This is a genomic window from Streptomyces sp. NPDC048507 (assembly GCF_043199995.1).
In the GTDB taxonomy this organism is placed as follows: domain Bacteria; phylum Actinomycetota; class Actinomycetes; order Streptomycetales; family Streptomycetaceae; genus Streptomyces.
Genome location: NZ_JBICWZ010000004.1, coordinates 548,409 through 604,354, shown reverse-complemented (window position 1 = coordinate 604,354; position 55,946 = coordinate 548,409). Strand labels below are relative to the sequence as shown.

53 protein-coding genes (2 of these 53 cut by a window edge) are annotated in these 55,946 nt (G+C 73.0%); 16 read left to right on the top strand and 37 right to left on the bottom strand.

What is annotated here, in order from left to right; all coding sequences use genetic code 11:
* The 6 genes from ACGFXC_RS15850 to ACGFXC_RS15825 all read right to left on the bottom strand — a co-directional run.
* Positions 1-210, bottom strand: the start of a protein-coding gene (locus ACGFXC_RS15850) for a GntR family transcriptional regulator (RefSeq protein ID WP_393713115.1). It extends 543 nt beyond the left edge of the window; 210 of the gene's 753 nt are visible here — the first part of the coding sequence; it begins with the start codon at positions 208-210; its stop codon lies off the left edge, out of view.
* A 138-nt stretch (positions 211-348) separates the two neighbouring features.
* The gene (locus ACGFXC_RS15845) at positions 349-1,158 is read right to left on the bottom strand and encodes a type III pantothenate kinase (RefSeq protein WP_393713113.1); all 810 of its coding nucleotides are present in this window, start codon (positions 1,156-1,158) and stop codon (positions 349-351) included.
* Between the two features lie 3 nt (positions 1,159-1,161).
* Positions 1,162-2,130, bottom strand: a complete 969-nt coding sequence (gene nadC, locus ACGFXC_RS15840; RefSeq protein ID WP_393713111.1) for a carboxylating nicotinate-nucleotide diphosphorylase — start codon at positions 2,128-2,130, stop codon at positions 1,162-1,164.
* A 2-nt stretch (positions 2,131-2,132) separates the two neighbouring features.
* Positions 2,133-3,884 carry an L-aspartate oxidase gene (locus ACGFXC_RS15835; protein WP_393713109.1) on the bottom strand — a complete coding sequence of 584 codons (1,752 nt, stop codon included), beginning with the start codon at positions 3,882-3,884 and terminating at the stop codon, positions 2,133-2,135.
* Positions 3,881-4,876, bottom strand: coding sequence for a pantoate--beta-alanine ligase (panC, locus tag ACGFXC_RS15830; protein ID WP_393713107.1), 996 nt, complete (start codon positions 4,874-4,876; stop codon positions 3,881-3,883). Before panC ends, ACGFXC_RS15835 begins: the two co-directional genes overlap by 4 nt.
* Positions 4,873-5,820 carry a Rossmann-like and DUF2520 domain-containing protein gene (locus tag ACGFXC_RS15825; protein WP_393713105.1) on the bottom strand — a complete coding sequence of 316 codons (948 nt, stop codon included), beginning with the start codon at positions 5,818-5,820 and terminating at the stop codon, positions 4,873-4,875. The genes panC and ACGFXC_RS15825 overlap by 4 nt, the downstream gene beginning before the upstream one ends.
* A gap of 108 nt (positions 5,821-5,928) precedes the next feature.
* Between ACGFXC_RS15825 and ACGFXC_RS15820 the strand changes: the two genes are divergently transcribed.
* On the top strand, positions 5,929-7,110 hold the full coding sequence (locus ACGFXC_RS15820) for a threonine aldolase family protein (protein WP_393713103.1): 1,182 nt from the start codon (positions 5,929-5,931) through the stop codon (positions 7,108-7,110).
* A gap of 30 nt (positions 7,111-7,140) precedes the next feature.
* Here ACGFXC_RS15820 and ACGFXC_RS15815 read toward each other — a convergent pair whose 3' ends face one another.
* The gene (locus ACGFXC_RS15815) at positions 7,141-7,353 is read right to left on the bottom strand and encodes a hypothetical protein (RefSeq protein WP_393713101.1); all 213 of its coding nucleotides are present in this window, start codon (positions 7,351-7,353) and stop codon (positions 7,141-7,143) included.
* 165 nt (positions 7,354-7,518) lie between these two features.
* Here ACGFXC_RS15815 and ACGFXC_RS15810 point away from each other — a divergent pair, with 165 nt between their 5' ends.
* Both ACGFXC_RS15810 and ACGFXC_RS15805 read left to right on the top strand, forming a co-directional pair.
* Positions 7,519-8,643, top strand: coding sequence for a DUF5937 family protein (locus ACGFXC_RS15810; protein WP_393713099.1), 1,125 nt, complete (start codon positions 7,519-7,521; stop codon positions 8,641-8,643).
* Between the two features lie 185 nt (positions 8,644-8,828).
* Entirely contained in the window at positions 8,829-10,391 is a 1,563-nt protein-coding gene (locus ACGFXC_RS15805; RefSeq protein ID WP_393713098.1) for a M28 family metallopeptidase, read from the top strand.
* Positions 10,392-10,473: 82 nt separating this feature from the next.
* Here ACGFXC_RS15805 and ACGFXC_RS15800 read toward each other — a convergent pair whose 3' ends face one another.
* On the bottom strand, positions 10,474-11,475 hold the full coding sequence (locus ACGFXC_RS15800) for an SAM-dependent methyltransferase (RefSeq protein ID WP_393713096.1): 1,002 nt from the start codon (positions 11,473-11,475) through the stop codon (positions 10,474-10,476).
* Positions 11,476-11,582: 107 nt separating this feature from the next.
* Here ACGFXC_RS15800 and ACGFXC_RS15795 point away from each other — a divergent pair, with 107 nt between their 5' ends.
* Together ACGFXC_RS15795 and ACGFXC_RS15790 are read left to right on the top strand one after the other, a co-directional pair.
* On the top strand, positions 11,583-12,800 hold the full coding sequence (locus ACGFXC_RS15795; RefSeq protein WP_393713094.1) for a sensor histidine kinase: 1,218 nt from the start codon (positions 11,583-11,585) through the stop codon (positions 12,798-12,800).
* A 17-nt stretch (positions 12,801-12,817) separates the two neighbouring features.
* Positions 12,818-13,486 (top strand): response regulator, encoded by a 669-nt coding sequence (locus ACGFXC_RS15790; protein WP_393713092.1) that lies wholly within the window; start codon positions 12,818-12,820, stop codon positions 13,484-13,486.
* 35 nt (positions 13,487-13,521) lie between these two features.
* Here the strand turns inward: ACGFXC_RS15790 and ACGFXC_RS15785 are convergent, their stop codons facing one another.
* From ACGFXC_RS15785 to ACGFXC_RS15725, 13 genes are all read right to left on the bottom strand, one after another.
* Positions 13,522-14,922, bottom strand: a complete 1,401-nt coding sequence (locus ACGFXC_RS15785; protein ID WP_393713090.1) for a DUF6177 family protein — start codon at positions 14,920-14,922, stop codon at positions 13,522-13,524.
* A gap of 4 nt (positions 14,923-14,926) precedes the next feature.
* On the bottom strand, positions 14,927-18,937 hold the full coding sequence (gene eccCa / locus ACGFXC_RS15780) for a type VII secretion protein EccCa (RefSeq protein ID WP_393713088.1): 4,011 nt from the start codon (positions 18,935-18,937) through the stop codon (positions 14,927-14,929).
* Entirely contained in the window at positions 18,934-20,157 is a 1,224-nt protein-coding gene (locus tag ACGFXC_RS15775; RefSeq protein WP_393713086.1) for a hypothetical protein, read from the bottom strand. The genes eccCa and ACGFXC_RS15775 overlap by 4 nt, the downstream gene beginning before the upstream one ends.
* A 16-nt stretch (positions 20,158-20,173) precedes the next feature.
* Positions 20,174-21,523: a type VII secretion integral membrane protein EccD gene (gene eccD / locus ACGFXC_RS15770; protein ID WP_393713084.1), complete on the bottom strand. Its 1,350-nt coding sequence runs from the start codon at positions 21,521-21,523 to the stop codon at positions 20,174-20,176.
* A gap of 13 nt (positions 21,524-21,536) precedes the next feature.
* A complete protein-coding gene (locus ACGFXC_RS15765; RefSeq protein WP_393713082.1) occupies positions 21,537-21,779 on the bottom strand; it encodes a hypothetical protein in 243 nt (80 codons plus the stop codon).
* A gap of 463 nt (positions 21,780-22,242) precedes the next feature.
* Positions 22,243-22,881 (bottom strand): hypothetical protein, encoded by a 639-nt coding sequence (locus ACGFXC_RS15760; RefSeq protein ID WP_393713080.1) that lies wholly within the window; start codon positions 22,879-22,881, stop codon positions 22,243-22,245.
* Between the two features lie 36 nt (positions 22,882-22,917).
* Positions 22,918-23,628, bottom strand: coding sequence for a hypothetical protein (locus ACGFXC_RS15755; RefSeq protein WP_393713078.1), 711 nt, complete (start codon positions 23,626-23,628; stop codon positions 22,918-22,920).
* Positions 23,629-23,669: 41 nt separating this feature from the next.
* Positions 23,670-26,009, bottom strand: coding sequence for a hypothetical protein (locus tag ACGFXC_RS15750; RefSeq protein ID WP_393713077.1), 2,340 nt, complete (start codon positions 26,007-26,009; stop codon positions 23,670-23,672).
* Positions 26,006-26,386 (bottom strand): DUF6507 family protein, encoded by a 381-nt coding sequence (locus tag ACGFXC_RS15745; protein ID WP_393713075.1) that lies wholly within the window; start codon positions 26,384-26,386, stop codon positions 26,006-26,008. The genes ACGFXC_RS15750 and ACGFXC_RS15745 overlap by 4 nt, the downstream gene beginning before the upstream one ends.
* 67 nt (positions 26,387-26,453) lie before the next feature.
* Positions 26,454-26,765 (bottom strand): pore-forming ESAT-6 family protein, encoded by a 312-nt coding sequence (locus ACGFXC_RS15740; RefSeq protein WP_351815803.1) that lies wholly within the window; start codon positions 26,763-26,765, stop codon positions 26,454-26,456.
* A gap of 20 nt (positions 26,766-26,785) precedes the next feature.
* Positions 26,786-27,118 carry a hypothetical protein gene (locus ACGFXC_RS15735; protein ID WP_393713073.1) on the bottom strand — a complete coding sequence of 111 codons (333 nt, stop codon included), beginning with the start codon at positions 27,116-27,118 and terminating at the stop codon, positions 26,786-26,788.
* A 109-nt stretch (positions 27,119-27,227) separates the two neighbouring features.
* Positions 27,228-28,610: a PH domain-containing protein gene (locus ACGFXC_RS15730; RefSeq protein WP_393713071.1), complete on the bottom strand. Its 1,383-nt coding sequence runs from the start codon at positions 28,608-28,610 to the stop codon at positions 27,228-27,230.
* On the bottom strand, positions 28,607-29,098 hold the full coding sequence (locus ACGFXC_RS15725) for a PH domain-containing protein (RefSeq protein WP_393713069.1): 492 nt from the start codon (positions 29,096-29,098) through the stop codon (positions 28,607-28,609). Before ACGFXC_RS15725 ends, ACGFXC_RS15730 begins: the two co-directional genes overlap by 4 nt.
* 31 nt (positions 29,099-29,129) lie before the next feature.
* On the opposite strand from ACGFXC_RS15725, the gene ACGFXC_RS15720 reads away from it, so the two are divergent.
* Together ACGFXC_RS15720 and ACGFXC_RS15715 are read left to right on the top strand one after the other, a co-directional pair.
* The gene (locus tag ACGFXC_RS15720) at positions 29,130-30,272 is read left to right on the top strand and encodes an NADH-quinone oxidoreductase subunit D (RefSeq protein WP_393713067.1); all 1,143 of its coding nucleotides are present in this window, start codon (positions 29,130-29,132) and stop codon (positions 30,270-30,272) included.
* A gap of 57 nt (positions 30,273-30,329) precedes the next feature.
* Positions 30,330-30,545, top strand: a complete 216-nt coding sequence (locus ACGFXC_RS15715; protein WP_362864409.1) for a hypothetical protein — start codon at positions 30,330-30,332, stop codon at positions 30,543-30,545.
* 22 nt (positions 30,546-30,567) lie between these two features.
* Here the strand turns inward: ACGFXC_RS15715 and ACGFXC_RS15710 are convergent, their stop codons facing one another.
* From ACGFXC_RS15710 to ACGFXC_RS15695, 4 genes are all read right to left on the bottom strand, one after another.
* On the bottom strand, positions 30,568-31,689 hold the full coding sequence (locus tag ACGFXC_RS15710) for a hypothetical protein (RefSeq protein ID WP_393713066.1): 1,122 nt from the start codon (positions 31,687-31,689) through the stop codon (positions 30,568-30,570).
* 98 nt (positions 31,690-31,787) lie between these two features.
* Positions 31,788-32,777, bottom strand: a complete 990-nt coding sequence (locus ACGFXC_RS15705; RefSeq protein ID WP_393713064.1) for an ABC transporter substrate-binding protein — start codon at positions 32,775-32,777, stop codon at positions 31,788-31,790.
* 62 nt (positions 32,778-32,839) lie between these two features.
* Complete coding sequence (locus ACGFXC_RS15700) at positions 32,840-33,508, bottom strand: ABC transporter permease (RefSeq protein WP_393713063.1); 669 nt, start codon at positions 33,506-33,508, stop codon at positions 32,840-32,842.
* Positions 33,509-33,512: 4 nt separating this feature from the next.
* A complete protein-coding gene (locus ACGFXC_RS15695) occupies positions 33,513-34,202 on the bottom strand; it encodes an ABC transporter permease (protein WP_393713061.1) in 690 nt (229 codons plus the stop codon).
* 167 nt (positions 34,203-34,369) lie between these two features.
* On the opposite strand from ACGFXC_RS15695, the gene ACGFXC_RS15690 reads away from it, so the two are divergent.
* Positions 34,370-35,338 (top strand): ABC transporter ATP-binding protein, encoded by a 969-nt coding sequence (locus ACGFXC_RS15690; RefSeq protein WP_393713059.1) that lies wholly within the window; start codon positions 34,370-34,372, stop codon positions 35,336-35,338.
* Positions 35,339-35,422: 84 nt separating this feature from the next.
* Here the strand turns inward: ACGFXC_RS15690 and ACGFXC_RS15685 are convergent, their stop codons facing one another.
* A complete protein-coding gene (locus ACGFXC_RS15685; protein WP_393713057.1) occupies positions 35,423-36,532 on the bottom strand; it encodes an alpha/beta hydrolase in 1,110 nt (369 codons plus the stop codon).
* 153 nt (positions 36,533-36,685) lie between these two features.
* Between ACGFXC_RS15685 and ACGFXC_RS15680 the strand changes: the two genes are divergently transcribed.
* From ACGFXC_RS15680 to ACGFXC_RS15655, 6 genes are all read left to right on the top strand, one after another.
* Positions 36,686-38,533, top strand: a complete 1,848-nt coding sequence (locus ACGFXC_RS15680; protein WP_393713055.1) for a phosphatidylglycerol lysyltransferase domain-containing protein — start codon at positions 36,686-36,688, stop codon at positions 38,531-38,533.
* 238 nt (positions 38,534-38,771) lie between these two features.
* Positions 38,772-39,644: a dihydropteroate synthase gene (gene folP / locus ACGFXC_RS15675; protein WP_393713053.1), complete on the top strand. Its 873-nt coding sequence runs from the start codon at positions 38,772-38,774 to the stop codon at positions 39,642-39,644.
* A gap of 28 nt (positions 39,645-39,672) precedes the next feature.
* Positions 39,673-40,116 (top strand): nuclear transport factor 2 family protein, encoded by a 444-nt coding sequence (locus tag ACGFXC_RS15670; RefSeq protein WP_351815762.1) that lies wholly within the window; start codon positions 39,673-39,675, stop codon positions 40,114-40,116.
* A 130-nt stretch (positions 40,117-40,246) separates the two neighbouring features.
* Positions 40,247-40,606 carry a dihydroneopterin aldolase gene (folB, locus tag ACGFXC_RS15665; protein WP_351815760.1) on the top strand — a complete coding sequence of 120 codons (360 nt, stop codon included), beginning with the start codon at positions 40,247-40,249 and terminating at the stop codon, positions 40,604-40,606.
* Positions 40,603-41,211 carry a 2-amino-4-hydroxy-6-hydroxymethyldihydropteridine diphosphokinase gene (gene folK, locus ACGFXC_RS15660; protein ID WP_393713051.1) on the top strand — a complete coding sequence of 203 codons (609 nt, stop codon included), beginning with the start codon at positions 40,603-40,605 and terminating at the stop codon, positions 41,209-41,211. The genes folB and folK overlap by 4 nt, the downstream gene beginning before the upstream one ends.
* 57 nt (positions 41,212-41,268) lie before the next feature.
* Positions 41,269-41,754 carry a DUF3180 domain-containing protein gene (locus tag ACGFXC_RS15655; protein WP_393713050.1) on the top strand — a complete coding sequence of 162 codons (486 nt, stop codon included), beginning with the start codon at positions 41,269-41,271 and terminating at the stop codon, positions 41,752-41,754.
* Positions 41,755-41,857: 103 nt separating this feature from the next.
* Here the strand turns inward: ACGFXC_RS15655 and folE are convergent, their stop codons facing one another.
* From folE to dacB, 6 genes are all read right to left on the bottom strand, one after another.
* Positions 41,858-42,466 (bottom strand): GTP cyclohydrolase I FolE, encoded by a 609-nt coding sequence (folE, locus tag ACGFXC_RS15650; protein WP_393713048.1) that lies wholly within the window; start codon positions 42,464-42,466, stop codon positions 41,858-41,860.
* A 94-nt stretch (positions 42,467-42,560) separates the two neighbouring features.
* Entirely contained in the window at positions 42,561-44,591 is a 2,031-nt protein-coding gene (gene ftsH / locus ACGFXC_RS15645; RefSeq protein WP_393713046.1) for an ATP-dependent zinc metalloprotease FtsH, read from the bottom strand.
* A 213-nt stretch (positions 44,592-44,804) separates the two neighbouring features.
* Positions 44,805-45,365, bottom strand: a complete 561-nt coding sequence (gene hpt, locus ACGFXC_RS15640; protein ID WP_393713045.1) for a hypoxanthine phosphoribosyltransferase — start codon at positions 45,363-45,365, stop codon at positions 44,805-44,807.
* A gap of 65 nt (positions 45,366-45,430) precedes the next feature.
* Positions 45,431-46,462, bottom strand: coding sequence for a tRNA lysidine(34) synthetase TilS (tilS, locus tag ACGFXC_RS15635; protein ID WP_393713043.1), 1,032 nt, complete (start codon positions 46,460-46,462; stop codon positions 45,431-45,433).
* Positions 46,463-46,656: 194 nt separating this feature from the next.
* Complete coding sequence (locus tag ACGFXC_RS15630; RefSeq protein WP_393713041.1) at positions 46,657-47,802, bottom strand: zinc-dependent metalloprotease; 1,146 nt, start codon at positions 47,800-47,802, stop codon at positions 46,657-46,659.
* 39 nt (positions 47,803-47,841) lie between these two features.
* Positions 47,842-49,293 (bottom strand): D-alanyl-D-alanine carboxypeptidase/D-alanyl-D-alanine-endopeptidase, encoded by a 1,452-nt coding sequence (dacB, locus tag ACGFXC_RS15625; protein ID WP_393713040.1) that lies wholly within the window; start codon positions 49,291-49,293, stop codon positions 47,842-47,844.
* Positions 49,294-49,426: 133 nt separating this feature from the next.
* On the opposite strand from dacB, the gene ACGFXC_RS15620 reads away from it, so the two are divergent.
* Both ACGFXC_RS15620 and ACGFXC_RS15615 read left to right on the top strand, forming a co-directional pair.
* Positions 49,427-49,921, top strand: coding sequence for an inorganic diphosphatase (locus ACGFXC_RS15620; protein ID WP_008742522.1), 495 nt, complete (start codon positions 49,427-49,429; stop codon positions 49,919-49,921).
* A 207-nt stretch (positions 49,922-50,128) separates the two neighbouring features.
* Positions 50,129-51,769 carry a threonine/serine exporter ThrE family protein gene (locus tag ACGFXC_RS15615; protein ID WP_393713038.1) on the top strand — a complete coding sequence of 547 codons (1,641 nt, stop codon included), beginning with the start codon at positions 50,129-50,131 and terminating at the stop codon, positions 51,767-51,769.
* 80 nt (positions 51,770-51,849) lie between these two features.
* Here ACGFXC_RS15615 and ACGFXC_RS15610 read toward each other — a convergent pair whose 3' ends face one another.
* From ACGFXC_RS15610 to ACGFXC_RS15590, 5 genes are all read right to left on the bottom strand, one after another.
* Complete coding sequence (locus ACGFXC_RS15610) at positions 51,850-52,554, bottom strand: DedA family protein (RefSeq protein ID WP_393713037.1); 705 nt, start codon at positions 52,552-52,554, stop codon at positions 51,850-51,852.
* A 152-nt stretch (positions 52,555-52,706) separates the two neighbouring features.
* A complete protein-coding gene (locus ACGFXC_RS15605; protein WP_393713035.1) occupies positions 52,707-53,465 on the bottom strand; it encodes a MerR family transcriptional regulator in 759 nt (252 codons plus the stop codon).
* A gap of 120 nt (positions 53,466-53,585) precedes the next feature.
* Positions 53,586-54,095 (bottom strand): DinB family protein, encoded by a 510-nt coding sequence (locus ACGFXC_RS15600; protein ID WP_393713033.1) that lies wholly within the window; start codon positions 54,093-54,095, stop codon positions 53,586-53,588.
* A 119-nt stretch (positions 54,096-54,214) separates the two neighbouring features.
* Positions 54,215-55,672, bottom strand: coding sequence for an aldehyde dehydrogenase family protein (locus ACGFXC_RS15595; protein WP_393713031.1), 1,458 nt, complete (start codon positions 55,670-55,672; stop codon positions 54,215-54,217).
* A gap of 89 nt (positions 55,673-55,761) precedes the next feature.
* Positions 55,762-55,946, bottom strand: the 3' end of a protein-coding gene (locus ACGFXC_RS15590) for a helix-turn-helix domain-containing protein (protein WP_393713200.1). It continues 652 nt past the right edge of the window; only the last 185 of its 837 coding nucleotides appear in the window; its start codon lies off the right edge, out of view; the stop codon is at positions 55,762-55,764.

Genomic DNA, 55,946 nt, shown 5'->3' with positions numbered 1-55,946 from the left:
GCGGACGTAGGTGCCCGAGCCCGCGCGTCCTTCGAGGAAGCCCTCGATGATCAGCTGTTCCATGGCGCGCTGCGTGACGCTCTGTCCGACGGCGTACTCGTCGGCGAAGCGGGCGCGGGAGGGGAGCTTGTCGCCGATCGCCCACTCGCCCGCCCCTATCCGGGCCCGGAGCGAGTCGACCACCTGCAAGTACGGTGAAACACGGGGCATTTGGGCCGTCCTGTGCCGTCTCGGCGGTGCCGCCTCGGAGCATGTGCTGCGACGCCGACAAGCTAACCGATCAGGTTCAAGCTGAGGATTCGGCCTGACGGTGCGTGCCTCCGCCCGGGCGGGCGGAGGCCGCCGCCGTCACACGAAGTTCGGCGCGTTGCGCTCGTAGACCAGCCGCAGGCCGATCAGGGTCAGCCACGGCTCGTGCTCGTCGATCACCGAGGACTCGCCGAGGACGACCGGGGCGAGGCCCCCGGTGGCGATGACGCGGACGTCGGCCGGGTCGCCGCCCGGGCCCACCAGCTCCCTGGCCATGCGGGTGACGATCCCGTCGACCTGGCCCGCGAAGCCGTAGACCACGCCCGAGCGCATCGCCTCGACCGTGGACTTGCCGATCACGTTGCGCGGCCGGGCCAGCTCGATCTTGTGGAGCTGGGCGCTGCGGGCACCGAGCGCCTCCATCGAGATCTCGATGCCCGGGGAGATCACCCCGCCCGCGTACTCGCCCTTCGCGGAGACCGCGTCGAAGGTCGTCGCCGTGCCGAAGTCCGCGACGATGGCCGGGCCCCCGTACAGCTCGACGGCCGCGACCGCGTTGACGATGCGGTCCGCGCCGACCTCCTTCGGGTTGTCCATCAGGATCGGCACGCCCGTCTTGACGCCGGGCTCCACCAGGATCGACGGGACGTCGCCGTAGTAGCGCCGGGTCACCTCGCGCAGCTCGTGCAGGACCGACGGCACCGTCGCGCAGATCGCGATGCCGTGGATCCCGTCGCCCAGCTCGTTGCCGAGCATCGGGTGCATCCCCATCAGGCCCTGCATCAGGACGGCCAGCTCGTCGGCCGTCCGGCGCGGGTCGGTGGAGACCCGCCAGTGCTCGACGATCTCGCCGCCGTCGAACAGGCCCAGGACCGTGTGGGTGTTCCCCACGTCGATGGTGAGCAGCACCGCTTACACCGCCTCGCGCAGGTCGAGGCCGATGTCCAGGATCGGCGAGGAGTGCGTCAGGGCGCCGACCGCCAGGAAGTCCACACCGGTCTCGGCGTAGGCGCGGGCGCTCTCCAGGGTGAGGCGGCCCGAGGACTCCAGGACGGCGCGGCCCGCGACGATCGTGACGGCCTCCTCCGTCTCCGGGACGGTGAAGTTGTCCAGCAGGATCAGGTCGGCACCCGCGTCCACGACCTCGCGGACCTGGTGCATCGTGTCGACCTCGACCTCGACGGGAACGTCCGGGAAGGCCTCGCGGACGGCCTTGAAGGCCTGGGCGACGCCGCCGGCGGCGACGACGTGGTTGTCCTTGACCAGGGCCGCGTCCGACAGGGACATGCGGTGGTTGACGCCGCCGCCGCAGCGGACCGCGTACTTCTCCAGCGAACGCAGGCCCGGGGTGGTCTTGCGGGTGTCGCGGACCTTCGCGGACGTGCCCTCCAGGACGTCGGCCCAGCGGCGGGTCGCCGTCGCGATGCCGGAGAGGCGGCACACGATGTTCAGGGCGCTGCGCTCGGCGGTCAGCAGGTCGCGGGTGCGCGAGCGCACCGACAGCAGCAGCTGCCCGGCCTCGACCTTGTCGCCGTCCTCGGCGTGCCGCTCCACCTCGAAGGCCTCGGTGCAGACCACGGAGAACACCGCCTCGGCGATGCGCAGGCCGGCCACCACGCCGGCCTCGCGGGCCACGAAGTCCGCGACGGCCTCGGCGTCCTCGGGGACGGTGGCCACGGTGGTCACGTCCACACCGCCGTCCAGGTCCTCGGACAGCGCCATGTGTGCGATGTCCTCGACCTCGATCGGGTCGAGGCCCGCGTCCACCAGCAGCTGGGCCAGCGCCGGGTCGAGGCCGGTCTCCTCGCCCTCGCCGCAGCCGCAGTCGTCGCCGCAGCCGCCTTCGTTCTGGTCGATCAGGGGGAGTTCGGGGGTGCTCACGGTCACTGCTCCAGGCTCTGGGGGGTGAGGGGGACGTCCACGGACGGGAAGTCCGCGCAGTCGGTGGGGGTGACGACCAGGGCCCGCCGCTCGGTCGCCGACAACCGGACCACGAGGTGACGGCGCCAGGCGGCGTCGTCCCGGCCGGGGTGGTCCTCGCGCCAGTGGCAGCCGCGGGTCTCGGCGCGCCGCTGGGCGGCGGCCACCAGGACGCGGGCCACGCACAGCAGGTTGGTCGCCTCCCAGGTCTCCACACCCGGGACGGCGGTCTTGCCGTGGGCCTCCAGCTCGCCCAGGGCCGTCGCGTAGAGGGTCTCCAGCGCGGCGGCGGCCGTGTCCAGCGAACGGGCGGAGCGGAGCACGCCCGCGCCGTCCGTCATGATGCGCTGGATCTCGTAGCGCGCCTCGGCGGGCTGGAGGGGGCCCGTCGCGGGGACGGGGATGCCCGGGCCGCCGCCCGCGGGGGCGTGCGCGACGATGTGGTCCGCGATGCGCTCGGCGAAGACCAGGCCCTCCAGCAGCGAGTTGGACGCGAGCCGGTTCGCGCCGTGCACGCCGGTGCAGGCCACCTCCCCGCACGCGTACAGGCCGGGGACGGTGGTGCGGCCCAGCAGGTCCGTACGGACGCCGCCCGAGGCGTAGTGCGCGGCGGGCGCGACCGGAATCGGCTCCGTCACCGGGTCGATGCCGTGGGAGCGGCAGGCGGCGAGGATCGTCGGGAAGCGGTTCTCCCACATCTCGGCGCCGAAGTGCCGGGCGTCCAGGTACATGTGCCGGGCGCCCTGCTGCTGCATGCGGCGCATGATGCCCTTGGCGACGATGTCGCGCGGGGCCAGTTCGGCGAGCTCGTGCTGGCCCACCATGAAGCGGACCCCGTCCGCGTCGACCAGGTGCGCGCCCTCGCCGCGGACCGCCTCCGACACCAGCGGCTGCTGGCCCTCGGCGTCGGGCCCGAGGAAGAGGACGGTGGGGTGGAACTGGACGAACTCCAGGTCGGAGACCTCCGCCCCGGCGCGCAGGGCCAGGGCCACGCCGTCGCCGGTGGACACCGACGGGTTGGTGGTGGCGGAGAAGACCTGTCCCATGCCGCCGGTCGCGAGGATCACGGCGGGCGCGTGGACGGCGCCGACCCCGTCGTGCTGGCCCTCGCCCATGACGTGCAGGGTGACGCCCGCGGTGCGGCCCTCGGCGTCCTGGAGGAGGTCCAGGACCAGCGCGTTCTCGACCGTCTCGATGCCCGCCTCGTGGACGGCCTCGACCAGGGCCCGGGAGATCTCGGCGCCCGTGGCGTCACCGCCCGCGTGCGCGATGCGGCGGCGGTGGTGGCCGCCCTCACGGGTCAGCTCTATCTCGCCGGTGGCGGCGGAGGTGTCGAAGACGGCGCCGGTGGCGATCAGCCGGCGGACCGCGTCCGGGCCCTCGGTGACCAGGAGCCGCACGGCCGCCTCGTCGCACAGGCCCGCGCCCGCGACGAGCGTGTCGTCCAGGTGCTGCTCGGGGGTGTCGCCCTCGCCCAGGGCGGCGGCGATGCCGCCCTGGGCCCAGCGGGTGGAGCCGTCGTCGAGGCGCGCCTTGGTGACCACGACCGTACGGCGGCCCGCGGCGGCGCAGCGCAGCGCGGCGGTCAGGCCCGCGACGCCCGAGCCCACGACCACGACGTCCGCGTCGACGGCCCAGCCGGGGGCGGGGGCGTGCAGCCGTATGCCGGTGCCGCCGGTGCCGCCCGCCGGGATGGCTCTGCCTGTGGTGCTCACGCGTGTGCTCCGAACTCCAATGGGATGTTGTCGATCAGCCGGGTCGCGCCGACCTTCGCCGCGACGGCCAGGACGGCCTCCCCGGTGAAGTCGGGGCCGACCTCGGTGAAGTCCTGCGGGTCCACCAGGGCCAGGTAGTCCAGGTCCAGCGGCGGATCGTGGCGGGCCGCCTCCTCCAGGACGTGCCGGGCGGCGGCCCGTACGGCGTCCGGCAGGCCCGCGCCGGCCGCGGAGACGGCGTGCGCGTCGGCGGAGGCGCGGATCTCGCCGAGCCGGGCCAGGCCCGCCGCGCGCTCGTCGCTGGCGGGGGCGGCCTCGGCGCGGGCCCGCAGGGCCGCCTGGGCGGCGAGCCGGTCCCGGCCCGCGAACAGGGCGCGGGACAGGGCGAGGGCGGTGCGCCGCTCGACCGGGTCCAGGTAGCGGTTGCGGGAGGACAGGGCGAGCCCGTCGTCCTCCCGGACCGTCGGGACGCCGGCCACCTCGACCGGGAAGTTGAGGTCGGTCACCATGCGCCGGATCAGGGCCAGCTGCTGGGCGTCCTTCTGCCCGAACAGCGCCAGGTCGGGGCGGGTGAGGTGGAGCAGCTTCGCGACGACGGTGAGCATGCCGTCGAAGTGGCCGGGCCGGGTGGCGCCTTCGAGGCGGCCGCCCATCGGACCGGCGGTGATCCGCACCTGGGGGTCGCCGCCGGGGTAGACCTCGTCGGCGGCCGGGGCGAACACGGCGTCGGCGCCCGCCTCGGCGGCGATGCGCAGATCGGCGTCCAGGGTGCGCGGGTAGCGGTCGAGGTCCTCGTTCGCCCCGAACTGGAGGGGGTTGACGAAGACGGTGACCACGACCTGTCCGTCCGGGCCGGCCTGGGCGCGGGCCGTGCGCACGAGGGTGGCGTGGCCCTCGTGCAGGGCGCCCATCGTCATCACGACGGCGCGGCGCCCGGAGCGCGGCAGCCCGTGCAGCTCGGCGGCGGTGTTCAGCAGGAGCGGGCCGGTCATCGCTCGCCACCCTCCGGTTCGGCGGTCGGTTCGGCGCCGTCCGCCAGGACGTCCAGCAGGTCCTCGGCGAGTTCGGGCTTGAGCAGGCCCTGCGCCAGGGCGCGGTCGGCGGTGGTGCGGGCCATCGCGAGGTACCCGGCCACGGTGGCCGGGGCGTGCTTGCGCAGCTCCGCCACGTGCGCGGCGACCGTACCGGCGTCACCGCGGGCCACCGGCCCGGTCAGCGCGGCGTCGCCGGAGCGCAGGGCGTTGTCCAGGGCCGCGCCCAGCAGCGGGCCGAGCATCCGGTCGGGGTGCTCGACCCCGGCCGTCCGGAGCAGCTCCATCGACTGGGCGACGAGGGTGACCAGGTGGTTCGCGCCCAGCGCGAGGGCGGCGTGGTAGAGCGGACGGCTGTCCTCGGCGATCCACTCGGGTTCGCCGCCCATCTCGATGACCAGCGCCTCCGCGGCCAGCCGCAGCTGCTCGGGGGCCGTCACGCCGAAGGAGCAGCCGCCCAGGCGTTGTACGTCGACCTCGGTGCCGGTGAAGGTCATCGCGGGGTGCAGGGCCAGCGGCAGGGCGCCCGCGCGGCGCGCGGGGTCGAGCACGGAGGTTCCGTAGCGCCCGGAGGTGTGGACGAGGAGCTGGCCGGGGCGGACGGCGCCCGTCTCGGCGAGGCCCTCGACCAGAGCGGGCAGCGCGTCGTCGGGGACGGTCAGCAGCACCAGCTCGGCGCGCTCCATCACCTGCGCCGGGCTGACCACCGGTACGTCGGGCAGCATCCGCGCGGCGCGCCGCCGGGAGGCGTCGGAGACTCCGGAGACGGCGACGGGGCGGTGCCCGGCCTGCCGCAGGGCGCGGGCCAGTGCGGGGCCGACCCGGCCCGCGCCGACGACGCCGACGGTGAGCCGGGCAGGGCGGTCGGACGGATCCCGGGGCTCCGTCTGATGGGGTGCGTTCACGCGGGGAGGGCCTTCCGTTCCAGTCCGCGGGGGGTACCGGACGATACGCCGCCATGCTAGCCCCTGGGGGACGGGCCGGTCGGCGGCGGCAGCGGGCATGATCGGGCCATGACGGATCACACGACGGGTGACGCGGCGGACGGCTCGGCGCACGGCGCGGCGGACGGCCCCGACGAGGCGGCGGAACGCGCGGACCGCCAGGAGGCGGCCTGGCGGGGGGCCGCGCGGGTGCTCACGCGCGGCGCCCGGGAGACGACGCTCGGCGAGCTCCTCGCCGCCCTGCCGCACGCCCCCTACGACCTGGACGAGCCGGCCGACGTGTACGGCGACGGGGTCGTCGCCGAGCTGGAGCGTCGGGTGGCCGGCCTGCTGGGCACCGAGGACGCGGCGTTCTTCCCGACCGGGACGATGGCCCAGCAGATCGCCCTGCGCTGCTGGGCCGGCCGCACCGGCAGCCCCGTGGTCGCCCTGCACCCGCTGAGCCATCCGGAACGCTGGGAGGGCGGCGCGCTGTCGGCCGTGTCGGGGCTGCGCACGGTGCACCCGACCACGGAGCCGCGCCAGCCCACCGGGGAGGAGGTCGGCGCCCTCCCGGAACCCTTCGGCACGCTGATGGTGGAGCTGCCGCTGCGCGACGCCGGCTTCGTGCTGCCCACCTGGGAGGAGCTGGAGGAGCTGGTGGACGCCGCCCGGGAGCGGGACGCGGTGGTGCACTTCGACGGGGCCCGGCTGTGGGAGTCCACCGCCCACTTCGGCCGGTCCCTCGCGGAGGTCGCGGCCCTCGCGGACTCCGTCTACGTCTCCTTCTACAAGTCCCTCGGCGGGCTGAGCGGGGCCGCTCTGGCCGGGACCCGGAGCTTCGTGGAGGAGACCCGCGTCTGGCGCCACCGCTACGGGGGCCAGGTGTTCCGGCAGTTCCCGCAGGCCCTGGCCGCGCTGGCCGGCCTGGAACGCGAGCTGCCGCGGCTGCCGGCCTACGCGGAGCGGGCGAAGGAGGTCGCCGAAGCGCTGCGGGAGGGCTTCGCCGGGGCCGGGCTGCCCTGGTTCCGCATCCATCCGCAGACGCCGCACACGCACCAGTTCCAGGTGTGGCTCCCGTACGGGGCGGACCGGCTGACGGAGGCGGGCGTGCGCCTGGCGCAGGAGACGGGGACGGTCTTGTTCCGCCGCTGGTCGGACCAGACCCCGCCGGGGCTGGCGATGACGGAACTGGAGATCACGGAGCCGGGTCTGGCGTGGACGCGGGAGGACGTCGGCACGGCGGTGAAGGGGTTCCTGGAGCGGCTGTAGCGGGGCGGGCGGCGGCGGGCCCCGCACACCTCAGCAGGTGCCCGGGCGCGGGCGCCACAGGCGGCGCAGGGTGTGCAGCCAGGGGTGGGCGGCGGGGCGGCCGTCGAGGACGGCGTTGAACTGGGCCCGCGTACGGACCTCGCGCAGGACGGCCACGTCGTCGCGGCCGGGCGGCGGGGGCTGCGGGGTCCCGTGCTGGGAGGCCCGGTAGGAGTCGAGGAGGTACTGCTCGATGGCGCTCATGCATCCACCCTCACCCCGTCGGCGGCACCCCGCGCGACGATTGACGCTCCCCGTCAATCGAGGCCTCCCACCTGCGCCGGAGCCCCCGTCGGCGGAGTGGCGGGGCTGGGCCGGGCGGCGTACCCCGGGCTCCGCCGCGAGCCGCCGACCGGCCAGAATGGGGCGATGAGCGTCACCATCGACATCGCCGGACTCCCCGCGGAGCGGATCTCCTTCGCGCCGGCCCCGCTGGCCGAGCTCTGCATGGCGCTGCACGCGCTGTCGCAGCCCACCCACCACCCCCGCCTGCAGTCCTGGACGACGGCCACCCGGGCCGCGCTGGACCCCTGCCTGGCGGACCGGCTGCTCGACGCGGACTTCATGTGGCGCAGCTCCTTCTCCGACGTCTTCATGCCCTTCGCCGGGATCCCCGGCGGCGACGGCCGCCCCGGGGCGACCCTGGCCGAGGACCTGGACGCGCTCGACCGGATGGACGACGAGCGGTTCGTGATGGCCGCCCTGGAACACTGCTGGCTCTCGCTCTACAACGAGGGCGGCTGGCCCTCCCCGCTGAAGGACGCCGGGGCCAGGGCCAAGGCGCTGGAGACGGCCGCCGCGCGCGGCCCCCGCCAGCTGGCGTTCTCCGTCCGGCTGCTCGACGACACCGACGCGGTCCGCGTCTGGCTGCGCCGGATGCTGGAGGACTGCGAGGAGGCCTTCTTCGCCGAGACCTGGCGGCGCCTGGAGCCCCGGCAGACGGCGGACACCCGGCACAAGACGGAGGTGCTGCGCCGCAAGGGGTTGCCCACGGTGCTGCGGGAGGTGTCCGCGGCGCTGAGCGTGGACGACGGGCTCACCACGATCACCGCCGACAAGATGGTCAACGGCCGGGCGACGGCCACCGATCCGCTGATCGGCTCCGGGCTGCTCTTCGTACCGACGAACTTCGGCTGGCCGCACCTGCTCGTGCTGCACGCGCCGGGCTGGCGTCCGGTGGTGCACTATCCGCTGGACTCCTCCGAACTGGGCGCTGCGCCCGGCTCGGTGGAGCTGCTCACCCGCCGGATGGAGGCGCTCGCGCACCCGATGCGGATGATGCTGTGCCGGAGCCTGGCGCGGGCCCCGTACACGACGAGCGAGCTGGCGCGGGTGTACGGGATCACGGCGCCGGAGGTGTCCCGGCACCTGGCGGTGCTGAAGAAGGCGGGACTGCTGCACACGCGCCGGCAAGGGCGTTACGTCCAGCATCAGTTGGATCTGGCGGTGGTGGCGCGGATAGGTTCCGATTTCATTGAGGGGATCCTGCGCTGACCATTCCGCGGTGACCTTTCTGCGGACGGTGGCCGGATTCGATCGGCGCAGACTCACCGATATGCGGATTTCACAAACCGGAAGCAGTTAAAAGTCTGGCGAGAGCGGTCAGTTGGTGCCTAACGTGCGTCCACTACCGACCCACCTGCCCCACCCCACTGCCCGCGTGCCGTGAAAGGACCTTCATGCCCTCTCGCCGTATAGCCGCAGCCACCGCCGCTCTGGCGGCCGCGGCCCTCGTCTCCCCGCTCCTCCTCGCCGGCCCGGCGGGCGCCACCGGCGGCCCCGACAGCGATGCCGCGAAGGGTGACGCGCTGGCCAGGAAGCTGGTCCAGGAGTCGACCGGCAAGGGTGCCAACAACCACCTCAAGGTCTTCCAGTCGATCGCCGACTACAACAAGGGCACGCGCGTCGCCGGCTCCAAGGGCCACGTCCAGTCGGCCACGTACGTCGAGGGCGTGCTGAAGGCGGCCGGGTACAAGGTCACGCGCAACGAGTTCGACTTCGTGTACGTCGAGACCGTCGCCGAGACGCTGAAGGTCAACGGCGACAACGAGCGCGACGTCCCGATCAACCTGATGACCTACACGGCCAGCGGCCCCGCGGACGGCGTCACCGCCCAGCTCGCGGTCGCCCCGGTCGACGCCGACGGCACCAACGGCTGCGAGCCCGGCGACTTCGCGCCCGGCACCTTCACCGGCAAGATCGCGCTGGTCAAGCGGGGCGGCTGCACCTTCGCGGTGAAGCAGGAGAACGCGGCGGCGGCCGGCGCGGTGGGCGCGATCATCTACAACAACACGGCGGGCACCCTGAACGGCACCCTCGGCGACCCCGCCGCGGGCAAGGTCCCCACCGGCGGCGTCTCCCAGGAGGAGGGCGAGAAGCTGGCCGCCGAGGCGGCCGCCGGCCCGGTCGAGCTCACCCTCGACATCCGCGAGCTGCGCGAGAACCGCAAGACCTTCAACGTGGTCGCCGAGACCAAGGGCGGCGACGAGAACAACACCGTCTTCCTCGGCGCGCACCTGGACTCGGTCGCGGCCGGTCCCGGCATCAACGACAACGGCTCCGGCTCGGCGGGCATCCTCCAGGTCGCGCAGCGCCTGGCGAGCAGCCAGACGAAGGTCAAGAACAAGGTCAAGTTCGCCTGGTGGTCGGCGGAGGAGTTCGGCCTGCTCGGTTCCGAGGCGTACGTCGCCTCGCTGACCCCGGAGCAGAAGAAGCAGATCAAGCTCTACCTCAACTTCGACATGATCGCCTCGCCGAACGCCGCGTACTTCGTCTACGACGGCGACGACTCCGACAAGGTCGGCTCGGGCCCCGGCCCGGAGGGCTCGGCGCAGCTGGAGAAGCAGATCACCGACTTCCTCGACGCGCAGAAGATCCCGCACGAGGGCAGTGACTTCACCGGCCGCTCGGACTACGGCCCGTTCATCGAGGCGGGCATCCCGTCCGGTGGCACGGACACCGGCGCCGAGGGCATCAAGACGGCCGAGCAGGCGGCGAAGTTCGGTGGCCAGGCGGGTGTCGCCTACGACGTGAACTACCACGGCAAGGGCGACGACATCAACAACATCGACCAGAAGGCGCTCGACATCAACGTCGACGTCATCGCGAACGCGGTCGGCCACTACGCCTACGACCTGGCCCCGCTGACGCAGCCGGTCGTCTCGAAGCCGACCACCGGTTCGGGCAACGGCGCCGGCGGTCTGCGCCCGGGCCACGACCACGACCACACCGTCTCGCAGTAGTCGTCACGCCACGCGCGCGCGAGCGCCGTGGCGGGGAGGGGCCGTCATCCCGTCGGGAGGGCGGCCCTTCGCCGTGTCCCGGCTACTGCGGCCGCGCCCGCGCCGGCGGCCACGGGGGGACGCCGACCGGCTGGACCAGCCAGCCGAAGTCGCCGAGCCCCCCGCGGGCCGTGAGCTCCGCCGCCCCGCCCGCCGCCGACAGGGCCCGGACGTACGCGGCCGGGTCGGTGGAGGCCAGGGCCAGCGCAGGGCGGCCGCCCGAGACGCCGAGCACGGTCAGCGCCTCGCGCTGGGTGAGCAGGACGGCGCCCGGCCCCGCGCAGGCGTCGAGCGCCACGTGCGCGGTGACGTCACCGGCGCCGTCCGGGACCGGCGCCACCTCCCGGCCCGCCCGGAACCCCGTCAGGGTGCCGTACGGGGGCCGGGCCGCGCGGGTGTGGGCGTAGTCGACCGCCACCGCCAGGCCCCGCTCCAGGGTGGCGACGGCCGCCGCCCAGGCCTCGTCCCGGGACCGGCCGACCTCCGCCCGGCCCTCCCCCGCCGCCGCGCCGGGCCACCACCGCTCCAGCCAGGCCAGGTCCGCCGGCTCAGGGGGGCCGCCGGAGCTCTCCGTACCGTCGGGGGCGACCAGGACGTAGCGGCCGTCCTCCACCACGTCCAGGGGGACGTTGTCCAGCCACTCGTTCGCGAACAGCAGCCCCACCGTCCCCGCCGGGGGCTCCGCCACCCAGCGGATCCGCGGGTCCAGCCCGGCCGGCTCCGCCGCGCGCTCCACCGCGTACGGGCGCACCCGCGCGGCCAGCGAGGGCTCCAGCGCCGCCAGCACCCCGGTCAGCAGCTCGCCGCGGCCGGCCCCGACGTCGACCAGGTCCAGCCGCGCCGGGTGCCCGAGCGCCGCGTCGACGGTGCCCAGCAGCCGGGCCACGGCTCCCGCGTAGAGGGGGGAGGCGTGCACGGAGGTGCGGAAGTGCCCGGCGGGCCCGGGGCCGCCGGGGCGCACGTAGAAGCCCCCCGGGCCGTACAGCGCGGCCTCCATCGCGGCCCGCCAGCGGACCGGTCCCCCCACTGCGTCCTCGGTGCTCATTCCACAAAGGCTAAGGTCACCCTCCACCTTGGGGAGTACTCCCCCGTCCCAGGGATCGCACCTGTGGTTGACTCCAGCACCTATCTCCGTTCCCTACTCTGGGTTACGTGCAGCGCCTCTACGACTTCATCCGCAGACACCCGACGGGCGTCGACAGCTTCTGGGCTGTCCTCCTCTTCGGGCTGTCCATGCTGATCGTCGCGAGCGACTCCGGTACGACCGGCACGAGCACCCTGCACCGGCTGCTGGCCGTGCCGGTCGTGGTCGCGCTGTGCACCGCCGTCGCGCTGCGCCGCAAGTGGACCGTGGCGATGTTCTGGCTGGCGGCCGGCGCGGGCGTCTACCAGCTGGCGGTGGGCCCGGAGGCGAACCTCTACGACTTCGCGATGCTGGTGGTCCTGTTCACCGTGGCCGCCGGCGACGTCCCGCGCTGGGTCTCGCGCACCGCGCTGGGCGTCGGCCTGCTGGCCTCGCCGCTGTACTTCGCGCGCCACGGCGTGGACAAGGGCCCCGGCACCAGTTCGGCCGAGGTCGTCCTGTTCACCCTGTTCATGATGGTCCCCTTCGCCCTGGCCTGGGTGATGGGCGACTCGCTGCGCACCCGGCGCGCCTATTACGCGCAGCTCGTCGAGCGCAACCAGCGGCTGGAGAAGGAGCGCGAGGCGCAGGCCAAGGTGGCGGTGGCCGCCGAGCGCGCCCGGATCGCCCGCGAGCTGCACGACGTCGTCGCGCACAACGTGTCGGTGATGGTGGTCCAGGCCGACGGGGCCGCGTACGTCATGGACGTGGCGCCCGAGCAGGCCAAGGAGGCCCTCCAGACGATCTCGGGGACGGGCCGGCAGGCGCTCGCGGAGATGCGGCGGCTGCTGGGCGTGCTGCGCACGGGCGAGCCGCAGGAGTCCGAGGACTACGTGCCGCAGCCCGACGTCGAGCAGATCGAGGTGCTGGTCGAGCAGGTCCGGGCGGCCGGGCTGACGGTGGACTTCGAGGTCGAGGGCGCCCCCCGCAAGCTGCCGAGCGGGGTCGAGCTGACCGCGTACCGGATCGTCCAGGAAGCCCTGACGAACACGCGCAAGCACGGGGGCCCGGAGGCCAGGGCGAGCGTCCGGCTGGTCTACTTCGACGACGGGCTGGGCCTGTTGGTCGAGGACGACGGCCGGGGCGCGGCCCACGAACTGTACGAGGACGGCGGCGCCGACGGCGCCGGACACGGCCTGATCGGCATGCGCGAGCGCATCGGTATGGTCGGGGGAACCCTGGATGCGGGCCCGCGGCCGGGAGGCGGCTTCCGCATCAGCGCGCTGCTCCCGCTCAAGAAGAGATGACGAGGTCGAGGTAACTGATGTCCATTCGCGTGATGCTCGTCGACGACCAGGTGCTGCTGCGCACGGGCTTCCGTATGGTGCTCGCCGCCCAGCCGGACATGGAGGTGGTCGCCGAGGCGGGCAACGGCCTGGAGGCGCTGGAGGTGCTGCGGGCCACGAAGGTGGACGTGGTGCTGATGGACGTGCGCATGCCGAAGCTCGACGGGGTCGAGGCGACCCGGCGGATCTGTGAGCCGGAGGAGCACCCGAAGGTGATCATCCTGACCACCTTCGACCTGGACGAGTACGCCTTCTCCGGGCTGAAGGCGGGGGCGAGCGGCTTCATGCTGAAGGACGTGCCGCCGGGCGAGCTGCTGGCCGCGATCCGGTCCGTGCACAGCGGGGACGCGGTCGTGGCCCCCTCGACGACGCGGCGGCTGCTGGACCGGTTCGCGCCGATGCTGCCGTCGACGACGCAGGAACCGCAGAACAAGCAGGTCGAGCGGCTGACGGACCGGGAGCGCGAGGTCATGCTGCTGGTGGCCCAGGGGCTGTCCAACGGCGAGATCGCGGCCCGGCTGGTCCTCTCGGAGGCCACGGTGAAGACGCACGTGGGCCGCATCCTGACCAAGCTGGACCTGCGCGACCGGGTCCAGGTCGTGGTCCTGGCCTACGAGACGGGTCTGGTCCGCGCGGGCGGGCTGTAGCCGCCGGGCCCGGCGGCTCCGGCCCGGGGCCGCCGTCAGGCCGTCGTGCGCAGGTGGGCCAGCAGCGTGGAGAGGGTGTCCCAGGCGGCCGGGTCGGTGCCGTCGCCGAGGGGGTAGTGCAGGCCCGGCCGGTGGCCGGGGCCGACCGCGGCCGGGCGCAGGGCCAGCGGCGGGCGCCGGGCGTGGGTCAGTGTGGCCCGGGCGACGCCGGCCCCGCCCAGGGTGAAGGACACCGGCAGCGGCGCCGCCGCGAACCGCGGCACCACCGCGAGGTCGCGGGGGCCCGGCCCGACGGAGGCCAGCATGCTGACCAGGCCGTGTTCGGCGACCAGCGTCCCGGCGAGGTCCTGGAGCGCGGCCGGCGGCAGCGGGTCGGCGGGGCCCCGGCCCAGGGTCAGGGTGACGTCCTCCTCGACCCCGTCCGCCGTGCGGCTCACCCGTACGACGGCCAGCGCGTCCGGCCCCACCACGGTGAGCAGGGTCGGCTCCGGGGCCCGCCCCCGGGCCAGCCCGGTCAGCTGGCGGGGCGACCAGGGCAGGTTCACCGGCTCGGCGGTGCCCCAGCCCGCCGGCGCCCGCCCGGTCAGGGCCCGCCAGGCGGCCTCGACGGAACGGCCGAGCAGGGTCTCCTCGTCGGCGGGGTGCTCCGTACGGAACGAGACGGTCAGCCGGGTCTCCCCCGCCACCGCCCCGGCGTCGGCCCGCGTGAAGGCGGCCGCGGCCCGGGTCCGGCCGGCCGCGTCGCGGACGGGTGCGAAGGTGCCGTCCTGCCAGCTCAGGACCGCCCCGGAGAGGCCGTCGTAGTAGCCGCAGTCGGGGTCCTGGACGACCCACCGGTTGGGCGCGCCGGTCAGCGCGGCGCGCAGCGGCAGGCTGAGCCGGCAGTGGGCGGGGGTGACGATGTGCAGGGCCGCGCCGAAGCCGGCCGTGGTGCGCAGGACGTCCGACAGCCAGGCCGTCAGCGGGACCACGGGCCGGTCGGCGAGGACGACGGCGGTGGACTCGGTGACCACGTCGACGGTGGGCAGGGCCCCCACCGGCGCGGGCGCCGCCGCGGCCCCGGAGTCGACCGGGACCTCGGTGATCCGGCCGGCGCCGGGGGGCCAGACCGTGCCGCCCAGGACCTCGGCGAGCCGCCCGGCCACGCCTCCGGCCAGGTCGGCGGCCTCGGGGACGGCGGTGGAGGCGCGGGTCTCCGTCCACCACAGGGGGGTGCGCGCGGAGGTGCCGAGGAGGCGTTCCACCTCGCCGGGCACCTGGACCAGGACGGGCGCCTCCACCGAGACCAGCGGCCGGCCGCCCGCGCCCAGCAGCTGGATGACGGCCCCGTCGGCGACGGCCGTGGCGTCGAGCCCGGTGCCGCCCGCCGCGAGGGCCACGAGCAGCGCGGCCGTGTCGGGCATCTTCGGGGTGAGGGCGATGACGTCCTTGGTCACGGTGTCACGGTGCTTCCTGGGTGAGGGGCGCGGCCAGCGCGGTCTGCACGATCTGGTGCGGGCGGCCGCGCCGGACGAGGGTGCCGCGGCCCGGCGGCTGGGCGCTCGCGTACAGCTGCGGGAAGAGCTGGCCCTCGGAGCGTTCGCCGTTCATGACGAGCGCGGTGGTGCCGGATTCGCGCAGGGTGGTCAGCAGCGGTTCGTACAGCGCCCGGGAGGAGCCGGCCACGCGCCGGGCGATGACGAAGTGCAGGCCGATGTCCTGGGCGGACGGCAGGTAGGGCACGAACGCCTGGAGCGGCTGCTGTCCGGCGGTGGTGAGGATGTCGTAGTCGTCGACGAGGACCACGATGCGCGGGCCCGCGAAGCCGGGGCCGTCGCCGGGTTCGGCGTCGGGGTCGAAGCCGTCCTCGGGGAGCCGCTTGTCGAGTTCCTTGGCGATGCCCGCCGACAGCGCTCCGGCCAGCTTCGCGTTGTGCGCGTAGCCGCCCCGGTAGGGCTCGGGGACGACTCCGCGCAGGCCCCGGCGGGGGTCGTAGACGGCGAAGACGAGTTCGTCCTCGCCGTGCCGGGCGATGAGCTGGCGGGCGATCAGGGAGAGCAGGTTGGTCTTGCCGCATTCGGTGTCGCCGAGGACCAGCAGGTGCTGGTCCTGGCCGAAGAGGTCCAGCAGGACGGGCGCGAGGACGTCCTGGTCCACGCCGACGGGGACACGGTGCGGCTCCTCGGCGGGGGAGGGCAGCCGGGCGGCGGGCAGCCGGGCGGGCAGGACCCGTACCGGGGAGGCGAGGTCGCCGTGCCAGGTGGCGAGGACGGTCCCGGCGGCTTCCTCCAGGGCGGCGGCCAGGTCGGTGGTGGCGCCGCGGGAGTCGATGCGGGGCAGGGCGGTCTGCGCGAAGAGCTTGCCGTCGGTCAGGACCCGGCCGGGGGTGTCCGGGGAGATGGTCTCGGACAGCTTGCGGTCGATCGCGGAGTCGGCGGGGTCGCCCAGGCGCAGTTCGATCCGGCTGCCGAAGAGGGACTGGTTGGCGATGCGCACGTCGTTCCAGCGGAGCATGCCCGCGACGACGTGGATGCCGTAGCCGCCGCCGCGCTTGAGGAGGTCGGTGACGGCCTCGTCCAGGTCGGCGAACTCCTCGCGCAGGGCCCCGTACCCGTCGACGAGGAGCACGATGTCGGTGGAGGCCAGTGCGGGCAGCGCGCCCTCGGCGCGGAGCCGGCGCAGCTGCTCGACGGAGTCGACGGAGTGCTCGCGGAAGAGTTCCTCGCGGGCGGCGAGCATGCCCCGCACCTCGGCGACGGTACGGGCGGCCCGCTCCCGGTCGGCGCGGCCCGCGATCCCGCCGACGTGCGGCAGTCCGGCGAGCGCGGCGAGGCCTCCCCCGGCCAGGTCGAGGCCGTAGACGGCGACCTCCTGCGGGGTGTGGGTGAGTGCGAGGGACAGGGCGAGGGTGCGCAGCAGGGTGGTCTTGCCGGACTGCGGGCCGCCGGTGACGGCGGTGTGCCCGCCGGCGACCTTCAGGTCGAGTTCCCAGGGGCCGCGCCACTGGCGGGCGGGGTCGTCGAGGACACCGAGCGGCACCCGCAGGGGCGGGCGGCGGGCGTCGGCGAGCTGGAGTCCGCGCCCGGTGACGGAGAGCGGCCCGGCGGCGGCGTCGAGGGGGACCGCGTCGGGCAGCGGCGGGAGCCAGATGCGGCGTACGGGCGGGGCGGCCGCGGCGAGCTGGTCGACGATGACGCCGAGGACGCTGGGGCCGGACTCGCGGGCGGTGGCGGTGGGCTTCTCCTCGGCGGGTTCGGCGGCGCCGGCGCTGTCGCGCAGGGTGTTGAAGGCCGGGTAGGGCAGGGCGAGGGGACCCTGCGCGGCGGGGTCGCGGTCACCGGCGGGCCCCCGGTAGCGGCCGGAGACGTAACCGGCCTTGAAGCGGGTGTAGGTGGAGGTGTCCACCTTGAGGTAGCCGAAGCCGGGCAGCGGTGGCAGCTGGAAGGCGTCGGTGGTGTCGAGGACGGTGCGGGACTCGTCGGCGGAGAAGGTGCGCAGGCCGAGCCGGTAGGAGAGGTAGGTGTCCAGGCCCTTGAGCTTGCCGCCCTCGATGCGCTGGCTGGAGAGCAGCAGGTGCACGCCGATGGAGCGGCCGATGCGGCCGATGGACAGGAACAGGTCGATGAAGTCGGGCTTGGCGGTGAGGAGTTCGCCGAACTCGTCGATGACGACGAAGAGGTGCGGCAGCGGCTCCAGTTCGGGGTTCTCGGCGCGCAGGACGGCGTAGTGGCCGATGTCGGCGACGTGTCCGGCGTCCTTGAGGACCTGCTGGCGGCGCTTGACCTCGCCCGCGAGGCTGGTGTGGACGCGCTCCACGAGGCCGGCCTGGTTCTCCAGGTTGGTGATGACGCCGGCGACGTGCGGCAGCTTCTCGAAGGGGGCGAAGGTGGCGCCGCCCTTGTAGTCGACGAGGACCATGGCGAGGTCTTCGGGCGCGTGCGTGGTGACCAGGGCCAGGACGAGCGTGCGCAGGAGCTCGCTCTTGCCGGATCCGGTGGCGCCGACGCACAGCCCGTGCGGGCCCATGCCGAGCTGGGAGGACTCCTTGAGGTCCAGCAGGACGGGGCCGTGCCGGTCGTCGATGCCGATGGGGACGCGCAGGAAGTCCCGTTCCCCGCGCGGCGCCCACATCCTCGGCACGTCGAGGGCGGCGGGGTCGGTGATGCCGAGCAGCCCCATGAAGTCCACGGGCCCGGAGACGGGGGTGCCCTCGGCGATGGATTCGGCGGACAGCCGCAGCGGCGCGAGCATCCGGGCCAGGCCCTCGGCGGTGGCGGGGCCGAGGTCGTCGCAGAGGCCCTCGGCGGCGGGGGCCTGCGGGGTGCGCAGGTCCCGGACGGTGACGCGGGGGCCGTCCACGGTGATCCGTATCGTCACCTCGTCGGGCTCGTGGACCTGCTCGGCGAGCAGGTGGAGCACGGTGGTGTTCATGTCGGCGAGGCCCACCGCGGTGTCGGGGCGGGGCAGTTCGACGGCGTTCTCCCCGTACTCGTCGCTGACGACGAGGAGCCGGCCGGCGAGGGCCAGCGCGCGCCGGTCGGACAGGCCCCGGCGGACCTCGGCCGCGTAGGAGGCGCGGCGGCGCAGTTCGGGGGCGAGGACGTCGGCGAGCTGGGGCAGGCTGGGGGCGATGCGGCGGGCGGCGACCGGGCCGTCCTGTTCCTGCGGGTCGAGGACGTGCGGGAGCCACTTGGCCCACTCCCAGTCCGCTTCGAGGCGGTCGCCGGGGACGCCGAGGGCGAAGGCGACGTCGTCGGGGGCGTGCAGGACGGCGGTGTGCACGAGCAGGGCGCGGGCGACGCGCAGGACGCCCTCGCGGTCGCCAACGACGCTGATGTTCCCGGCCCGGTCCAGGGGCACGGTCAGCGGGAAGTCGCTGGCGCGGGCGAAGCGGGACATGAGCGCGCCCGCTTCGTTGAGCATGAACCGGTCGGGCGGGGTCAGGACGCCGCCGCCGCCCGCGGCGAGGGCGAGCGGCTGGACGGCTACCTCGCCGGTGCCCAGCCGGGGCCGCAGGAAGTCGGGGTCGGCGCGGCGGCGTTCCCACAGCCGGGCCGGGTCGCGCACGAGGTCGTAGAGGGCCTCGGGGGGCGGGTTGAGCCGGCGGGCCTCCTCGCGGAGCTCCTTCTCGCGCGCGCCGAGTTCCTCGCGCTGCTCCTCCAGGTACTCCAGGTAGCGCTCGCGCTGGGAGCGGCGGGTGCGCTGGGCCTTGCCGCGCTGGGACCAGAACAGGGCGACGGCGCCGATCAGTGCGAAGACCAGCACGATCGCGCCGACGGCGGCGAACTGGCTGTTGCGGATGACGGTCATCATCACGACCGAGCCCATCACGCCCGCCATCGGCAGGAGTGCGGTGGCCGGGCTGCCGATCTTGCCCTCGGGCAGGTTGGGCGGGGCCTCGACGCTGCGGGGTTCGGCGGGGGCCGGGGGCAGGGTGCCCCGGGCGGGCCGGTGGACGAGCTGCTGGGTCACCGGGCCGCACCGGCCGCCGGGAGCGCGAGGGCCCGCTGGAGCACGTCCGCGGCGAGGCGTACGGAGGCCTGCCGGGTCCGGGCGCCGAGGAGTTCGGTGCGGACGGCGCCGCCGGAGGCGAGGTGGCGGTCGTACGGGAGGACGACGACCCCGGCGCCGGTCGCGCCCAGCTTCTCGGCGGCCTTGCCGAGGTCGATGGCGGGGTGCGGGGACTGGCAGGTGAGCACGACGGTGGTGCGGGGCAGCACGGGTACGGGGAGGGTGGCGAGCCAGTCGAGGACGGCGTGGGTGGAGACGAGGCCCTCGGCGGTGGCGGGGGTGGTCAGGACGCGGGCGTGCGCGGTGTCGAGGGCGGTACGGGCCACCTCGCCGGGCAGGGTCTCGCAGTCGACGACGGTGACGCCGAAGTAGCGGCGCAGGGCGACGGTCACCGTCCGGTAGGTGGCGACGTCGACCTGGGCGCCGATGCGGCCCTGGCTGCCGGGCAGCAGCCAGCCGCCGTCGGCGAGCGGGACGAGGTAGCCGGTGACGTCGGTGAGCTGCATGGAGGGGCGGACGATCTGGGCGAGGTCGCCGCAGGTCCAGCGCAGGGACTCGACGCCGAGCCGGACGGGCAGGGTGCCGAGGGCGGCGTCGGCCTCCAGGGTGAGCACCGGGTCGTGGCGGAAGTGGTTGTAGGTCCGGCTGAGGAGGGCGGTGACGGTGGTCTTGCCGGAGCCGCCGCGGATGCTGGTGACGACGATGTGGCGGCCGGTGGTGACGGGCTGCTGCACCTGGGCGGCGAGGCCGCTCTCGGTGGCGACGGCCCGCGCGGCGGAGCCGCCGAGCGCGCCGCGCAGCACGCGCAGCACCCGCCGCCCGGCGGGATCCCCGTGCCGCGGCCGCCCGGCGGCCTCGGTCCCGGGCACCGGCACCGTCTCGGGCGCGAGCCGCCGGCCCTGCGGGGCGGGGGCGTAGGGGTAGCTCTGCGGCCCGGGCCGGCCGGCGGCGGAGGCCGGGGCGGCGGAGGCCGGGGCGGCGGAGGCCGGGGCCGGGGCGGCGGCGGTGACGGAGCCGTCGGCGTGGTGCGGGGCCGGCGGCGGTATGGGGGGCGGTCCGGGCTCGGCGGTGGCCGGGACCGGGCCCGGCGCACCGGACCCCGCGGGCCGCCCCGATCCCGTCAGCTCGCCGAGGACCCCGGCCTGCCAGTCGTCACGCCGGCTCTGGCTCATGTCTGACATGTCTGAGTCGCAACCCTTACGCGAAGGTGCCGAGCAGCCGCCCGTACACGCCGAACACCCCGATGAGCAGCGGGAACAGCACGATGACGCCGATCGACTCGGCGGTGTCCCCGAATCGCCGCAGCCGGACCCGTACGTGCTCGGGCGGCTGTACGGCCAGCACCCCGAGCGCCGCCAGCGCCAGCGCCAGCAGCGCCGCCAGCGGCCCGGCCGACCCGGCCCGGTCCGCCCACACCAGCAGCGCGGCGACGGTGACGGCGGCCCCGGCCAGCAGCAGCGCGACGACCTCCGCGACGAGCGGGAACGCCCGCGCGCGCAGCCACAGTACGGCGGCGACGGCCACGGCCAGCGACACCGTCCAGACGTCCGGCTCCCGCAGCGCGAGCACCCCGGCCGCGCCCGCCGAGACGGCGGTGGCGAGGGTGGCCAGCACCATGCCCCGGTGGGTGGCGCCGAGGGCGGTCGCGACCTTGTACCGGCTGACCGAAGCCCCGCGCGCCCGCTGGTCGTCCAGCCCGGTCAGTCCGGCCGCGGCCAGCGCGAGCCGCGGCAGCACCCCGAGCAGCACCACCGAGGCGACGGCCAGAACGGCGCCGGTACGGGCCCCCGAGCCGTCCTGTGCGACGGCGACGGCCTCCCAGCCCCCGGTCAGCGCCGCCACTGCGGCGGCCCCGACGAATCCGCCCCGCCCGAGCGGCGTGAACCAGCCCAGCAGGGCCAGCGCCACCGCGAGCGCGCCCGCCACGGCGGCGAGCCGTCCCATCGGGCCCCAGTGCTGCGCGTCGCCCAGGGTCCACGCCCCGAGCACCCCGACGGCACCGGTGCTCGCCAGCAGCGCCGCGGCGAGCCCGGACCGCTTCAGCCGCCCGGCGAGAGCCCCGAGGACCCCGCAGAAGGCGGCGGCCGCGAGCAACGCCCCGGCGACGGCGCCCGGCGCGAACTCCCGCCGGGCGAACCACCCGGCGAGCAGCGCCCACCCGACCAGTCCGGCCCCGGCGGTGACCCGCCGCGCGGACGGCCGCCAGCGCCAGGCGCGTACGTCCAGGTCTTCGGCGGCTTCGTCCGTCACGTCGTGCACGACGGGCGCGGACGGCACGTCCTGCACCCGCACGAGCCGCAGCACCGCGCCGTCGGCGACGCCGGCGTCCGCCAGACAGGTGTCGTGTTCGATGACCGACCCGTCACCGGTGACCAGATGCCGCAGCATCGGCTGCGCGGCGACCCGGTCGTCCAGCATCCGTATGACGTCGGGCAAAAGCCGCCCGACAGGCTCCCGGGAGGGCAGTACGAGGTCCATCCGCCGCCGCTCACCCACCAGGGTGACCCGGCTCAGTACCGTCCCGCTTCCCGCCCCCATGCTCACCACGCGCCCGAACCTATCACCGAGTGCTGACCTGACCCGGGGCGGCGACCTTGCCGATGAGCCGGTGCGAGATGAACGACCAGCCGACGCAGCCCGCGCACAGCACGGCCGCGATGACCAGCCCGGCGACGGCCTTCCCGATCCGCTCGTCGGCCACCCGCCGCCCGCGCTGCGCCCCGAACAGCACGGCGTCGCGCATCCGCCGCCGCCGCACGGCGACCGACTCCAGCAACTGACTGTCGTAGTCCTCAGCCGACATCCCGGCCTCCCCTCTCCCTGTCGTCGCCCCCGACGCTAATACGCCCCCTCCCCCCACCGAAACCACCGGCCCGGCTCGGGCCGGCAATGCCCTCCGGTCCATCGCTTCGGGTCCGCCACCTCAGGTCCTCCTTCGCCCCATGCGTCCGCCCGCAGGGTGAACAGCTTCTCCGCGCGCCGCCGCTCGCCCGCCTCCGTCCACTCGCCGGTACGCCCCGCCGCTCGCACAACGGCGCGCCCACGGCACGCCGGTCGACCAGCACGACGGCCCCCGTGCCCCCTCCCGTCACCAGGCCCTCGGACCCCAGGACGTGTCCGACCTCGCGGAGCAGCCCCAGCACCCTGAGGCACCCGCCATCGGCCGGATCCCGCAGGGGCGGAGCCTCCCAGAACCATTCCCCGACGGGCTCGGAGGTGATCATCGGCAACTCTTCTCGCTCAGCCGCCGGCGCTCGCCGGCTGCACTACATGAGGTCGGTGAGGTCCGGGCCCCGGCCGTCGACGAGTTCCGCGTCCCGGAGCCCGTGGGCCTTGGACACGCCGAAGTACGTGGGCTCCCCGGGCTCGGCCTCGACGCCCAGCAGCGCGTCCAGCTCCCGCAGCGCCGCTGCCAGGCGGGGTGCGTTGCGTGCGTACACGGCGGGGTGCGGGGTGCCGCGGAAGTCGCAGGTGCCCCAGACGTCGTGGTGCACGGACAGCTCCGCGGACGGCCCGATGGAGTCGGGCGACACCAGCAGCTCCACCAGGCGCTCCTCCGTGCGGCCGACGCCCTCCGCGTCGAACCACGTACCGGAGCCGGCGACGACGAAGCCCGTCATCTCCGCACCGGGGTGCCCCACCGGCCGGCAGGCGCGCACGTCGTCCGCCGTCTGCTGGTCGGTGAGGGACCTCCGCAGGAGGCTCAGCACGCTGTCGATGCCCAGGCCGCCCTCGCCGACCTCGAACCAGCTCCACTTCAGGGCGTGCGGTTCCAGCAGCCCGTGCGCGGACAACACGCCGGTCATCCGCGCGGCCGTCGCCAGCGCCGGCTCCAGCCCCGGCTCACTCACCTCGTCCAGGTCCCAGAACCACGAGCCGCTGTCCTCCGGCGCCCGCATCAGCATCGGATCCCCCTCCGAGTTGCCCGCGTGGCCGGGAGATCAGCGGCCGGGAGCGGCGGCCACGATCGTCCCGATGAGGCCGGCCGCCTTGAGCTCGTCGAGCTCGGCCAGGCCCGCCGCCTTGGCCTCCGCTTCGGAGCCGGGGATCAGGTCCGTCGGCTCCCAGCGCAGGTCGCGGCCGTACAGCTCGTCCGTGTGCCCGTCCCGCAACACCCGCCGCCGCAGCAGGGGGCCCTGGCCGTCCTCCGCCATGTAGTACGTGACCCGCCCGTCGGCGTCGAGGGCGTCGAGGACCGTGTCGTCGAGCAGCGTGACGGGCACCGTGGTGAGGTAGACCGCCAGCGGGCCGGGCCGGAACCGCATGCCCGTCAGATCGAGGAACCCGGCATCGTCCCGGGCGAACTCCCCGCCCCTCTCGTAGAAGCGGACCAGCGGCTCGTAGAGGTCGGGAAGACCCGAGAACGCGTCCGGGTTCTGACCACGGAGCTCCGCCAGGCGCACCGCGCCCGAGCAGGTGTTCTTCACCTCCACGTTGGGCAGCCGGACCAGCAGCTCCGCGAGCCCGGCTTCGGCGTCCGGGGCGAGCCGGAACGCGGGATCCACGTACGAGGTGACGTCGAAGAAGGGCCAAGCACCCTCGGCCGCGTACGCCTGGGCCCACACCGCAGCCCGCCGCATGTACTCGCGGAACAGGACCCGGCGCGACTTGACCCGGTCGAACGCGAAGTCCCAGTCGCCCGGCCAGTCCACGGCCCGGAGCCGGTTCAGAGCAGAGGATGCCGTCCGGTCCGTCACTTGAGTTCAATTCCCTTCGCGCGCAGCTCGTCCTTGAGAGCCGCCACCATCTCGTCGATATTGGACAGATCGGAGGCCAGCTCGATCTTCGGAACGTCGAACCCTACCGCTCGCCAGTGGTTGAAGTTGCCCTTGTTCTCGTTCAGGGCAAGATCATGCGCACCGGCGTCGCGGGGATCCCGGGGGAATTCGTGATAATGCTCCGTGATCCCCAGCTCGTTCTCGTAAGTCCCCCACAGATGCGGGGAATCGACGACGTAGGGCAGCCCGGCGTCCATCAGATGGCTCTCGACGTACTCGTGCGCGATGTACCGCTCGAACTTCGTGGCTTCCTCGGGACTGAGGCTCCGCTGACCGGCGGCTTCCCAGATTTCCGCGATGTCCGCCCGAGGCGTGAAATACCCGTTCCGCGCGACACCGGGAGCCTCGGACACCACGTGTTCGCTCAGGAAGAAGTGGGTGCGTACGCGGTCCAGCACCTGCGGGCTGATACCGGTGTTGTCGGAAATCGCCGAGATGTCGAGGGATTCCGGGTCGGCGCGGACCCCGTCGTAGAACTCCGCCGCCCGTACGTGGTCCACGGTGGGCTCTTCGATGTAGCGCGCGCCGTCCGGCCGGACTTCGGACCCGCCGGGGAGCACCCCGTCATCGGCGGCGCCGGCAGGACCGTCCGGGAGCGAACCGCCGCCAGGGCCGTCGCCCTGGTGGGGGATGGTCGGCCCGTCGTGGCCGCCGCCGCCCGTGGTCGGTCCGTCGTGACCGCCGCCGCCTGTGGTGGGGGTGTCGGTGTGGTGGGTGCCGCCGGTGTGGGTGGGGTCGGTGCCGCCGGGTTCGGTGTGGGTGTTGTGGGCCGTGTTGTCCGCGACACCGCCGGGGGTGTGTTCCGCGACGCCGCCGGGGGTGTGGCCCGCCGTGCCGCCCGGGGTGTGGGCGGTGACGTCCGCGGTGTGGGCGCCCACGCCGACCGGGACGGGTTCGTGCTTGGGGACTTCGGCCAGGGGGTGGTCGGAGCCCTTGGGGACCGAGGTCAGGTCCTGCTTGGGGACGCCCTGGTGGTCCAGGAGCTGGTTCGTGGTCTTGTCGAAGTACTGTGGCCGGCCCAGCGCGTCGTCGGGGAGACGGACCGTGTCCTCGGGGTGAGGGAAGGTGACTCCCGGGGCGTCCGCCTTCGGGAGGTCCTTCCAGATCACGTCGTCGAGCTTGGGGAACGCGCCGTCGGCCTTGCCGAGGTTCGCGAACAGATCACCGATCTTGATCTTCGCGAGGGAGCCGGCCTTGCCGATGTAGGTGATCGGGTCGATCAGCCGGCCCGCCTTCCCCGCCACCGACAGGACCTTCGCGACACCGCCCGCCTTCGCCGCCGTCCCCGCACCACCGGTGAACACCGTCGTCAGCACGTTGAAGGTGACCGCGCCCGCCGCCCGCGCCGGGTTCTTGCCCCACTCGTCCCACGCCACCAGCGCCTTGCCGGTCTCCTTCACCGCCGTCCGCGAATCCCGGATCCACCCCGGCAGGTCCTTGTCGTCCGCCATCCAGAACGCCGTGCTCATCCCCGGCACCGACATGATCGCCAGACCCGTCGCCAGCTTCGCCAGCCCCGTCCACGCCTGACCGGCCTTGTCCCAGCCGTCCACACCGACGAGCGTGCCCAGGCCCCGGATCGTGCCCCAGATCCCGTCGACGATCAGACCGTCCCACACGAACGACTTGACCCAGTGCCCCACCTCGTACCAGCGGTGGGTCTCCTCCAGCTGCGAACCCCACGGCAGGTCCTGCGCCTTGTTCAGGTCCTCGCCCTTGTACCCGTACATGTTCGCCCCGTGCGAACCGTCGTCCGCCGTCAACGGAGCCCCGCAGTACAAAGCACGGATCTTGTTCGCGCAGGTGCGTTCCGCGGCCCAGAACGCCGAGACCGCCGCGTTGACGTCGTGGATCAGATCGTTGTTCTCATCGATCTTGTCCCCGTCGTCCTTCCAGTGCTCATCCCCACTGATCTTGTTGTTGAAGGTCGTGGCCTTCGCCTGGAGCGTCTTCAGCTGCGCCACGATCGGCCGCGCTTCGGTGATGTACTCACCCAGCGCCTTCGCCGCCGACTCCAGCTGATCCGCGAAGAAATCACTGTCCGTCTTCACCGGCTTCGTCGTCGCGAACAACTGCGCCGCCTCCGGCGCCGAATAGAACGCCGACAACCCCTGGAACTCGGAATCCACGTTCGAACCCGCGTCACGGAACGTCCCCGCCGCCGCAGTGATCGCCGTGTGATCCTGCTGCAACGCGTCCAGATCACCCGTGAACTGCGGAATCGTGCACGGATTGATCGGTACGTGATCGGTCACTTCTGCCCCGCCCCCGGGAGATCCACCTTCGGCTCCTTCAGCGCTTCGCGCTGCGCGTTCGCCGCCTGCTCCAGGTTGCCCTGCACGTACGCCGTCGTCGCCTTGATGGCGCCGTTGAGCGAGGCCTCCGTACGCGCCGAGATGTACGCGAGCCGGTAGTTGTGGGAGTTCATGAGCTCGCCGAGCGCACCGGCGATCGGACCCATTCCCCCGCCTTCACCGCCCGTGCCGCCGCCCGGAGTCACCGTGCCGGCGTGCTTGGCCGCCTCCGGCAGCTCCGTCTGCAGCGAGTTGCCCGCCTTCTGGAAGCCTTCCGCCGCGGTGATCGTCTTGTTGACGACGCCCTGCACGCCGGACGGCTTGATGTCCCAGCTCATGAACTGCCCCCGTGTCCTTCGTTTCCCTCGTCGGATCCCCTACGGCGCGAGCCGTCAGCCGATGCCGTCAGCCGATGCCGTCCACCGCCGCCTTCGCCTTGGCCAGCGTGGCCTGCGCGGTGGTGTCGTTCTGCTCCAGCGTGCCGCGCACGAGGCGGATGATGTCGCGCACCTCGTTCGCCGCCTTGTGCCAGCGCAGTTCCTTGCCGTGGTACTCGTCCGAGACCCCGTCGGCGGTGAATTCGGACATCGCCGCCTTCACCGCCGCCTCGCGCTCGCCGAGCACCCGCTCCAACTGGCCGATGATGCCGGCCAGTCCGCCCTGCACCTCCACGGAGGCGGCGACGTCGTACGACGTGCGGTCCAGGTTCTGTCCCATGTCCCTCAATCCCCCCGGGATCAGCGCGCGCCGAAGCGCGCGGCGTCGAAGTTCGCGGAGCCCTGGTTCTGGTGGGCGTTGTCCTGCTGCTCCTGGTCACCGGTGGTAAAGGAGGTGTCCATGCCCTGCTGGCCGCCGAGGATCGCGCGCAGCGAAGCGTTCAGCTCCGCCGTGATCGCGTCCGAGCGGCGCTTGAACGAGTCGAACGCGGCCCGTCCGGCTCCGTTGAACTTGCCCTCCAGCGGATCCGCCGCGGCGACCAGCAGCTTGATCAGCGTGCCGAGGTCGTCGCTGGAGCCGCTCGTGGCCTTGCCCAGCTCGGACAGCGTCGTGCTGCCCATGTCGAACTTCATTCACCCACCCCTGACGTGTCGTTCCGTCACTCGCATGCGCGTACCTGTCTACCCAAGGGACGTTGCGAACACAAACACGGTTTCACAAGGTCTGCACGTCTGTCCCGAATTACGTCATCCAGCGGTCGGGCCGGGCCGCCGCCCGGGAGGTACGGGAGCGGACCGCCTGGGCGTCCAGCAGCGCGGGCGCCTCCGCGGCCGGCCGCAGCCGGGCGGTGACGGTACCGTTCGCGCCGGTGTCCACGTGCAGGTCGGCCACGCCCCGGGCGCGCTCCCAGGGCCCCTGGGACAGGCGCACGCTCTGCACCTTCGCGTGCGGGACGATCTCCGTACGCCGGCACAGGAGCCCGCGCCGGGCGGCGAACAGCTCCGCCGAGACGGCCAGGCCGTAGCCCCTCCACCACACCGGCACCACCCACCGCGAGCCCGCGCGCGGGGACGGGCTGAAGGCCAGCGCCGCCAGGTCCGCGCCCGGCAGCACCCGGGCGATCACGGCGTGGGCGGCGGCCCGGGTGGCCACCGGGACCAGCACCCCGTTCTTCGAGCCCGCCACGGCCAGCTCCACCCGGACCCAGCCGCGCCGCCGCCACAGCAGCGGCTCCACGATCCGTACGGTCTGCACCCGCCCCGGCGGGACGGTCTCGTGGGCCCGGTCCAGCAGCCCGTGGTCCAGCCGCAGCCCGTCGGGGGACTCGGCGACCGTCCAGTCGTACTCGGCGAGGAAACGGCCCAGGCTGCCGGTCCACACCGCGCCGAGCAGCGGGAGCACGACGGCCAGCGCCGCCCAGAGGCTGTCGCTGAGCCACCACACCACCACCGGGGCGGCCAGCCCGCCCGCCAGCGCGGCCCACACGCCGAGGCTGAGCAGCAGGGAGACGACCAGGTCGGGCACCGACACCCGCAGCAGCTCCCGCTGCGGGGCCTCTCCGAGGGCGGCCGCCTCGGCCGGGGCGAAGCCGGCGGCCCGGGCCAGCAGCTCCGCGCGCAGGGCGACGGCCTCGCGCTCGCCGAGGAAGGCCAGCTCGTCCTTCTCCTCGGTGCCGATGACGTCGAGCCGGAGCTTCGCGACCCCGGCCACCCGGGCCAGCATCGGGCGGGTGACGTCCACCGCCTGGAGGCGGTCGAGGCGGATGTGGGCGGTGCGGCGGAAGAGGAGGCCGGTGCGGATGCGGAGCTCGGTGTCGGTGACGGAGTAGTGGGTGAACCACCAGCTGAGCAGCCCGTAGGCACCGAAGACGAGGAGCAGCGCGGCCAGCCCGAGCAGCCGCAGCCCGACGGGGTAGGAGCGGACCCACTCCTGGGCCCGCTCGCCCTGCTGGAGGGCCAGGCCCACGGTGGCCGCGATCGGCACCCACGCCCGCCGCAGCGGGGTCAGCACGTGCAGCCGCCGCTCCCCGGCGCCGGGCGCCTCGGCGGGGCCGGGACCGCCCACGGGGTCGCCCCCGCCGCCCTCGCCGGGCGCGGGCCCGCCCGGCACGGCCCCGCCGGTCACAGGCCCGCCGATCGGGCCTCGCCGAGCTCCGTCAGCCGGTCGCGCAGCCGCTCCGCCTCCGCGGGGACCAGCCCCGGGATCCTGGCGTCCGAGGCCGCGGCGGCCGTGTGCAGCTGTACGGAGGCCAGCCCGAAGCGCCGCTCCAGCGGCCCGGAGGTGACCTCCACCAGCTGCATGCGGCCGTACGGCACGACCGTCTGCCTGCGCCAGAGCACGCCCCGGCTGATCAGCAGGTCGTCGGCGCGCTCCGCGTACCGCCAGGACCGCCAGTTCCGCCCGAGCATCACCCACCCCCAGACCAGCGCGCAGGGCCACACCGCCGCGAACGCCGCCCACCCCGCTCCGGCCAGCAGCCCCAGCGACACACCGGTCGCCACGGTCAGGGCCACCGTCCACACCACCAGCAGCAGCCGCCGCAGCGTGAGCAGCCCACCCGGCAGCCCCACCCACGCGGGCTCGCCCGTCTCACGCTTCGTCCCGGTTCCCATTCCCCCACCCTAGGGCTGAGACAATGCGGCCATGACGGAGACCACGGTCGGCATCGGCGGTGCGGCGGAGAGCACCGACATGGTGCTCAACATCGGACCCCAGCACCCTTCCACGCACGGCGTGCTGCGCCTGCGCCTCGTCCTGGACGGCGAGCGCATCGTCAGCGCCGAGCCGGTGGTCGGCTACATGCACCGCGGCGCGGAGAAGCTGTTCGAGGCCCGCGACTACCGCCAGATCGTGATGCTGGCCAACCGCCACGACTGGCTGTCCGCGTTCTCCAACGAGCTCGGCGTGGTCATGGCCGTCGAGCGGATGCTCGGCATGGAGGTGCCCGAGCGCGCGGTGTGGATGCGGACGCTGCTCGCCGAGCTGAACCGGGTCCTCAACCACCTCATGTTCCTCGGTTCGTACCCCCTGGAACTGGGCGGCATCACCCCGATCTTCCACGCGTTCCGCGAGCGCGAGGAGCTCCAGGCCGTCATGGAGGAGATCTCCGGCGGCCGCATGCACTACATGTTCAACCGCGTCGGCGGCCTCAAGGAGGACCTGCCCGCCGGCTGGCTCGGCCGGGCCCGCGCGGCCGTCGCCGACGTCCGGACCCGGATGGACGTCTACGACCGGCTGGTCCACGGCAACGAGATCTTCCGCGGCCGCACGCGCGGCGTCGGCGTCCTGTCCGCCGAGGCGGTGCACGCGTACGGGGTCTCCGGCCCGATCGCCCGCGCCTCCGGCGTCGACTTCGACCTGCGCCGCGACGAGCCGTACCTCGCCTACGGGGAGCTCCAGGACGTCCTCACGGTGGTCACCCGCACCGACGGCGACTGCCTGGCCCGCTTCGAGGTCCTCCTGGAGCAGACGCACAACGCCCTCGACCTGGCCGTGGCCTGCCTGGACCGGATGGACGAGCTGGCGCCCGGCCCGATCAACCAGCGGCTGCCGAAGGTACTGAAGGCGCCCGAGGGCAGCACGTACGCCTGGACCGAGAACCCGCTGGGCATCAACGGCTACTACCTGGTCTCGAAGGGCGAGAAGACCCCGTACCGGCTGAAGCTGCGCAGCGCCTCCTTCAACAACATCCAGGCCCTCGCCGTCCTGCTGCCGGGGCAGCTGGTCGCGGACATGGTGTCGATCCTGGGCTCGCTCTTCTTCGTCGTCGGCGACATCGACAAGTAGCCGCAGCGCGGCCGGACCGGGCGCCGCGCTGTCGGTGGGGCAGGGCAGACTGGGGGCATGTCCCACTCCCCCCGGCGGGCCTGCCCCGCCTGCGGCCGCGACTGCGCCGTGACGGCCGGCCGGATCGCCCGGCACGACCCCCCGACCGGGCGCGGGCGCGGCGACCTGGTGTCCTGCCCCGGCTCCCGCGCACGGGTGGTCCTCGGCGCCTCGGCCCCGACCCTGGACGGCTTCACGCTCGGCCCGCACGCGGGCCAACTGCCGCTGTTCTGAACCGCGTTGCGCGGCGTGCGCGCTAGGAGATGGCGGTGCGCAGGCTGACGACGTCGATCGGCTCGGTCTCGTCGTGGGCGGTCAGGTCGATGACCTGGCCCAGGGCGCGCTGCTCGGGCGTGGCCGCCTTGTACTCCGGGCCGGACGCGGTGCCCGTGGACTCGGCCTTGTGCACGGCGAGGGCCTCGGCGCCGACCACGTCGGCCAGGTCCTCGTTCTGCACCGACTCGATGGCGGCGCGGGCCTGCGCGGTGGTCTTGGTGCCGAAGAAGTCGAAGCCGCCCTCGACGCGCGAGGCGGAGCGGCGCGGGGAGGCGTACGGGGCCACCGCGGCGGCGGGCCGGCGCGCCGGGACGGCTGCCGTGGCGGGAGCGCCACCGGGCGTACGGGCGTGGGTGGTTGCCCCGGACCCGGACCCGGACCCGGAGGCCACAGCGGCTCCGGACGCCACCACGGCTCCCGGGGCGGACGCGGGCGCCGCGACCGGGACCCCGCCGCCCGTCGGCGCGGGCGGCCCGGCGGGCAGCGCCTTCGGCCCGGCGGTGCCGGCGGCGTTCGCCTCCGCCTTGCGGAGCAGGGCGACCAGCGCCGCGTTGGCCCGGGCGTAGCCGACGGCGGTGGGAGCACCGCTGCCGGTGCGCTCCTGCGAGACGGCGGGCAGTTCCTTCGCCGCCGCGGCCGGGGCCTCGGCGGCCTGCGCGGCCAGCAGGCGGCGCTTCTCCAGGGCACTGGCCCGCTCGGTCTCGGCGGTCGCGTAGCGGCGCAGCAGCGCGGCGTGCTCGCCGCGCAGGCCCGCCAGTTCGACCCGCTTGGCACGCAGCTTGGTGTCGAGCTTGACGCGCAGGACGCGCGCTTCCTCCAGGTCGGATTCGAGCTCGGCTATCCGCTCGTCCGTCTTCCACTCGTCCTTGACGCGCTCGCGCGCGAGCTCCGCGACGCGGCGCCCGGCCGCCCGGTCCCAGGAGCGCATGAGCACGGCGCCGCCGACGCCGGCGGCCGCGGTCAGGGCCACGAGCAGGCGCAGCGCGAGCGGTTCCGCGAGCAGCCAGGCCGCGCCGGCGCTGGCGACGCAAACCCCGGCGACGGCCGTCGGCGTGAGGAGTCGGTGCAGGGGCTCGGGATTGCGGTGGCGTCCACGGGGCATGGCCTGAAATTTACAGTGCGTGGACGGCGCGTGGGGTACCCGCCCGGCAATCTCTTGCCGGGCGGTTACCCCACAATTCTCCATCAATCCGGTAACCGCTACTTGGCGAGAAGGCCCTTGGAGTCGAGATAGGCCTTCGCGACGTCCGCCGGCTTGGCGCGCTCGGCGTCCACCTTGCGGTTGAGGTCCACCAGGTCGGCCGTGGTGAGCACCTTGGTGAGCTTGTCCAGGGCGGCCGCGACCTCCGGGGCCCCGGCGTCCTTGGCGTTGACCACGGGCAGGACGTTGTCGGCGTTCTGGAGCTTCTTGTCGTCCTCCAGCAGGACCAGACCGAAGCCGTCCAGCGTGGCGTCGGTGGTGGTGGTCAGCACCAGCTGGTCCACCCCGTCCTTGACGGCCTGCTTGGCCTGCGGGGTGCCGACGCCCTTCGGGTCGATGCCCTCGACGGAGATTCCGTACGTCTTCTCCAACCCCGGGGCGCAGAAGGGCCGGACGGAGCATTCGTCGCCCGCCGCGATCTTCACCTTCAGCCCCGACCTGCCGAGATCGGAAAGCGTCTTCAGGTTGTTCTTCCGGGCGAACTCCTTGCTCACCGCGAAGGCGTTCTGGTCGACCGCCGCACCCGCCGGAAGGGCCTTGAGGCCGAGCGGCGCGGCGAGCTTGTCCAGCGCCGCCACCGTCGCCGTCGCGTCGCTGGAGGCGACCGGCTTGTCCTTCGGCGCGCCGGAGCCGTTCACCTTGGCGTTGAGGAACTCCGCGAGCGTGGCCGCGTACTCCGGGACGACGTCGATCTCGCCCTTCTCCAGCGACGGCTCGTACAGCTCACGGTTGTTGACCGTGGTGATGGAGGTGTCGTAGCCGGCCCCCTTGAGGAGTTGGGCGTACAGCTCGGCCAGCACGTTGGACTCGGTGAATCCGGCCGAGCCGACCACCAACTTGCCCTTGGCGCCCCCGCCGGAGGACGACGCGTCGGCCGAGGATCCGCCGTCCTTGGTCTTCTCCAGGGTGTCGCCCCCGCACGCGCTGAGCGAAACGGTCAGGGCCACCGCGCCCAGGGTCGCGCCGAGGACGCGCGTGGACTTGCTCATCAAAGCTCCTAAGGGAAAGGGAAGGGGGAAGGAGAACGCGCAGGGCGCCGCCGGGGACCGGATCAGCGCGCCGTCCGGCGGCTCGGCAGCAGCCGCTCCGCCGCCACCAGCGCGCCCTCCACCACCAGGGCCAGCAGCGCGACCAGCAGGGCTCCCGCGACGACCTGCGGGGTGTTGTACGTGTTGAAGCCGGCGGTGATGATCCGGCCCAGGCCGCCCTGGCCGACCATCGCCGCGATGGTGGCGGTGGCGATGACCTGCACGGCGCCCGAGCGCAGCCCGGTCATCACCAGGCCGCGCGCGAGCGGCAGTTCCACCTTCAGGAACAGCTGGCGGCCGGACATGCCCATGCCCCGGGCCGCCTCCACCACCGAACGGTCCACCTCGCGCATGCCCACGTAGGCGTTGGTCAGCAGCGGTGGCACGGCGAACAGCACCAGCGCGACGATCGTCGGCAGGTAGCCCGCGCTGCGCAGCGGCGAGACCATGAACAGGGCCAGCACCGCGAAGACCGGGACGGCCCGGCCGACGTTGGAGACGTTGACGGCGAGCGCGCCGCCCTTGCCGATGTGCCCGAGCCACAGCCCCAGGGGCAGCGCGAGGGCGCAGGCGACGGCCAGCGCGATCCCGCTGACGTAGACGTGTTCGCCGAGGCGGTGCCAGACGCCGCTCTCCCCGGACCAGTTGGCCCCGTCGGCCAGCCAGTCCCAGGTCTGTCCGAGTACGCCCACGGCCTCAGGCCCCCTTCGCGGTGCGGGCGCCGGCCCGGGTCCAGGGCGTCAGCAGGCGCTGCACCCCGAGCAGCAGCAGGTCGGCGACGAGCGCGAGCAGCACGCACAGCACGGAGGCGGTGAGCACCTGCGCCTTGAAGGAGCTGTTGACGGCCGGGGCGATGAGGTTGCCCAGCCCGCCCTTGCCGACGATGGAGCCGACGGTGGTCAGCGCCACCGTCGAGACGGTCGCGATCCGCACCCCGGCGAGCAGTGCGGGCAGCGCCAGCGGCAGTTCGACCTGCCACAGCAGCCGGCCCGGGCCGTAGCCCATCCCGCGCGCGGCCTCCCGTACCTCCTCGGGGACGGCTTCCAGCCCGGCGAGCACGTTGCGCACCAGGATGGTCAGCGAGTACAGCACCAGCCCGGTCACCACCAGCGCGGCGGAGAGCCCGAAGAAGGGCAGCAGCAGCGAGAACATGGCGAGCGAGGGGATCGTGTAGAGGAGGGTGGTGAGGCCGAGCACGGGGGCCGCCCAGTGCCGGCCGCGGCGGGCCAGCAGGGCGAGGGGGACGGACACGGCGACGCCGATGAGCACCGAGACGACGGTGATCCAGACGTGCTGGACGGTGGCGTCGGTGAGTTCCTGGGAGCGGGAGCTTACGTAGTCCCAGCAGATCCAGTCGTTGGCCACGAGGCAGCTCTGCCCGGCCATGCTCCTCACCCCCGTCACCCGTGCGTCTCGTGGTCGTGTGCGTCCGCAGGACCGCATGCGCGGCCACCAGCGACCATAACCCCCGCCGCCGACAATGGCCGGAATCCTTCGCACCGAGGCAACACAGCCTTTACAAAACCCTGCCGCTCGTGAGGAAGGATGGCGATGTGATCCGATTCGAGCATGTGACCAAGCGCTACCCCGACGGGACCACGGCCGTCGAGGACCTGTCCTTCGAGGTGACGGAGGGCGAGCTCGTCACCCTGGTGGGCCCGTCCGGCTGCGGCAAGACGACCACGATGAAGATGGTCAACCGGCTGATCGAGCCCACCTCGGGCCGGATCCTGCTCGGCGGCGAGGACATCGCGGCGGCCGACCCGGTCGAGCTGCGCCGCCGGATCGGCTACGTCATCCAGCAGGTCGGCCTGTTCCCGCACAAGACGGTGCTGGAGAACACGGCGACCGTCCCCCAGCTGATCGGCACCCCCAAGGCCAAGGCCCGCGCGCGGGCGGCCGAGCTCCTCGAACTGGTGGGGCTGGATCCGGCCGTCTACGGGGGCCGGTACCCGGAGCAGCTGTCGGGCGGCCAGCGCCAGCGCGTCGGCGTGGCCCGCGCGCTCGCCGCCGATCCGCCGGTGCTGCTGATGGACGAGCCGTTCGGCGCGGTGGACCCGGTGGTGCGCGAACGCCTCCAGAACGAGTTCCTCACCCTCCAGCGCACCGTCCGCAAGACGATCCTGCTGGTCACGCACGACCTGGAGGAGGCCGTCCGGCTCGGCGACCGGATCGCGGTCTACGGGAACGGCACCATCGAGCAGTTCGCCCGGCCGGCCGCCGTGCTCGGCGCCCCGGCCACCGAGTACGTCGCCGGGTTCGTGGGCGCCGACCGGGGACTCAAGCGGCTCGCCGTGACCCCCGTCGAGGCGGCCGACCTGGCTCCGGCGGAGGGTTCCGCGCCCGTCCCGGCCGCGTCCGTGGCCCTGGGGGCCTCGCTGCGCGAGGCCCTGGCGGCCCTGCTCCAGGAGGACTCCGGGCGGATCGGCGTCACGCATCCGGACACCGGAGCACTGGTCGGCGTACTGACTCCGGAAGCCGTGCACCGCGCGCTGCGCCGGGCCCACCTGCAAGAGGCGTAGGCGCGCGCGTGCGGGCCTGCATCCCGCGCGGAAACGGAAGAGGGCCCGACCGTGGTCGGGCCCCGCGCCTGTCCCCGCGGGGGATCAGGCCTGCATGCGCGCGCTCAGCCACACCAGCATCGGCGGGATCTCGCGGCGCCAGGTGTTGAAGTTGTGGCCGCCGCTGTCGAGGACGATCGAGGAGACCCGGTCCGGGCCCTTGACCAGCTTGATGAACTTCTTGGTGTCGTTCAGGTTGTCCTCGCCCTTCTCGCTCGTGGTGACGAGGAAGGACGTGCCGCTCGGCTTCTTGTTCTCCACGCTGTGCAGGACGTCCGCGCGCTTCTTCAGCTTGTCGTCGCCGTGGAACAGGTCACCGGTCGTCGCGTCGTCCGCCGCCTTGTAGTACGCCGACAGGCCGACGGCCGTACCGAAGGTCTGCGGGTGGTGCGCGGCGATCTTCAGGGCGCAGTAGCCGCCCGTGGAGTTCCCGACGAAGCCCATGTTCTCGGGCTTCTTGCCGACCCGGAAGGTGCTCTGGATGGCCTGGGGCAGGTCCTGCGCGAAGAAGGTCTCGGTCTGCGGGCCGCCCGGTATGTCCACGCACTCGGTGTCGCGCGGCGGGGCGATGGTCGGCCGCAGCATGACCAGGATCATCGGCTTCATCTTGCCCTGCTTGGCCTGCTTGAAGGCCGTCATGGGGTAGTTCAGCCCTTTGATCAGGTTTTCGGCCGTTCCCGGGTACCCCGTCAGGACGATGGACGCCGGAAAGTTCTGCCCCTTGTGCTGGGGCTGGAAGTACTCCGGCGGGAGCCAGACGTAGCCGGGGCTCGTTATCTTCGACTTCTGCCCGGTTATGGCGACCTTCAGGATCTGGCCGCCGACCTGCGGCTTGCCACCGCCCGGCACGTCGAGCTTCTGCTTGTCGATGACCTTGATGTCGCGGCTGCTCATCGAGTGGTCGACGACCTTGCCGATGGACGTCTCCTGACCGAACAGGTCGGCCCACGAACCGTAGAAGAGGAACGACTTGTTCGCCGCCAGACCGACTGCCGAGAACAGCGCCAGCTGGGTCGCGAGCAGGAGGCCGATCCGGCCGGCGATCGAGCGCCAGGAGCGGCCCGAGAGCTTCGGCCAGAACCAGACCGTCACCCCGAACAGCAAGACACCGGCGATGATGGCCAGGACCAGAACCGTATTACTGGTGAGACCCATGAGCAGTCAGTCGACTTTCTGATGGCAGGACTAGTTTTTTCCGACGGGAAGAGTGAACCGCCTCCTCCCGGATGTCGTCCTAGTGGACGCACCACACCCCGGAGGCCGTCACGGCCTTCGGCCACATGATCTCTCGCGGAGCAACGGGAAGCGATGTCTAGCAGGATAGATGGCGATAAGTCCGGACAGGTTCCGAAGCGGGTCAGCCGAATCCTCCGAGGCCCACGACCGGAGGCCGTCCCCGGCCTCGTAGGCACGGCCGTCATGATCGTCGGGCTGCTGGACGTCGCCGCGGGCGTCTTCCCGCGGTTCCGCCACAGCCGGATCCACGCGGTCACCGAAGTCCTGCCCGGTTCGCTGGGCCCGTTCGCCGCGGCCCTGTCCATCAGCGCCGGCGTCCTCATCCTGCTCCTCGCGCACGGCCTCAAGCGGCGCAAGCGGCGGGCCTGGCGGGCCGCCGTCGTCCTGCTGCCGGCCGGTGCCGTCGCGCAGTTCGCGTACCGCCACTCCTTCATCGGCGTGGTCATCGCGGCCGTGCTCCTCGCGCTGCTGCTGCGCCACCAGGGTGAATTCAAGGCCCTCCCGGACCCGCGCAGCCGCTGGAAGGCGCTCGCGAACTTCGTGCTGATGAGCGCCGGCTCCATCGGCCTCGGTCTGGTGATCGTCAACGCCCACCCGGGCAAGGTCGTCGGCCGCCCGAGCCTGTACGAGCGGATCACCCACGTCGTCTACGGCCTCTTCGGCTTCGAGGGACCCGTCGACTACGCCGGCCGGGTGTCCTGGACCGTCGGCTACTCCCTCGGCGCGCTCGGCATGCTGACCGCCGTCACCACCATCTACCTCGCCTTCCGCCCCGAGCACCCGGCGGCGCGGCTCACCGCCGACGACGAGGCCAAGCTGCGCGAACTGCTCGCCAAGCACGGCGGCCGCGACTCGCTCGGCCACTTCGCGCTCCGCCGCGACAAGGCCGTCGTCTTCTCCCCCAGCGGCAAGGCGGCCGTCACCTACCGCGTGGTCTCCGGCGTGATGCTCGCCTCCGGCGACCCGGTCGGCGACGTCGAAGCCTGGCCCGGCGCCATCGAGCGGTTCATGGAGGAGGCCAAGGCCCACTCCTGGACCCCCGCCGTCATGGGCTGCAGCGAGACCGGCGGCGAGGTCTGGACCCGCGAGACGGGCCTGGACGCCCTGGAACTCGGGGACGAGGCGATCGTCGACGTCAAAGACTTCTCGCTGTCGGGCCGCGCGATGCGCAACGTCCGGCAGATGGTGAAGCGCATCGAGCGCAACGGCTACACCACCAAGGTCCGCCGGGTCAGCGAGCTCACCGAACACGAACTGGAGCAGGTCCGCGGCGCCGCCGAGGCGTGGCGCGGCACCGACACCGAGCGCGGCTTCTCCATGGCCCTGGGCCGGGTCGGCGACCCGGACGACGGCGACTGCTTCATCGCCACCGCGCACCGCGTGGAGGAGGGCGACACGAGCCCCTTCGGCGACCTGAAGGCCGTCCTGCACTTCGTGCCGTGGGGCAAGGACGGCATGTCGCTGGAGCTGATGCGGCGCGACCGCGCGGCCGACCCGGGCATGAACGAGCTGCTGATCGTGGCCTCCCTGGAAGCCTGCCCGTCGCTCGGCATCGAGAAGGTCTCGCTGAACTTCGCGATGTTCCGCTCGGCGCTCGCCCGCGGCGAGAAGATCGGCGCCGGGCCGGTGCTGCGGATGTGGCGCGGCCTGCTGGTCTTCCTGTCCCGCTGGTTCCAGATCGAGTCGCTGTACAAGTTCAACGCGAAATTCAAGCCCCGCTGGGAGCCGCGCTTCGTGGTCTTCCGGCAGACCCGCGACCTGCCGCGCATCGGCTTCGCCGCGATGCAGGCCGAGGGCTTCGTCACGCTGGCCCTGCCGCGGCTGTTCGCCAGCCGCCGCCGTCCCAAGCCGGTCCGCACCTGCGCCCACGGCCACGCGACGGTCCCGGCCCAGAAGGAACGCGAAGTCCAGGCGGCCTGACCCCCGGCGCCCGGCCCCCCGCGCCCCGGCCCCGGCCCCGGCCGGGAGCCCCGGGCCCGGCCCCCGGGCCGGAGTCCGTCGCCCGGTACGGAGGCCAGTGCCCGGCCCCCTGGCCCGGCCCCCCGCGGATCGGGCCCGACCCGGGGCCCGGGGGCCGCGGAGCACCCGTCGCGGGGCCCCGTCGCGGGGCCCCGTCGCGGGGCCCGGCCGCCGGGGCGGGGGCTCTACCCTGGACCCCATGAACACCAACCGCGGGCCCGTCTCCAGGGGCCTGGTGACCGGGCTGCCCGACTGGGACCGCTGCGGGGTCATGGGCGTCGTCAACGTCACCCCGGACTCCTTCTCCGACGGCGGCCGCTGGTTCGACACCACCGCCGCCGTCAAGCGCGGCCTCGACCTCGTCGCCCAGGGCGCCGACCTCGTCGACGTCGGCGGCGAGTCCACCCGCCCCGGCGCCTCCCGCGTCGACGCCGAGGAGGAGCTGCGCCGGGTCGTGCCCGTCGTCCGCGGCCTGGCCTCCGAGGGCGTCACCGTCTCCGTCGACACCATGCGCGCGGCCGTCGCCGCCCGGGCCGTCGAAGCGGGCGCCACCCTGGTCAACGACGTCAGCGGCGGCCTCGCCGACCCCGGCATGATCCCCGCGGTGGCGGCCGCGGAAGTCCCCTTCGTCGTCATGCACTGGCGCGGCTTCAGCGACGGCATGAACAGCCTCGCCGTCTACGAGGACGTCCTCGGCGAGGTCACCGCCGAACTGCGCGCCCGCATCGACGCCGTCGTCGCCGGCGGCATCGCCCCCGAGCGGCTCGTCGTCGACCCGGGCCTCGGCTTCGCGAAGAACGCCGAGCACGACCTGGCCCTGGTCGCCCACCTCCGCGAGCTGCGCGCGCTCGGCTTCCCGCTGCTGGTCGCCGCCTCGCGCAAGCGCTTCCTCGGCCGCGTCCTGGCCGGCGCCGCCGGCACCGCCCCGCCGCCCGCGCGCGAGCGGGACGCCGCCACCGCCGCCGTCTCGGCCATCGCCGCCCACCAGGGCGCCTGGGCCGTACGGGTGCACGAGGTACGGGCGACCGCCGACGCGGTTCGGGTGGCCCGCGCCGTGGAAGGGGCACTGTGACCCGCCGTTCGCAGGAGGAAGGGGCACGGTGAGCCTTACCGACATCGAAGCCGTCGAAGAGGTCAACGCGGCCTTCTACGAGGCCATGGAGCAGGGGGACTTCGACGCACTGTCGGCGCTCTGGCTGGAGGACGAGATCTCCTGCGTGCACCCCGGCTGGCCGGTGCTCTCGGGGCGCGGCGAGGTGCTGCGCTCGTACGCGCTGATCATGTCCCACACCGAGTACATCCAGTTCTTCCTCACCGACACCAAGGTGGCCCTCATAGGCGACACCGCCCTGGTCACCTGTACCGAGAACATCCTCAGCGGCGGCCCCGCCCAGGAAGCCGGGGAGCTGGGGCCGCTGGTCGGCCAGCTCGTCGTCGCCACGAATGTGTTCCGACGCACACCGGAGGGCTGGCGGCTCTGGTCCCACCACGGTTCTCCGGTCCTGACGGACTCCGAAGACGAGGACGAAGCGGGCACCGACTGACCCCAAGGGCGGGGGCGGAGCCGCGTCGCAGGTAAATTCGAAGGCGGACGACGCCGACCGCACTCGGCGTAGGCCATGGACCCGGGGAGTCCCGGGACCGGAAGCACCTACGAAAGCAGGAGTGATTCGCGTGGATCGTGTCGCACTGCGCGGCCTCAAGGCTCGCGGGCACCACGGCGTCTTCCCCCGGGAACGCGAAGAGGGCCAGACCTTCATCGTCGACCTCGTGCTGCACCTCGACACCCGTCCCGCGGCGGCCGGCGACGACCTGGCCAAGACCGTGCACTACGGCGTCGTGGCCGAAGAGGTCGTCGACGTGGTCCGGGGAGAGCCGGTCGACCTGATCGAGACCCTCGCCGAGCGGATCGCCCAGCAGTGCCTGAAGCACGAAGCGGTGGCACAGGTCGAGGTCGTCGTCCACAAGCCGGACGCACCCATCACCGTCCCCTTCGACGACGTGACCATCACGATCACCCGGAGCCGCGCATGAACAACGGCCTGAACGCCCAGAGCGACCCCACCGTCCAGCCGGTACCCGCCTCCGTCGTCGAGGCGGTCGACGCGGCGGACGTGACCCTGTCCAACCCCAAATGGGCCGTCATCGCGCTCGGCGCGAACCTCGGCAACCGGCTGGACACCCTCCAGGGTGCCGTCGACGCCCTCGGCGACACCCCCGGCCTGCGGGTCAAGGCCGTCTCCCCGGTCTACGAGACCGAGCCGTGGGGCGTCGAGCCCGGCTCGCAGCCCTCGTACTTCAACGCCGTGGCTCTGGTGAAGACGACCCTGCCCCCCACCAGCCTGCTGGAGCGCGGGCACGCGATCGAGGAGGCCTTCGACCGCGTCCGCGAGGAACGCTGGGGCCCCCGCACCATCGACGTCGACATCGTGGCCTACGCGGACGTGGTCTCCGACGACCCCGTCCTGACCCTCCCCCACCCCCGGGCCCACCTGCGCGCCTTCGTCCTGGCTCCCTGGCACGACGTGGACCCCGAGGCCCAGGTCCCGGGCCACGGCCCCGTGGCCGCGCTGCTGGCCGGAATCGGCCCGGCCGGCCTCACGGCACGCCCCGACCTGGAACTCCGCCTGCCGGAGTAGTCGTTAGTAGCCTGTTCACGGCCGTGCGGCCAGTCACTGAGAGCGGGGAACGGGCAAGTGAAGCAACTGAGGCCGGCGGTCCTGGCGGGCATCTTCGTGATCGCCGGGGTGCTGTCCTGGGCGGGCGCCCGGCTGTGGAACGCGTACGGCACCCTGCCGGGCGTTCCGCTGGCCGCCCCGGTCGTGCTGGCGGTCATCGCCGTCGTACTGTTCGCCACCGCGCTGTCGCTGCGCGCCCGGCTGAAGGCCCAGCGCGAGCGCCGGCCGGGGGCCAAGGGCGTGGAACCGCTGATGGCGGCCCGCGCGGTGGTCTTCGGCCAGGCCAGCGCGCTGGTCGCGGCCCTGGTGGCGGGCATGTACGGCGGCGTGGGGATCTTCCTGCTGACGGAGTCCCTCGACGTCCCCGCCCGCCGCGACCAGGCCTGGTACGCGGGCGGCTCGGTCCTGGCCGGGGCGGCCGTGATCGCCGCCGCGCTCTTCCTGGAGCACGTCCTGAAGCTCCCGGAGGACGAGGACCCCGACAAGGCCCCCGCCACCGCCTGAGGCGGCCGGGCCCCGCGCGGGGCCGGAGGGGACTCCTGAGGAGCCCGGACGCCCCCCGGGGCGCTCCCGGGCCACCCGGGCGCCCGCGGCGCTCAGGAGCCCGTCAGCGCGCCATGATGAGGGTCATGGCCTCGTTGCGGGTCGCGGGGTCGCGGAGCTGGCCGCGGACCGCCGAGGTGATCGTCTTGGCGCCCGGCTTGCGGACCCCGCGCATGGTCATGCACATGTGCTCGCACTCGATGACCACGATGACCCCGCGCGGGTCGAGGATCTCCATCAGGGAATCCGCGATCTGAGTGGTCAGCCGCTCCTGGACCTGGGGGCGGCGGGCGAAGACGTCCACCAGCCGGGCCAGCTTCGACAGCCCGGTGATCTTGCCGTCGGTGGACGGGATGTAGCCGACGTGCGCGACGCCGTGGAACGGGACCAGGTGGTGTTCGCAGCTCGACATGACCTCGATGTCCTTCACCAGGACCATCTCGTCGTGGCCCAGGTCGAAGGTCGTCGTCAGCACCTCTTCCGGCGTCTGCCACAGGCCGGCGAATATCTCCCGGTACGCCCGGGCCACGCGGCCCGGCGTATCCAGGAGGCCCTCGCGGTCCGGGTCCTCGCCGACCGCGATCAGGAGCTCGCGGACCGCCGCCTCGGCGCGCTTCTCGTCGAACTCGCCGATCGTGCCCTCGCCACCGGTCAGGGTCACTGGGTCGGTCATCTCATCCTCGTTCCTGTCCACACCACGCGGTCATGAAAGAAGCCGCGCCCCCCAGGCTAGAACCTGGGGGGCGCGGCTTCCATTCCGGACCTGGTCAGGCCTCCGGACGGTCCTCCGGGGAGGACTCCGGGGCCTTCTCCACCGACACGGCCGGCGTGGCCGCCGAGGTGCCGTTGGCGGAGTTCGTCAGCTGGAGCTCCTTGGGAGAGAGCACCGGCGGACGGGTGGAGGGGGTGCGGCGGGAGGAGCCGGTCCACGCGGGACGGGCCGGACGCTTCACGATCGTGGAGAAGACCTCGGCGATCTGCTCCTTGTTCAGCGTTTCCTTCTCCAGCAGCGCGAGGACCAGGTTGTCCAGGACGTCCCGGTTCTCGACCAGGATCTCCCAGGCCTCGTTGTGCGCGGTCTCGATGAGCTTCTTGACCTCTTCGTCGACCAGCGCCGCGACCTCTTCCGAGTAGTCCCGCGGGTGCGACATCTCGCGCCCCAGGAACGGTTCGGTGTTGTCGCCGCCGAACTTGATCGCACCGAGACGCTCGGTCATGCCGTACTGCGTGACCATGGCCCGCGCCGTGGCGGTGGCCTTCTCGATGTCGTTCGCCGCGCCCGTCGTCGGGTCGTGGAAGACCAGCTCCTCGGCCGCGCGCCCGCCCAGCATGTACGCCAGCTGGTCGAGCATCTCGTTGCGCGTGGTCGAGTACTTGTCCTCGTCGGGCAGGACCATGGTGTAACCCAGGGCCCGTCCGCGGGACAGGATCGTGATCTTGTGGACCGGGTCGGAGTTCGGGGAGGCCGCCGCGACCAGGGCGTGTCCGCCCTCGTGGTACGCGGTGATCTTCTTTTCCCGGTCCGACATGATCCGGGTCCGCTTCTGCGGACCCGCCACGACGCGGTCGATCGCCTCGTCCAGCATGTGGTTGTCGATCAGCTTCAGGTCCGAGCGGGCGGTCAGCAGGGCCGCTTCGTTCAGAACGTTGGACAGATCGGCACCGGTGAAGCCGGGGGTGCGGCGGGCGACGGCCGAGAGGTCGACGTCCGGAGCGACCGGCTTGCCCTTCTGGTGGACCTTGAGGATCTCCAGGCGGCCCTGCATGTCCGGCCGGTCGACCGCGATCTGCCGGTCGAAGCGGCCCGGGCGCAGCAGCGCCGGGTCGAGGATGTCGGGCCGGTTCGTGGCGGCGATCAGGATGACGCCGCCCTTCACGTCGAAGCCGTCCATCTCGACGAGCAGCTGGTTCAGGGTCTGCTCGCGCTCGTCGTGACCGCCGCCGAGGCCCGCACCGCGGTGCCGGCCGACGGCGTCGATCTCGTCGACGAAGACGATCGCCGGCGCGTTGGCCTTGGCCTGTTCGAACAGGTCACGGACACGCGAGGCACCGACGCCGACGAACATCTCGACGAAGTCGGACCCGGAGATCGAGTAGAAGGGAACGCCGGCCTCGCCCGCGACGGCTCGCGCGAGCAGGGTCTTGCCGGTGCCGGGGGGCCCGTAGAGCAGCACGCCCTTGGGGATCTTGGCTCCGACGGCCTGGAACTTCGCCGGCTCCTGGAGGAACTCCTTGATCTCGTGGAGTTCCTCGACGGCCTCGTCCGCACCCGCGACGTCCGCGAAGGTCGTCTTCGGGGTGTCCTTGGTGATGAGCTTCGCCTTGGACTTCCCGAAGTTCATGACCCGGGAGCCGCCGCCCTGCATCTGGTTCATCAGGAACAGGAAGACGACCACGATGAGGACGAAGGGCAGGAGCGAGAGCAGCACGCTCAGGAACGGGCTGGTCTTGTCCGGAGTGACCGAGTACCCGTCAGGGATCTGACCGGCTTCGAACTTGGTCTGGAGGTTCTGGGCGAGCTGAACGCCCTGATCCCCGATGTAGTTGGCCTGGAACTTGGTGCCGTCGTTGTTGCCGAGCTTCTGGTCCTTCTTCAGCTCGATCTTGATCATCTGGCTGTCACCGGTGGTCAGCTTCGCGCTTTCCACCTGGCCACTGTTGATCGCCTTGATGACCTCGCTGGTCTCCACCGACTTGTAGCCGCCGCCGGAGCCGACGACGTTCATCAACACGACCACGGCGAGGACGGCCAGCACGATCCACATGACCGGCCCACGGAAGTATCGCTTCACGTCCATCCATACGGGGCGCCAGGCACCCCGTCCCTCCTGCCCGTAGGTAAATGCTGCTGTGAGTAAAGACTGTTCTTCGGAATGTACCCCTGTATTGTCACCCGCGGCCTCATGGGACGGCTGACAGACCCGCTCCCCTCCTCAACGCGGGAGGTCGCCCCCAGGTTCCCCCGGGGGCGCGAGCGGCGGGACGGCCGACGTTACCGCCGTCCGGCGGGTTCAGCCGCCGTAGACGTGCGGGGCGAGCGTGCCGACGAACGGCAGGTTGCGGTACTTCTCCGCGTAGTCGAGGCCGTAGCCGACGACGAACTCGTTCGGGATGTCGAAGCCGACCCACTCGACGTCGATCGCGACCTTCGCCGCCTCGGGCTTGCGCAGCAGCGTGACGACCTTCAGGGAGGCCGGCTCGCGGGAGCCCAGGTTGGACAGCAGCCAGGACAGGGTCAGGCCCGAGTCGATGATGTCCTCGACGATCAGGACGTGCTTGCCCTTGATGTCGGTGTCCAGGTCCTTGAGGATCCGGACGATGCCCGAGGACTGGGTCCCGGCGCCGTAGGAGGACACCGCCATCCAGTCCATGGTGAGCGGGGTGGACAAGGCGCGCGCCAGGTCCGCCATCACCATCACGGCGCCCTTGAGCACACCGACGATGAGCAGGTCCTTGCCCGCGTACTCCGCGTCGATCTTCGCGGCCAGCTCGGCCAGCTTCGCGTCGATCTCTTCCTTGGTGATGAGCACCGACTGGAGGTCGCTGCCCATGTCCTTCTCGTCCACCCGCATCACTTTCGTTGTCGGCCGGGGCTCCGGGGGTGACCCCGGAGGACTCAACCGTGTTTCAGCACCAATCAGCCCTGCCGGATGACAAGTCTGCCACCCTGCCGCTGGGCCTCGACGCGGCCGGGCAGGTTGATGGCGCCCTGGCCCCGCCATCCGGTGATGAGGCGGTCGACTTCCTCGATGTGCCGGGCGAAGAGGGAGCCGGCGGGGGACCCGGCCGCGACCACGGCCCTGCGCAGCACCCGGCGGCGGACGGCCGGGGGCAGGGCGTACAGCTTGGCGCACTCCAGGCGGCCGTCCTCGTCGCGGACTCCGGCCTCGGCGTCGGCGGCCCAGGCGTCGAGGGCGTCGGCGTCGTCGCGGGAGAGCTGGGCGGTGCGGGCGAGCGCCTCCACGACCCCCTTGCCGAGCGCCTTCTCCAGGGCGGGCAGACCCTCGTGGCGCAGCCGGGAGCGGGTGTAGGCGGGGTCGATGTTGTGCGGGTCGTCCCAGACGGCGAGGGACTGGACCATGCAGGCCTTGCGGGCGGTCTGCCGGTCGATCTGGAGGAAGGGGCGCCGGTAGCGGTGGCTGCGGCCGGTGCCGCCGGACTTCTCCGCCATGCCGGACAGCGAGCGGATGCCGGAGCCGCGGGCGAGGCCCAGCAGGACGGTTTCGGCTTGGTCGTCGCGGGTGTGTCCGAGCAGCACGGCGACGGCTCCGAGCCGGTCCGCGGCCTCGTCGAGGGCGGCGTAGCGGGCGTCGCGGGCGGCCGCCTCGGGTCCGCCCTCGCGGCCGACGCGCACGGCGACGGACTCCACCGGGTCGAGGCGGAGTGCGGTCATGCGGGTGACGACCTCCGCCGCGCGCAGGTCGGAGCCGGGCTGGAGGCCGTGGTCTACGGTGACGCCGCCGGCCCGGATGCCGAGCTTGGGGGCCTCGAAGGCGAGGGCGGAGGCGAGGGCCATCGAGTCGGCGCCGCCGGAGCAGGCGACGAGGACGAGCGGCGTGCCGGCCCCGGTGCGGGGGTCGGCGGCGGTGGGGGCGAGATCGTTCAGGACGTCGTGGAGTACGCGGCGGACCGCCAGGCGTATCGCCGCGACCGCAGGATGGGGACCCATGTCCGGTGCCCTTCGTGGAGTTCGGATGCTCGGAGGGTGGGGGTGTTGCACGGGGAAAGGCGTTCGTCACTCAGAGTGCGTCGATGGTGACAGAGACGAGCCGTTCTCCGAGCATCGCACGCCCTTCCACGGCCCACGGTCCCTCGGACGGGTGATGCTGCTTCCCCCAGTGAGACATGTTTACGCCCCCTGCGTCACCTTTCTTCGCTCCCCGCGCTCCCCCTGCTGTGCACGCGCGCCACCCAGTCCGCGGGCCGGGCGATCTCGGCCTTGGTGGGCAGGGTGTTCGGCGAGGTCCACACGCGGTTGAAGCCGTCCATGCCGACCTGGTCGACGACGGCGCGGACGAAGCGTTCGCCGTCGCGGTACTGGCGGAGCTTGGCGTCGAGGCCGAGCAGCTTGCGCAGGGCGGCGTCGAGACGGCCGGCCCCGGTGGCGCGGCGCTGCTGGAACTTCTCCCGGATCTCGGCGACGGAGGGCACCACCTCGGGCCCGACCCCGTCCATCACGAAGTCGGCGTGCCCCTCCAGCAGGGACATCACGGCGGTCAGCCGCCCCAGCACCTCGCGCTGCTCGGGGGTCTGGACGAGCTCGACGAGGGAGCGGCCCTCGTCGGCGCCCTCCGCTTCGGGGCGGGCCCCGGCGAAGGACTGGACGGCTTCGCGCAGCCGTTCCAGGACGGCCCCGGGTTCCATCTCGGTGGCGCCCAGGAACGTCTGGATTTCGCCCTCCAGGTGGGCGCGCAGCCACGGGACGGCCGTGAACTGGGTACGGTGCGTCTCCTCGTGCAGGCACACCCAGAGCCGGAAGTCGTGGGGGTTCACCTCCAGCTCGCGCTCCACGTGCACGATGTTGGGGGCGACGAGCAGCAGCCTGCCGCCGGTGGCGGAGCCGCCGGGGAGGTCCGGGAGGGCGGGCGCGAAGGTCTCGTACTGGCCGAGCACCCGGGATGCCAGGAAGCTCAGCAGCATGCCCAGCTCGACGCCGGTGACCTTGCCGCCGACCGCGCCGAGGACGGCGCCGCCGGGGACGCCCGCACGGCGGTCCTGCATCTTGCCGAGCAGCGGGCCCAGCAGTTCGCGGAAGCCCGCGACGTTGGCCTTGACCCAGCCGGCCCGGTCCACGACGAGGACGGGGGTGTCCGGCAGGACGGTGCCCTCGGGCATCATCCGGGTGAACGCGCGCACGTGCTCCTCGGAGGTCCGGGCGTGCCGGCGGAGCTCCGCCACCACCGCCCGTGCCTCGTCGCGGCTGACGTCGGGACCCGGCCGCACGAGCCGGGTCGCGGTCGCCACCGCGAGGTTCCAGTCGACCATCTCCGCACCACCGATGCTCGTCATGCGTCAACCGTACGTGGACCGGCGCTCCTGCGGATCCCCCTACGACGTGGTGGCCACGGCGGCCGCCAGCTTGTCGAGCCCCTTCTCGGCGGCCGGGCCGTCCGCGGCGCCCGCCGTCAGGAAGGCGAAGGCGAGCAGCCGGCCGGAGGGGTCGACGACGGTCCCGGCGAGGGAATTGACCCCGGTGAGGGTGCCCGTCTTGGCCCGGAGCAGCCCGGCGGCCGGCGAGGTGCCGGCGTTGCGGGCGCGCAGGGTGCCGGTGAAGCCGGCCACGGGCAGCCCGGTGAGGACGGGCCGCAGCTCCGGGTGGCGGGGGTCGGCGGCAGCGGCGAGCAGGCCCGTCAGGAGACGGGTGGTGACCTTGTCGGCCCGGTTGAGGCCGCTGCCGTCGGCGAAGCGGGTGCCGGCGACGTCGAGGCCGAGGGAGGCCAGCTTCTCGGCGACGGCCTTCTCGGCGCCCTCGAAGGCGGCGCCCTGCCCGGCCGCGAGGGCGGTCTGGCGGGCGAGGGCCTCGGCGATGTCGTTGTCGCTGTTGGTCAGCATCCGCTCGACGAGCCCGGCGAGCGGGGTGGACAGGGTGGTGGCGAGCGGCTGCGCCCCGGCGGGGGCCTTGGTCCGGGCGGGGTCGCCGGTCACTTTGATGCCGCGGTCGCGCAGCAGGCCGGCGAAGGCGCGCGCGGTGTCCCCGGAGGGGTCCTCGGTGCGGGTGACGGGTCCGGAGGTGGAGTCGTCGGGCCGGCCCTCGTCGGCGGTGAGGGCGGTGACGGGCGCGAGGTTGTCGTTGGGGCCGATCGGGTGGCGGACGGCCCCGGTGTAGAGCGAGTCGTCGTAGCCGAGGGCGACGGTGTCGGTGCCGGCGGCCTTGAGGACCTGGGCGGTGTCGGCGGCGAGGGCCACGAGGCTGCCGCCGGATCCGGCGGGGCTCTTCTTCTTGGCGGTCAGGGACGGATCGCCGCCGCCGACCAGGACGATCGCGCCGGGGCCCGCTCCGGGCGTCACGGTGGTCCGGATGCGGTGTTCGGGGCCGAGGGCGGCGAGGGCGGCGCTCGCGGTGGCGATCTTGACGGTGGAGGCGGGGATCATGGCCTCGCCCGAACCCGACTCGAAGAGCACGCGGCCCGTGGCGGTGTCGACCACGCTGGCGCCGCGGACGGTGCCCAGCGCCGGGTCGGCGAGCAGGGGTCTGAGCACCCCGGCGAGGGCGTCGGGGGCCGCGCCCACGGCGTCGGCGGTGCGCGGGACGACCCCGGCGAGCACCCCGGGGGCGCTGGGCGCCGCCTGGGGCGGGGCGCCGGCGGCGTGATCTGCGCCACCCGTACGGCTCCAGGAGGCGGCCTCGTCCCGCTCGGCCTTACGCTGGCCGGAGTCCCAGGGCCCGGCGGCGGACACCACCGCGGCCGAGAGGGCGAGGCCGGCGACGGCCGACCCCGCGATGAGCTGCCATGTCTTGGCCAAGGGCACCTCGGACCAGCCCCTTTCGCGATCACACATATGCGTGAGGGACACTTAACCACTGCGTCTTGCCGCGAGCATGGCACCCCACCCGGCAGGGCTGGGCCGTACGAGCGCGCAGATGGATCAATGCAGTCCCGGAGCAATGCAGCTGAGCATGGAGGAGCAGGACGTGGAGTTCGACGTCACCATCGAGATCCCCAAGGGTTCGCGGAACAAGTACGAGGTGGACCACGAGACCGGCCGGATCCGTCTGGACCGTCGCCTCTTCACCTCGACCAGCTACCCGGCCGACTACGGCTTCGTCGAGAACACCCTCGGCGAGGACGGCGACCCGCTGGACGCGCTGGTCATCCTTGACGAGCCGACCTTCCCGGGCTGCCTGATCAAGTGCCGCGCGATCGGCATGTTCCGCATGACGGACGAGGCGGGCGGCGACGACAAGCTGCTCTGCGTGCCGGCCTCCGACCCGCGCGTCGAGCACCTGCGCGACATCCACCACGTCTCCGAGTTCGACCGCCTGGAGATCCAGCACTTCTTCGAGGTCTACAAGGACCTGGAGCCGGGCAAGTCCGTCGAGGGCGCGAACTGGGTCGGCCGCACCGAGGCCGAGGCCGAGATCGAGGCCTCGTACAAGCGCCTGGAGGCGCAGGGCGGCCACCACTGAGCTTCCGCTCACTGACCGTCCCGTCGGGCGGCACCCCCTCGGGGAGTGCCGCCCGACGGCGTTTGCGCACGTCCTGCGCCTCTCCGTACGGCTCGCGCCCGCCCGCCCGCACTGCCCGTCACTCCGCGTGCGATTCCGGTTTCGCAGGGGAGGAAACGATTCCGCATACTGGTGCGGAGGCTGCCCACAACCGGGACGGGAGGACGAGTGGCGGAGGCCGAAGGATCCGGGTTCGAGGACCGCAAGCCGAAGTCGGACGAGGCGCACAGCGCCTTCACCCCGCCACCCGGCATGGCGCCCGAGGCGACGGAGGAGGACCAGCCGACCTCCGAGTTCGCCGTCCCCGACGGCATGGCCGCGCAGCTCCCCGAACCCGAGGGCTCCGCCTTCGCCGCCCCGGCGACGTACAGCGCCCACCACTCCCCGCCCGCCTACGTCCCCGGCGGATTCCCCGTCTCGCGGATGAAGGAGTCCCCCTGGCAGGACCGGATGCGCACGATGCTCCGCATGCCGGTCGACGTGCGCCCGGTGGCCGAGCCGGTGCAGCGGCAGAGCGAGACCGGCCCCGCCGTGGGCCGCGTCCTGGACCTGACCCTGCGCATCGGCGAGCTGCTGCTCGCGGGCGGCGAGGGCGCCGAGGACGTGGAGGCCGCCATGTTCGCCGTGGCCCGCTCCTACGGGCTCGACCGCTGCGAGCCCACCGTCACCTTCACCATGCTCTCCATCACCCACCAGCCCTCCCTGGTGGACCACCCCGTCTCCGCGAACCGCACCGTGCGTCGCCGGGGCACCGACTACACCCGGCTGGCCGCCGTCTTCCGGCTGGTGGACGACATCAGCGCGCACGAGGTGGAGGTCTCCCTGGAGGACGCCTACCGGCGCCTCGCCGAGATCCGCCGCAACCGCCACCCCTACCCCACCTGGGTGCTCACGGCGGCTGCGGGGCTGCTCGCGGGCGCCGCCTCCATCCTGGTCGGCGGCGGGGTCACGGTCTTCTTCTGCGCGGCCCTCGGCGCCGTCCTCGGCGACCGGCTGGCCTGGTTCTGCGCCGGGCGCGGGCTGCCGGAGTTCTACCAGTTCGTGGTGGCCGCGATGCCGCCGGCCGCCATCGGCGTGGCCCTGAAGATCGCCGAGATCGACCTGCGCGCCTCGGCCGTGATCACCGGTGGACTCTTCGCGCTGCTGCCCGGGCGGGCCCTGGTCGCGGCCGTACAGGACGGCCTGACCGGCTACTACATCACCGCGTCGGCCCGCCTGCTGGAGGTCATGTACCTCTTCATCGGGATCATCAGCGGGGTCCTCGTGGTGATCTACGTGGGCCTCCAGTTCGGCGCCCAGCCCAACCCCGACGAGGTGCTCCAGATCCCGGGCCGGCCGGTGATCCAGATCCTGGCCTCGATGGTCCTGGTGTTCACCTTCGCGATCCTGCTCCAGCAGGAATGGTCCACGGTGACGATCGTGACCCTGAACGGCGCGGTCGCCTGGGTGACCTTCGGCGCGCTGCGGGCCGCCGAGCTGCCCCCCGTACCCTCCACGGCCATCGCGGCGGGGCTGGTGGGCCTGTTCGGGCAGCTCTTCTCCCGCTACCGCTTCGCCTCCGCCCTGCCCTACGTGACGGCGGCCATCGGGCCGCTGCTGCCGGGCTCGGCGACGTACTACGGGCTGCTGTCGATCGCCGAGAACCGCCTCGACGCGGGACTGGCCTCGCTGACCAACGCCGCCGCCATCGCCCTGGCCATCGCCGTCGGGGTGAACCTGGGGTCGGAGACCTCGCGGCTCTTCATGCGGATCCCCGGCGCCCAGAGCGCGGCCAAGCGCCGGGCGGCCAAGCGCACCCGAGGCTTCTGACCCCGGACGCGCGAACGCCCCGGGGACACCGTCCCCGGGGCGTTCTCGCGCGGGCGCGGCACGGGCGGCCGCGGGGCCCGCTAGCGCTTGGCGTGCCGCCCGCGCTGTCCGGGGGCCTGCGGGTCCTCCGGAGCGCCGTACGGGGCGGCGGGGGCCTGCGCGGCGGCCTTCGCCTTGTTCTTGCGGGACTTGAGCACCTCGAAGACCACCGGGATGACGGAGACCAGCACGATGCCGATGAAGATCGTCTCGACGTTGTTCTTGATGACGTCGAACTGGCCCAGCTGGTAGCCGAGGCAGGTGACGCCCGCGCCCCAGGCGATGCCGCCGATGATGTTGAAGGTCAGGAAGGTGCGGTACTTCATCGCGCCGGCGCCCGCGACCATCGGCGCGAAGGTGCGGATGATCGGCACGAAGCGGGCCAGCACGATGGCCTTGGGGCCGTGCTTGTCCATGAACTCGTGGGCCGCGTCCAGGTTCTCGCGCTTGAACACCTTGCTGTTCGGCCGGTTGAAGAGCTTCGGGCCGAAGTACTTGCCGATCAGGTAGCCCACCTGGTCACCGATGATCGCGGCGGCCACGATCAGCGTGCAGACGAGCCACAGCGGCTGGCTGATGTCGCCGCTCGCGACGAACAGGCCCGCCGTGAACAGCAGGGAGTCGCCGGGCAGGAACGCGAAGAGACCCGATTCCGCGAAGACGATGACCAGGATGCCGATGAGGCCGAAATGGCCGATCAGGTACTCCGGGGACAGCCACTCAGGGCCGAGCGCAAGCGTGTACACGAGTTCCGGGCTCTCCTGGATCAGGGGGTGTCGGCGGTGGGGGGCGACGGGTCAGCTGGTCTCAATTATCAACGCACACGACCCCCACCGGGTTCCAGGCCCGGTGGGGGTCGTGTGAGCAAGCTCGCGGCCACCGCACGGTGACGCGCCGGTTACACCTTGCGCACGGCGTTGGCCGTGATCGCGTCCCGCAGGTGCTCGGCCAGGCCCGGCCGCACCGCGTCGTAGAAGGCCTTGAAGCGCTCGTCCGCCACGTACATGTCGCCGAGACAGACGTGCATTTCGTACGGGCAGTCGTAGAACCAGGCGCAGATGTGCCGGCGGTGCTCCTCGGCCAGGTCCATCGCGGCCTCGCCCCCGGCCGGCTCCCCCGCCTCCATCAGGGCCGCGTAGCGGGCGCTCCAGTCGGCGGCCTCGTCCTGCATCCGCTTCCAGTCGTCCTTGGTGTACGTGGCGGCCCGGCGCTGCGACTGCGCGTAGGCGTCGGTGTGGCCCCACCGCTGCCCGGCCTCCTCGGCGTACTGCTCGGGGTCCTGGTCCCCGAAGACCTCGAACCTCTCCTGCGGCGTGAGGTTGATGCCCATCTTGTTCGCCTCCATGGCGTGCTCGACGGCCGCGGCCATCCGCTGGAGCCGGGCGATCCGTCCGGACAGGAGGGCGTGCTGCCGGCGCAGGTGCTCCCCCGGGTCCGCGTCCGGATCGTCCAGCAGGACCGCGACCTCGTCGAGCGGGAAGCCGAGCTCCCGGTAGAACAGGATCCGCTGCAGCCGGTCGAGGTCGGCGTCGTCGTACCGCCGGTGTCCCGCCGTGCTGCGGCCGCTCGGGGAGAGCAGGCCGATCTCGTCGTAGTGGTGCAGCGTGCGCACCGTGACCGCGGCGAAACCGGCGACCCGGCCCACGGAGTAGCCCATCGCTTCCCGCTCCTCTGGTTGGGTGACGCCCCCCACTGTGGCTCCTCACGCCGCGTGAGGTGCAAGTCCCCTCTCAGGGGGTGGGCCGCCCCGGCGCCGCGCGGAGGCGCCGGTCGCCGGTCAGCCCATCGCCTTCGTACCGTCGATCGTCTCCCGCAGGATGTCGGCGTGCCCCGCGTGCCGGGCGAACTCGCGCACCAGGTGCAGCAGCATCCAGCGCACCGACACCTCCGCGTCGGGGAACCACGGCGCCGGGGGCAGCGGGAAGGAGTGGTCGAGGGTGGGCACGGAGGCCACGAAGTCGGCCGTCTCCTTCTTCACCCCGTCCCAGAAGGCGAGGGCGGAGTCGAGGGTCTCGTCCGCGGAGAGGTGGAAGCCCTCCTTCCAGGTCTCGGGGGCGCGCCCGTGCTCGTTCGGCTGCCGCTGGGCCATGCGCAGCCAGTTGAGCTCGACCTCGGCCGCGTGCTTGACGAGCCCGGACAGGGACAGTTCGCTCACGGTGGGGCGGCCGGCGGCCTGCTCCGGCGTGACGCCCTCGGCGGCCCGGCGGATCGCCTCGCGCTGGTCCTCGACGAACAGGAGCAGGGTCCCGCGCTCGTCTCCGGCGATCTCCTGGGTGGGGTGGGGCATGGCGGGCCGCCTTCCGTAGGGGGCGCTTGCCGCACCCCGTTCCTCCTGCTGACGGGAACCACGCTACGGAGCCTTGCGGTCAGGTTCTGTCCTCTACTGCGGACGGCGTCCGTGGCGGCTCAGAAGGGGAAGGCCGTCCGGCCGTGCTGGACGGAGATCCACTTCTGGGTGGTGAAGGCCTCGACGGTGGCCTCGCCGCCGAGCCGGCCCAGGCCCGAGGCCTTCTCGCCGCCGAAGGCGGTCAGCGGCTCGTCCCCGATGGTGGAGTCGTTGACGTGGATCATCCCGGTCTCGATGCGCTCGGCGAAGCGGACCCCGCGCTCCACGTCCCGCGTGTGCACGGCCCCGCTCAGCCCGTACGGGGTGGCGTTGGTCAGGCGCACGGCCTCCTCCTCGCCGTCGAAGACCACCAGCAGCGCCACCGGGCCGAAGATCTCCTGGCCGAGCAGCGGGGAGTCCTCGGGCAGTCCGGCCAGCACGGTCGGCTCGACCAGGTTGCCGCGCGTAGACCCGCGTACGAGCGCCCGGGCGCCGGACTCGACGGCGCGGTCCACCAGCGCGGTCAGGGCGTCGGCCTGGAAGGAGTTGATCAGGGGGCCGATGTGGGTGTCGGCCTCGCGCGGGTCGCCGGTCTTCAGGGCCCGCACCCGGGCGGTGAACTTCTCGGTGAACTCCTCGGCCAGGGAGGCGTCGACGAGGATCCGGTTGGCGGCCATGCAGACCTGGCCCTGGAAGACGAAGCGGCTGAAGACGGCCGCGTCGACGGCGTAGTCGACGTCGGCGTCGTCCAGGACCACCAGGGCGCTGTTGCCGCTCAGCTCCAGGACGGTCCGCTTGAAGTGGCGGGCGGCGACCGCGCCGACGTGCCGTCCGGTGCGGTCGGATCCGGCGAAGGAGATGACCTTGGGGACGGGGTGGGTCAGGATCGCGTCGCCTATCTCGGCGATGTCGGTGACCAGGACGTTGAGGAGGCCGGCCGGCAGGCCCGCGTCCTCGAAGATCTTGGCGATGATCCCGCCGCCCGCCACCGGGGCGTTCTGGTTCGGCTTGATCACGACGGCGTTGCCCAGGGCCAGCGCGGGTGCGACGGACTTCAGGGTGACCAGGAGCGGGAAGTTGAAGGGGCTGATCACCGCGACGACCCCGACGGGCAGCCGCTGGACCCGGTTCTCCTTGCCGGCGACCGGCGAGGGAAGGATGCGGCCCTCGGGGCGGACGGCCAGCTGGATCGCCTCGCGCAGGAACTCCATCGCGAGGTGGACCTCGTACTCGGCCTTGGGACGGGTCCCGCCGAGCTCGTCGATCATCGCCTCGACGATCTCCTTCTGGCGCTCCTCGGTGATGCGCAGGGCGCGTTCGAGGACGGAGCGTCTCGCGTAGGGGCTGGTGGCCGCCCAGAGCCGCTGGGCCCGCTCGGCCGCGCGGTAGGCCCGGTCCACCTGCTCGGTGGTGGCCACCGTGATGGCCGCGAGCTTCTCCCCGTTGTAGGGGTTGACGTCGATGATGTCCCACGAACCGGTGCCGGCCAGCCATTCGCCGTCGATGTACTGGTGAGCCAGGTCGGTGAATATGGACATGCCATCCCTTACTGCGAGCGCGCACCCGTGCGCTGCACCGGAGACCGATCGGTCGTCATGCACTGATCAGACGTCATAGTACGTGCGGTTCAAGACAGTTGGAGCAGTCCGCGCAGGAGATCCCTGGTCCGGTCGGGATCGGGGCAATCGGCCTGGAGCCGCTCCATCGCCCGCGAGTACTGCCCCACTTCCTCTTCTTTGTCCAGGTAGAGGGCACTGGTGAGCTGTTCCAGATAGACGATGTCCTGGAGGTCCGACTCGGGGAAGCGCAGCA

Bases quoted from the DNA above. Each gene is read 5' to 3' on its own strand.
- panC (WP_393713107.1), bottom strand. From the start codon at position 4,876: ATGACCGGCCCGCTCCTGCTGAACACCGCCGCCGAGCTGCACGGGCTG.
- ACGFXC_RS15820 (WP_393713103.1), top strand. From the start codon at position 5,929: ATGACGGATCACACGACGGGTGACGCGGCGGACGGCTCGGCGCACGGC.
- ACGFXC_RS15815 (WP_393713101.1), bottom strand. From the start codon at position 7,353: ATGAGCGCCATCGAGCAGTACCTCCTCGACTCCTACCGGGCCTCCCAG.
- ACGFXC_RS15810 (WP_393713099.1), top strand. From the start codon at position 7,519: ATGAGCGTCACCATCGACATCGCCGGACTCCCCGCGGAGCGGATCTCC.
- ACGFXC_RS15805 (WP_393713098.1), top strand. From the start codon at position 8,829: ATGCCCTCTCGCCGTATAGCCGCAGCCACCGCCGCTCTGGCGGCCGCG.
- ACGFXC_RS15800 (WP_393713096.1), bottom strand. From the start codon at position 11,475: ATGAGCACCGAGGACGCAGTGGGGGGACCGGTCCGCTGGCGGGCCGCG.
- ACGFXC_RS15790 (WP_393713092.1), top strand. From the start codon at position 12,818: ATGTCCATTCGCGTGATGCTCGTCGACGACCAGGTGCTGCTGCGCACG.
- ACGFXC_RS15775 (WP_393713086.1), bottom strand. From the start codon at position 20,157: ATGTCAGACATGAGCCAGAGCCGGCGTGACGACTGGCAGGCCGGGGTC.
- ACGFXC_RS15765 (WP_393713082.1), bottom strand. From the start codon at position 21,779: ATGTCGGCTGAGGACTACGACAGTCAGTTGCTGGAGTCGGTCGCCGTG.
- ACGFXC_RS15760 (WP_393713080.1), bottom strand. From the start codon at position 22,881: ATGCTGATGCGGGCGCCGGAGGACAGCGGCTCGTGGTTCTGGGACCTG.
- ACGFXC_RS15745 (WP_393713075.1), bottom strand. From the start codon at position 26,386: ATGAGCTGGGACATCAAGCCGTCCGGCGTGCAGGGCGTCGTCAACAAG.
- ACGFXC_RS15740 (WP_351815803.1), bottom strand. From the start codon at position 26,765: ATGGGACAGAACCTGGACCGCACGTCGTACGACGTCGCCGCCTCCGTG.
- ACGFXC_RS15735 (WP_393713073.1), bottom strand. From the start codon at position 27,118: ATGAAGTTCGACATGGGCAGCACGACGCTGTCCGAGCTGGGCAAGGCC.
- ACGFXC_RS15725 (WP_393713069.1), bottom strand. From the start codon at position 29,098: ATGGGAACCGGGACGAAGCGTGAGACGGGCGAGCCCGCGTGGGTGGGG.
- ACGFXC_RS15720 (WP_393713067.1), top strand. From the start codon at position 29,130: ATGACGGAGACCACGGTCGGCATCGGCGGTGCGGCGGAGAGCACCGAC.
- ACGFXC_RS15715 (WP_362864409.1), top strand. From the start codon at position 30,330: ATGTCCCACTCCCCCCGGCGGGCCTGCCCCGCCTGCGGCCGCGACTGC.
- ACGFXC_RS15710 (WP_393713066.1), bottom strand. From the start codon at position 31,689: ATGCCCCGTGGACGCCACCGCAATCCCGAGCCCCTGCACCGACTCCTC.
- ACGFXC_RS15705 (WP_393713064.1), bottom strand. From the start codon at position 32,777: ATGAGCAAGTCCACGCGCGTCCTCGGCGCGACCCTGGGCGCGGTGGCC.
- ACGFXC_RS15695 (WP_393713061.1), bottom strand. From the start codon at position 34,202: ATGGCCGGGCAGAGCTGCCTCGTGGCCAACGACTGGATCTGCTGGGAC.
- ACGFXC_RS15685 (WP_393713057.1), bottom strand. From the start codon at position 36,532: ATGGGTCTCACCAGTAATACGGTTCTGGTCCTGGCCATCATCGCCGGT.
- ACGFXC_RS15680 (WP_393713055.1), top strand. From the start codon at position 36,686: ATGTCTAGCAGGATAGATGGCGATAAGTCCGGACAGGTTCCGAAGCGG.
- folP (WP_393713053.1), top strand. From the start codon at position 38,772: ATGAACACCAACCGCGGGCCCGTCTCCAGGGGCCTGGTGACCGGGCTG.
- folK (WP_393713051.1), top strand. From the start codon at position 40,603: ATGAACAACGGCCTGAACGCCCAGAGCGACCCCACCGTCCAGCCGGTA.
- folE (WP_393713048.1), bottom strand. From the start codon at position 42,466: ATGACCGACCCAGTGACCCTGACCGGTGGCGAGGGCACGATCGGCGAG.
- ftsH (WP_393713046.1), bottom strand. From the start codon at position 44,591: ATGGACGTGAAGCGATACTTCCGTGGGCCGGTCATGTGGATCGTGCTG.
- hpt (WP_393713045.1), bottom strand. From the start codon at position 45,365: ATGCGGGTGGACGAGAAGGACATGGGCAGCGACCTCCAGTCGGTGCTC.
- tilS (WP_393713043.1), bottom strand. From the start codon at position 46,462: ATGGGTCCCCATCCTGCGGTCGCGGCGATACGCCTGGCGGTCCGCCGC.
- ACGFXC_RS15630 (WP_393713041.1), bottom strand. From the start codon at position 47,802: ATGACGAGCATCGGTGGTGCGGAGATGGTCGACTGGAACCTCGCGGTG.
- dacB (WP_393713040.1), bottom strand. From the start codon at position 49,293: ATGTGTGATCGCGAAAGGGGCTGGTCCGAGGTGCCCTTGGCCAAGACA.
- ACGFXC_RS15605 (WP_393713035.1), bottom strand. From the start codon at position 53,465: ATGGGCTACTCCGTGGGCCGGGTCGCCGGTTTCGCCGCGGTCACGGTG.
- ACGFXC_RS15600 (WP_393713033.1), bottom strand. From the start codon at position 54,095: ATGCCCCACCCCACCCAGGAGATCGCCGGAGACGAGCGCGGGACCCTG.
- ACGFXC_RS15595 (WP_393713031.1), bottom strand. From the start codon at position 55,672: ATGTCCATATTCACCGACCTGGCTCACCAGTACATCGACGGCGAATGG.